This is a genomic window from Leisingera sp. ANG1 (assembly GCF_000203975.2).
Lineage (GTDB): Bacteria > Pseudomonadota > Alphaproteobacteria > Rhodobacterales > Rhodobacteraceae > Leisingera.
The window spans coordinates 1-57,671 of the sequence record NZ_AFCF02000012.1; the positions used below are offsets into that span (position 1 = coordinate 1).

48 protein-coding genes, 1 pseudogene and 1 riboswitch (1 of these 50 running past the window's edge) are annotated in these 57,671 nt (G+C 61.7%); of the genes and pseudogenes, 20 read left to right on the plus strand and 29 right to left on the minus strand.

Annotated elements, in window-relative coordinates:
- Positions 1-989, minus strand: a pseudogene (locus tag GC1_RS19205) (peptidoglycan-binding protein); the annotation flags it as partial.
- Positions 990-1,174: 185 nt separating this feature from the next.
- On the minus strand, positions 1,175-2,599 hold the full coding sequence (locus tag GC1_RS19210) for an aminotransferase class V-fold PLP-dependent enzyme (RefSeq protein WP_019297860.1): 1,425 nt from the start codon (positions 2,597-2,599) through the stop codon (positions 1,175-1,177).
- 104 nt (positions 2,600-2,703) lie between these two features.
- On the opposite strand from GC1_RS19210, the gene GC1_RS19215 reads away from it, so the two are divergent.
- Complete coding sequence (locus GC1_RS19215) at positions 2,704-3,165, plus strand: Lrp/AsnC family transcriptional regulator (protein WP_019297861.1); 462 nt, start codon at positions 2,704-2,706, stop codon at positions 3,163-3,165.
- Positions 3,166-3,210: 45 nt separating this feature from the next.
- Here the strand turns inward: GC1_RS19215 and GC1_RS19220 are convergent, their stop codons facing one another.
- The 4 genes from GC1_RS19220 to GC1_RS19235 all read right to left on the minus strand — a co-directional run bounded on the left by GC1_RS19220 (position 3,211) and on the right by GC1_RS19235 (position 6,961).
- Positions 3,211-3,783: a PA14 domain-containing protein gene (locus GC1_RS19220; protein WP_019297862.1), complete on the minus strand. Its 573-nt coding sequence runs from the start codon at positions 3,781-3,783 to the stop codon at positions 3,211-3,213.
- 164 nt (positions 3,784-3,947) lie between these two features.
- A complete protein-coding gene (gene rpsD / locus GC1_RS19225) occupies positions 3,948-4,568 on the minus strand; it encodes a 30S ribosomal protein S4 (RefSeq protein ID WP_019297863.1) in 621 nt (206 codons plus the stop codon).
- Positions 4,569-4,780: 212 nt separating this feature from the next.
- Positions 4,781-5,842, minus strand: coding sequence for a Hint domain-containing protein (locus GC1_RS19230; RefSeq protein ID WP_019297864.1), 1,062 nt, complete (start codon positions 5,840-5,842; stop codon positions 4,781-4,783).
- Positions 5,843-6,043: 201 nt separating this feature from the next.
- Entirely contained in the window at positions 6,044-6,961 is a 918-nt protein-coding gene (locus tag GC1_RS19235; protein ID WP_019297865.1) for a LysR substrate-binding domain-containing protein, read from the minus strand.
- Positions 6,962-7,169: 208 nt separating this feature from the next.
- Here GC1_RS19235 and katG point away from each other — a divergent pair, with 208 nt between their 5' ends.
- Positions 7,170-9,371, plus strand: a complete 2,202-nt coding sequence (katG, locus tag GC1_RS19240; RefSeq protein WP_029204985.1) for a catalase/peroxidase HPI — start codon at positions 7,170-7,172, stop codon at positions 9,369-9,371.
- A gap of 190 nt (positions 9,372-9,561) precedes the next feature.
- Here the strand turns inward: katG and GC1_RS19245 are convergent, their stop codons facing one another.
- The 6 genes from GC1_RS19245 to GC1_RS19270 form a co-directional block, all read right to left on the minus strand.
- Positions 9,562-11,385, minus strand: coding sequence for a BCCT family transporter (locus GC1_RS19245; protein WP_019297867.1), 1,824 nt, complete (start codon positions 11,383-11,385; stop codon positions 9,562-9,564).
- A 77-nt stretch (positions 11,386-11,462) separates the two neighbouring features.
- Positions 11,463-12,473, minus strand: a complete 1,011-nt coding sequence (locus tag GC1_RS19250; protein ID WP_019297868.1) for an Ldh family oxidoreductase — start codon at positions 12,471-12,473, stop codon at positions 11,463-11,465.
- A gap of 12 nt (positions 12,474-12,485) precedes the next feature.
- The gene (locus GC1_RS19255) at positions 12,486-13,115 is read right to left on the minus strand and encodes a DUF3726 domain-containing protein (protein WP_019297869.1); all 630 of its coding nucleotides are present in this window, start codon (positions 13,113-13,115) and stop codon (positions 12,486-12,488) included.
- Entirely contained in the window at positions 13,112-14,800 is a 1,689-nt protein-coding gene (locus GC1_RS19260) for a hypothetical protein (protein WP_019297870.1), read from the minus strand. The genes GC1_RS19255 and GC1_RS19260 overlap by 4 nt, the downstream gene beginning before the upstream one ends.
- A gap of 3 nt (positions 14,801-14,803) precedes the next feature.
- Positions 14,804-15,787, minus strand: coding sequence for a membrane dipeptidase (locus GC1_RS19265; RefSeq protein ID WP_019297871.1), 984 nt, complete (start codon positions 15,785-15,787; stop codon positions 14,804-14,806).
- A gap of 136 nt (positions 15,788-15,923) precedes the next feature.
- Entirely contained in the window at positions 15,924-17,369 is a 1,446-nt protein-coding gene (locus GC1_RS19270; protein ID WP_029204986.1) for an aldehyde dehydrogenase family protein, read from the minus strand.
- 104 nt (positions 17,370-17,473) lie between these two features.
- Between GC1_RS19270 and GC1_RS19275 the strand changes: the two genes are divergently transcribed.
- Positions 17,474-18,358: a LysR family transcriptional regulator gene (locus GC1_RS19275; protein ID WP_019297873.1), complete on the plus strand. Its 885-nt coding sequence runs from the start codon at positions 17,474-17,476 to the stop codon at positions 18,356-18,358.
- A gap of 38 nt (positions 18,359-18,396) precedes the next feature.
- On the opposite strand, the gene GC1_RS19280 is transcribed toward GC1_RS19275, so the two are convergent.
- From GC1_RS19280 to GC1_RS19330, 11 genes are all read right to left on the minus strand, one after another.
- A complete protein-coding gene (locus GC1_RS19280) occupies positions 18,397-19,158 on the minus strand; it encodes an ABC transporter ATP-binding protein (RefSeq protein WP_019297874.1) in 762 nt (253 codons plus the stop codon).
- Positions 19,155-20,204: a FecCD family ABC transporter permease gene (locus tag GC1_RS19285; protein WP_019297875.1), complete on the minus strand. Its 1,050-nt coding sequence runs from the start codon at positions 20,202-20,204 to the stop codon at positions 19,155-19,157. The genes GC1_RS19280 and GC1_RS19285 overlap by 4 nt, the downstream gene beginning before the upstream one ends.
- Positions 20,201-21,211, minus strand: coding sequence for an ABC transporter substrate-binding protein (locus GC1_RS19290; RefSeq protein ID WP_019297876.1), 1,011 nt, complete (start codon positions 21,209-21,211; stop codon positions 20,201-20,203). Before GC1_RS19290 ends, GC1_RS19285 begins: the two co-directional genes overlap by 4 nt.
- Before the next feature lie 139 nt (positions 21,212-21,350).
- Positions 21,351-21,543: riboswitch (cobalamin riboswitch) on the minus strand.
- 138 nt (positions 21,544-21,681) lie between these two features.
- The gene (locus GC1_RS19295) at positions 21,682-23,295 is read right to left on the minus strand and encodes a chemotaxis protein CheW (protein WP_019297877.1); all 1,614 of its coding nucleotides are present in this window, start codon (positions 23,293-23,295) and stop codon (positions 21,682-21,684) included.
- Positions 23,292-23,783, minus strand: a complete 492-nt coding sequence (locus GC1_RS19300) for a chemotaxis protein CheD (RefSeq protein ID WP_019297878.1) — start codon at positions 23,781-23,783, stop codon at positions 23,292-23,294. Before GC1_RS19300 ends, GC1_RS19295 begins: the two co-directional genes overlap by 4 nt.
- Entirely contained in the window at positions 23,774-24,628 is an 855-nt protein-coding gene (locus GC1_RS19305; RefSeq protein WP_019297879.1) for a CheR family methyltransferase, read from the minus strand. The genes GC1_RS19300 and GC1_RS19305 overlap by 10 nt, the downstream gene beginning before the upstream one ends.
- Before the next feature lie 27 nt (positions 24,629-24,655).
- Positions 24,656-26,554: a methyl-accepting chemotaxis protein gene (locus GC1_RS19310; protein WP_019297880.1), complete on the minus strand. Its 1,899-nt coding sequence runs from the start codon at positions 26,552-26,554 to the stop codon at positions 24,656-24,658.
- Between the two features lie 195 nt (positions 26,555-26,749).
- A complete protein-coding gene (locus GC1_RS19315; protein ID WP_019297881.1) occupies positions 26,750-28,765 on the minus strand; it encodes a putative 2-aminoethylphosphonate ABC transporter permease subunit in 2,016 nt (671 codons plus the stop codon).
- Between the two features lie 4 nt (positions 28,766-28,769).
- Positions 28,770-29,876 (minus strand): putative 2-aminoethylphosphonate ABC transporter ATP-binding protein, encoded by a 1,107-nt coding sequence (locus GC1_RS19320; protein WP_019297882.1) that lies wholly within the window; start codon positions 29,874-29,876, stop codon positions 28,770-28,772.
- A gap of 137 nt (positions 29,877-30,013) precedes the next feature.
- Positions 30,014-31,033: a putative 2-aminoethylphosphonate ABC transporter substrate-binding protein gene (locus tag GC1_RS19325; RefSeq protein ID WP_019297883.1), complete on the minus strand. Its 1,020-nt coding sequence runs from the start codon at positions 31,031-31,033 to the stop codon at positions 30,014-30,016.
- Between the two features lie 744 nt (positions 31,034-31,777).
- Positions 31,778-33,352, minus strand: a complete 1,575-nt coding sequence (locus GC1_RS19330; protein WP_237754641.1) for an SGNH/GDSL hydrolase family protein — start codon at positions 33,350-33,352, stop codon at positions 31,778-31,780.
- A 323-nt stretch (positions 33,353-33,675) separates the two neighbouring features.
- Here GC1_RS19330 and GC1_RS19335 point away from each other — a divergent pair, with 323 nt between their 5' ends.
- The 3 genes from GC1_RS19335 to GC1_RS19345 are packed head-to-tail and all read left to right on the plus strand — an operon-like array spanning position 33,676 to position 37,017.
- Positions 33,676-35,007, plus strand: a complete 1,332-nt coding sequence (locus GC1_RS19335; RefSeq protein WP_019297885.1) for an efflux RND transporter periplasmic adaptor subunit — start codon at positions 33,676-33,678, stop codon at positions 35,005-35,007.
- Positions 35,008-35,011: 4 nt separating this feature from the next.
- Entirely contained in the window at positions 35,012-35,785 is a 774-nt protein-coding gene (locus tag GC1_RS19340; RefSeq protein WP_237754642.1) for an ABC transporter ATP-binding protein, read from the plus strand.
- The gene (locus tag GC1_RS19345) at positions 35,782-37,017 is read left to right on the plus strand and encodes an ABC transporter permease (protein ID WP_019297887.1); all 1,236 of its coding nucleotides are present in this window, start codon (positions 35,782-35,784) and stop codon (positions 37,015-37,017) included. The genes GC1_RS19340 and GC1_RS19345 overlap by 4 nt, the downstream gene beginning before the upstream one ends.
- 76 nt (positions 37,018-37,093) lie before the next feature.
- Here GC1_RS19345 and GC1_RS19350 read toward each other — a convergent pair whose 3' ends face one another.
- From GC1_RS19350 to GC1_RS19365, 5 genes are all read right to left on the minus strand, one after another.
- Positions 37,094-37,345: a hypothetical protein gene (locus GC1_RS19350; RefSeq protein WP_019297888.1), complete on the minus strand. Its 252-nt coding sequence runs from the start codon at positions 37,343-37,345 to the stop codon at positions 37,094-37,096.
- 70 nt (positions 37,346-37,415) lie between these two features.
- Positions 37,416-37,670 carry a hypothetical protein gene (locus GC1_RS22540; RefSeq protein ID WP_152610569.1) on the minus strand — a complete coding sequence of 85 codons (255 nt, stop codon included), beginning with the start codon at positions 37,668-37,670 and terminating at the stop codon, positions 37,416-37,418.
- Positions 37,671-37,957: 287 nt separating this feature from the next.
- Positions 37,958-38,536, minus strand: a complete 579-nt coding sequence (locus GC1_RS19355) for a helix-turn-helix transcriptional regulator (protein WP_019297889.1) — start codon at positions 38,534-38,536, stop codon at positions 37,958-37,960.
- Positions 38,537-39,013: 477 nt separating this feature from the next.
- A complete protein-coding gene (locus GC1_RS19360; RefSeq protein ID WP_019297890.1) occupies positions 39,014-39,580 on the minus strand; it encodes a UbiX family flavin prenyltransferase in 567 nt (188 codons plus the stop codon).
- On the minus strand, positions 39,577-41,085 hold the full coding sequence (locus GC1_RS19365; RefSeq protein WP_029204988.1) for a UbiD family decarboxylase: 1,509 nt from the start codon (positions 41,083-41,085) through the stop codon (positions 39,577-39,579). The genes GC1_RS19360 and GC1_RS19365 overlap by 4 nt, the downstream gene beginning before the upstream one ends.
- 189 nt (positions 41,086-41,274) lie before the next feature.
- Here GC1_RS19365 and ubiT point away from each other — a divergent pair, with 189 nt between their 5' ends.
- From ubiT to GC1_RS19385, 4 genes are read left to right on the plus strand one after another with little or no spacing between them, the layout of a single operon-like run.
- Positions 41,275-41,763, plus strand: coding sequence for a ubiquinone anaerobic biosynthesis accessory factor UbiT (gene ubiT, locus GC1_RS19370; protein ID WP_443136567.1), 489 nt, complete (start codon positions 41,275-41,277; stop codon positions 41,761-41,763).
- Complete coding sequence (gene ubiU / locus GC1_RS19375) at positions 41,763-42,740, plus strand: ubiquinone anaerobic biosynthesis protein UbiU (protein WP_029204990.1); 978 nt, start codon at positions 41,763-41,765, stop codon at positions 42,738-42,740. Before ubiT ends, ubiU begins: the two co-directional genes overlap by 1 nt.
- Positions 42,741-42,744: 4 nt before the next feature.
- Entirely contained in the window at positions 42,745-43,650 is a 906-nt protein-coding gene (gene ubiV, locus GC1_RS19380; RefSeq protein ID WP_019297894.1) for a ubiquinone anaerobic biosynthesis protein UbiV, read from the plus strand.
- The gene (locus tag GC1_RS19385) at positions 43,647-44,882 is read left to right on the plus strand and encodes an NnrS family protein (protein WP_019297895.1); all 1,236 of its coding nucleotides are present in this window, start codon (positions 43,647-43,649) and stop codon (positions 44,880-44,882) included. The genes ubiV and GC1_RS19385 overlap by 4 nt, the downstream gene beginning before the upstream one ends.
- Before the next feature lie 592 nt (positions 44,883-45,474).
- Here the strand turns inward: GC1_RS19385 and qhpR are convergent.
- Positions 45,475-46,491, minus strand: coding sequence for an AraC-like transcriptional regulator QhpR (qhpR, locus tag GC1_RS19390; RefSeq protein ID WP_237754643.1), 1,017 nt, complete (start codon positions 46,489-46,491; stop codon positions 45,475-45,477).
- Between the two features lie 199 nt (positions 46,492-46,690).
- Here qhpR and qhpG point away from each other — a divergent pair, with 199 nt between their 5' ends.
- The 10 genes from qhpG to GC1_RS19440 all read left to right on the plus strand — a co-directional run.
- A complete protein-coding gene (gene qhpG, locus GC1_RS19395; RefSeq protein WP_019297897.1) occupies positions 46,691-48,049 on the plus strand; it encodes a flavin-dependent monooxygenase QhpG in 1,359 nt (452 codons plus the stop codon).
- A complete protein-coding gene (gene peaA / locus GC1_RS19400; protein ID WP_019297898.1) occupies positions 48,025-49,548 on the plus strand; it encodes a quinohemoprotein amine dehydrogenase subunit alpha in 1,524 nt (507 codons plus the stop codon). Before qhpG ends, peaA begins: the two co-directional genes overlap by 25 nt.
- Positions 49,549-49,565: 17 nt before the next feature.
- On the plus strand, positions 49,566-50,990 hold the full coding sequence (gene peaB / locus GC1_RS19405) for a quinohemoprotein amine dehydrogenase maturation protein (protein WP_019297899.1): 1,425 nt from the start codon (positions 49,566-49,568) through the stop codon (positions 50,988-50,990).
- On the plus strand, positions 50,987-51,310 hold the full coding sequence (gene qhpC / locus GC1_RS19410; protein WP_019297900.1) for a quinohemoprotein amine dehydrogenase subunit gamma: 324 nt from the start codon (positions 50,987-50,989) through the stop codon (positions 51,308-51,310). Before peaB ends, qhpC begins: the two co-directional genes overlap by 4 nt.
- Positions 51,311-51,323: 13 nt before the next feature.
- The gene (peaD, locus tag GC1_RS19415; protein ID WP_019297901.1) at positions 51,324-52,403 is read left to right on the plus strand and encodes a quinohemoprotein amine dehydrogenase subunit beta; all 1,080 of its coding nucleotides are present in this window, start codon (positions 51,324-51,326) and stop codon (positions 52,401-52,403) included.
- A complete protein-coding gene (locus tag GC1_RS19420) occupies positions 52,400-54,136 on the plus strand; it encodes an ABC transporter ATP-binding protein (protein WP_019297902.1) in 1,737 nt (578 codons plus the stop codon). Before peaD ends, GC1_RS19420 begins: the two co-directional genes overlap by 4 nt.
- Positions 54,133-54,789 carry a hypothetical protein gene (locus GC1_RS19425; RefSeq protein WP_019297903.1) on the plus strand — a complete coding sequence of 219 codons (657 nt, stop codon included), beginning with the start codon at positions 54,133-54,135 and terminating at the stop codon, positions 54,787-54,789. The genes GC1_RS19420 and GC1_RS19425 overlap by 4 nt, the downstream gene beginning before the upstream one ends.
- Positions 54,786-55,778, plus strand: a complete 993-nt coding sequence (locus GC1_RS19430; RefSeq protein ID WP_019297904.1) for a helix-turn-helix domain-containing protein — start codon at positions 54,786-54,788, stop codon at positions 55,776-55,778. The genes GC1_RS19425 and GC1_RS19430 overlap by 4 nt, the downstream gene beginning before the upstream one ends.
- A 15-nt stretch (positions 55,779-55,793) precedes the next feature.
- Complete coding sequence (locus GC1_RS19435) at positions 55,794-57,197, plus strand: aldehyde dehydrogenase family protein (RefSeq protein ID WP_019297905.1); 1,404 nt, start codon at positions 55,794-55,796, stop codon at positions 57,195-57,197.
- Positions 57,198-57,265: 68 nt separating this feature from the next.
- Positions 57,266-57,671 carry the start of an AMP-binding protein gene (locus GC1_RS19440; protein WP_019297906.1) on the plus strand. The gene runs 1,289 nt beyond the window's last position, so only the first 406 of its 1,695 coding nucleotides appear in the window; it begins with the start codon at positions 57,266-57,268; its stop codon lies off the right edge, out of view.

Sequence of the window (57,671 nt, forward strand, 5' to 3'; positions counted from 1 at the left end):
CCTGCCGCCCCTGCCAGGCCTGCGATGAAACTGTCGATAAAGACTTTCTTGGCGGCACCGTCCCAGGTCACGTTGTTGCCCGCCAGATGCTCGCCTAGCTGGCCCGCGCTGGATTTCAGCGCCTCGGTGCTGGCAGCGGCAATGGCGTGGGCCTTGGCGGGCGACATGCCCTTGGTCGCCACCAGCCGTGCGGTCATGTAGGTTTCGACCACGGCAAAGGAGACCTCACGCACCACTTCCAGCTTCCAGATGATGGCGCCAGCGGTGCTAATGCGTTCGTCGATGAATTTCTTGAAGGCCTTGCCGCCCTTGTTATAGGCCTTGGTCGCCTTGACGTCCTGTTTGTAGACCTTTTTCCAGTCCGGTTTCTTCTTGCTGGTCAGGGTCTTCATCAAGCTCGCTTCCGAGCGCGCGTTCAGGATCGCGGTCCAGGGCGGGTCGGTCTTGTCGTTGACCATGCTGACGGCAAACTCGGTCAGCGCGTTCAGGAAGGTCTCGTTGCCCTGGCGGGTCTTTTCCACGTCATTGCAGAAATCGACCCAGGATTCGGCCTGGCCGTACATCATTTCGGCTTTGGCCAGCAGCTGGCGGCGCAATTTCTCCTGCCCGGCCTCGAACTCAGCCACGGTAATCAGCTTGGTCTTGCCATTCTCAACAACCTCGACCCGTTCGATCTTGGCATCAGCGGACACCTGGGCGGCCAGTTTGGGCAGGCCTGCGTTCCAGGTCCGCATGCCGGGATCGACAATGCCGTCGGGCTTCCTGAACCCCAGCTTCTTTTTCTGGAAATCGCGGATGGTGCTGATCAGCCCGGCATCGCATTTGGTGCTGATGTCGACGGGGTAGCCGTTTGCCTTGAGCATCAGGCGCACAAGTTCGACATCTGCCGGGGCATTCTTGACCGGTTTGAATTTGCTTTCGCCGGTTTTCGGGTCCGGCTTGGTAATCCGTTTTTTGTCGCCAACAGGGGCGGAAAGCTTGAGAGCCATGAGTTTGCTCCAACCAATTAACTACTGGTTCAAGCCTGCCACGGCACCGGCCGTGCGTCGCGGGGGATTTGGAATAGACATTCCCCCTTTAAATCGGGGGCGCCGGTACCCACATATCACGTGTATGTGAGGTGCTTCCCTGACGCAGGAAAGCACCCGTTTCGATTGGTTCAGGGCGATTGGTATCAGGCTGCCTGAGACTTGAACCGTGCGGTTGCCGGGTCAGCATTATACCGGGCCGCAATCTCCCCCGCCTTCATTGTCAGGTCATTGACGCAATCGATGATGTACTGCGCCTTCTCCTCCTCCATCAGGTAGGAGAAGTTGAGCCGCACCCAGCCGGGTTTCTTCATCTCTTCGCCTGCCTGCAGGTCGGCAAAGAGGGTTTCCGATTCCGGCTGGCTGATGCCCAGCAGGCGGTGCGCGTAAGGACCCGCACAGGCACAGCCGCCGCGGGCCTGGATGCCATAGACATCGCTGAGCATACGGGTGAACAACTGCTGATGCACCGGGTTGCCGGCCGCATCCCTGACCAGAAAGGAGAAGATCGGCAGCCGGTGCGCGTTGCGGTGGCCGAGGATGCGCAAACGCGGATTGGCGGACCAGCCGTCCCAGGCCATCTGCGCGAACCTGGCTTCGCGGGCTTCGATCTGCTCTTGACCCACGGCTTCCTTGACCAGGAACGCCAGGGCTGCGCGGATGTCGCCGATCACGTTGGGGGTGCCGGCCTCCTCTCGGGCGGCCAGATCCTGGCTGTATTCATGCCGCCAGGGAGAAACAAAGCTGACGGTGCCGCCACCGGGCCAGGACGGGCAACGGCGGCGCACCACGGACTGGTTGACGACCAGCACGCCAGAGGCGCCGGGGCCGCCCGGAAATTTATGCGGCGAGACAACGACGGCATCTTTGCGGGCTGCCCCGTTGCCGCCCATGTCGACCGGCAGGTAGGGACCGCCGCCGGCGTAATCCCAGACCGACAGCGCGCCGTGTTCGCGCAGCAGGCGGCTGATGGGATCGGGGTCAGTCACAATGCCTGTGACGTTGGAAGCGGCAGAGAAGCTGCCGATTTTCAGATCGCTGTCCGCGTGCTGTTTCAGCGCCAATTCCAGCACCGCCAGATCCGGGCCGCCTTCTGCAGCCTCCGGGATTTCCACCACCTCGGCCTTGCTTTCGCGCCAGGGCAGGATGTTCGAGTGGTGCTCATACGGGCCGATGAAGACAACCGGGCGGGCGGCCTCGTTCACACCGAACAGGCTGACCAGGCGGTTGAGGCCCGCAGTGGCGCCGGAGCCGGTAAAGATCACTGCATCCTCTGCGGTGGCGCCTGTGATGCGGGCAATCTCAGCGCGCGCCTCACGGCGCAGGCGGGTCATCTGGGTGCCGCAGTAAGAGGCTTCGGTATGGGAGTTGGCGTAGAAGGGCAGCACCTGTCCGGCCACGAAATCCTCCACCTGGCGCAGGGCGCGGCCAGAGGCGACATAGTCAGCATAGACCAGCGGCACCTCGCCATCGAGGCCAGGGATCATCACCCCGTCGCCAATCACACTGCGGCCAAGGGTGCCGTCCTGTGCGGCTTGCTGGATTGTCTGTTTGAATGCTGCCAGGGTCATGTCGCGCCTCCGAATTCTGTTGAGGCATCATGAACGGAAATTGGCGCGTAAACTTTATCAATTAATGAGTGGATAGCGTAACTTTTGTGTCATATGATCGCACTATGAGCAAGAATGCAGATAAGATTGACCGCGCCATTTTGCGTGCCCTGCAACAGGATGCCAGCTTGTCCCAGCGGGAGCTGGCCGATCAGGTGGGGCTGTCGCAGAATGCCTGCTGGCGGCGGCTGAAGGCGCTGAACGAAAGCGGGCTGTTGAAGGGCTCCACCGCGCGGCTGGACCGCAAGCAGCTGGGGCTGGATCTGGTGGTGTTTGTGCTCTTGCGCACCCGGCATCATTCAGCGGACTGGCTGCAGAAATTCCGCCGCCACGTGCTGACCATCCCGGAAGTGGTGGATTTCCACCGCATCGGCGGCGACTACGACTACCAGCTGAAAGTGGTGACCGAGGACATGGCCAGCTATGACAAGGTCTACCAGCGGCTGATCGCAGGCGTGGAGCTGGACAGCGTTACATCCTACTTTGCGATGGAAGCCATCGCTGAGGGGCGCCCGCTGCCCTTGTGAGGATGCTGGCAGGGGATGCGCGCCCCTGCCCCGCAGTCTTGACTGTCAGTGCCCGAAGGCGCTGTCTTTCATCCATTTCGGCCGCTTGCCGTCGGGGCCCATCCGCATGTGCAGGCAGGCGGTGCCCAAACGCTGGAAATAGAGGATGTCAACCGGGTACCAGCCGGCCGAGGGCACCTCGACCTGGGTCACGATTGTGCTGTCGCAGGACTGGCGGCCGTCAAACTCGCCCACCACCTGGCCGCCGATTTTCGCCAGAATGCCATCGTTGGTCAGGAAGTCGATGTTGTGCACGCCCGGCGTGTCCAGTTTCACGTAGCCGGTGATCCGCGCCGCCACATGCATCGGCCGCTTGGCTGTCAGCGTGTTCTGCCCTTCTTCGGTATCGCGGTTGTCCAGCCCGGCAATCGGGCGGCCCGGTTCGCTGCTGATTTTCAAGGCAGATGAGGCTTCGGCCAGGGATTTTACGTCTTGCGGGTAGGCATAGACCACCGCAAGGCCTGGCTTAACGCCGGAAGGCTGCGGGTTTGCAGGTGTGAGTTTCAGAGGTGCGGCGCCAACTGCCGCTGCCGCCATGGTAAGCGCTGCAATGGCAGCTGCTTTCATCAAGATCTTCATTGGTCACTCCCTGTTGTTTTTGGAACAGGATAGACCCAATGGCCTTACCGAGCCACAGCTTTTGGATGCCACCGCCCGCGAAATCCGGCTCCGAGGGAGTTCGAATGAAAAAGGGCTGCCCAAGAGGACAGCCCTTCCGCCAGATGCCCCAGTGGGCAGCGGGCTTAGTTCTTGGCGTAGAATTCGACGACCAGGTTCGGTTCCATCACAACCGGGTACGGCACGTCGCCCAGGCCGGGGGTGCGCACGAATGTTGCGGTCATCTTGGAGTGGTCGGCTTCGATGTAATCCGGCACGTCGCGCTCAGCCAGCTGGGTGGCTTCCAGAAGCGCAACCATCTGCTTGGACTTGTCGCGGACCTCGATCACGTCGCCCTCTTTCACACGGTAGGAGGGAATGTTCACGCGCTTGCCGTTCACGGTCACGTGGCCGTGGTTCACAAACTGGCGGGCAGCAAAGACGGTTGCCACGAACTTGGCGCGGTAGACGACGGCGTCCAGGCGGCGCTCGAGCAGGCCGATCAGGTTTTCACCGGTGTCGCCGGTCACACGCACGGCTTCGCCGTAGATGCGGCGGAACTGCTTTTCGGTCAGGTCGCCGTAGTAGCCCTTGAGCTTCTGCTTGGCGCGCAGCTGGATGCCGAAGTCGGACAGCTTGCCCTTGCGGCGCTGGCCGTGCTGGCCCGGGCCGTAGTCGCGGCGGTTGACCGGGGACTTCGGACGGCCCCAGATGTTTTCGCCCATGCGGCGGTCGATTTTGTACTTGGCAGACGTGCGTTTGGTCACGGCTGATCTCCTTCTTGTGTTTCGAAGGGCGTTGTCCTCTTGCCTTACGGCATGACAGGGATCCCCTTGCGGGGGCCACCAACACCAATGAAGCCGCGCTTATATAGGGGGATGGGGCAGAGTCAACACGGTGAAAGCGCGTTCTGCAGGAAATCTGCATCGAACCCCGGCCTTGGCCGAAAATAACATCCGGACCTTGCCAGATAAGGGACTCAGGCAGCTTCGTGGCCCAGAATCGCGGCCTCGGACGCGCTTAGATTGCGGCGGGCGTGGGCGCCGTATGACAGCGGATTGCGCTCCAGCCCGGGCTGCAGGCGGAACAGGCGCGCCCGGTCGGTTTCGCTGAGAGCAGTCAGCGATGCATTGGAAGGGTGGAAACTCTCGGTCTCGACGCCATTGGCCCAGAGAACCTGGTGATCAGCCAGCATCAGGTGGATATAGGTGATTTCGCGCACAGATGTATCTGGCTGGATGGTGGTGCCGTTGACCAGATCGCTGGCCGCAACCAGTACCTCAGGAGTGTTGAACAGGGCCTGCACACGGGCCCCGCGCAGCAGCATCCGGTGATCGGGGGAGACCAGCAATTCCTGCTCTGGCCGGTCGATGCCCAAGGCACCGGCATGGAGGCGGACCGGACGTAGCCGCGGCATCACGAACAGCCGAGCACCGCTGATCCGGCGCGAACCGATCCAGAGGATTTCCTGAGCGCCGTTGTCGCGGGTCTGGACCTTTTCACCTTCGCGCAGCTGCTCCACCCGTTTCGGGCCGCCTGGGGTTGCGATCAAGGTTCCCGGTGTAAAGCAGATCACGCCGCTTTCGCCCTGAGGCCGGTCTGTGCAAATAGTGCCCAGCGAATGATGCACCACCCACAGGTCAGTGCCGCGCGGCGGCAATTCATCCACGAACATCAGCAGCGGGCGCTGGCCCGGACCGACCTCGATAAGGGTGACGGTGTAGCTTTGCACGCCGTTGGTCACGACAAAGCTGCTGTCCATCAGCGGCTCGTCGACCTCAATGGCGTCCACATCGGTGCGATTCTGCACTGCGGCCCCCACCAGCCGGCGCACCGACCGGGCTGCCCGGCGGCGCAATTCTGCCTCGCCGTTTGCCATATCCAGCCGCAACACATCCACCGGGCCGTCCACCCGCACAGCATCGCCGTGCCAGGACCAGGCCGCTCCCACATCCAGAGCGTCCACCGGAGCGGCCGGAAGGCCGTCGATTTCTGTTTGCGACCAGGAAACAACAAACGTGCCACGAAAGCCCGTTTTCATCTGCCTGTATGCCTGCTTCAATTCTTTATTATTAACGAAACGTTAACAAAGACCTTTGTCTCCGGAAACAGTGAAGCGTGTAAAATGCTTGTGAGCGTGCCCTTTACGCACCATTCTTCATCCGGTTGCAGTTGCCCTTAGGGCATACAATTTTTAGGGAACAAGGCGATGCCAGGCGCCCCGGCACCGGAAACAGGCGCTTCAGCACGCCGGGCCATAGCTGGTGCGCAAGGATTCCGCCGCCTGCCGGACCACCTCGGCCACCTGCATCAGCTGCCGCGCCAGCGGATTGCTGCGGCGCCAGATCATGCCGATGGTGCGCGAGGGCTGCGGGTCGCGGAAACGGGAAACCGTCACCACTGCAGACCGGGTTTCCACCGGCACTGCCATCTCGGGGATCAGCGTTACTCCGATCCCGGCGCTGACCATCTGCACCAGCGTCGACAGGGAGCTGCCATCCAGCAGTTCCCGCGGGGCAGCGGATTGCATGTTGCAGAAAGACAGCGCCTGGTCGCGGAAGCAATGCCCCTCCTCCAGCAGCAGAAGGCGCATCTCACGCAGGCCGTCCGGGCCAGGAACCGGGGTGCCGGCATCTTCGCCGGGACGCACCAGGACAAAGTCCTCCGAAAACAGCGGCACTTCCTCATAGGAGGGCTCGGACACCGGCAGCGCCACGATAGCGGTGTCCAAGCGCCCCTCCCCCAGTTCCTCCAGCAACTTGGGCGTCACAGTTTCACGAACACGGATGTCGGCCTCGGGGTATTGGCGGGTGAGCGTGCCCACGATGGAGGGCAGCAGATAGGGCGCGATGGTGGGAATCACCCCGATGCGCAGCCGCCCTGCCAGCCCGTCGCGCGAGGCCCGTGCCAGCTCGCCCAGTTCATCCACCGAGCGCAGGATGCCGCGCACCCGGGCGGCCAGATCCTCGCCGAGGCTGGTGAGCCGCACCTGCCGCGCACCGCGCTCCACCAGCTGCACCCCCAGCGCCTCCTCCAACTCCTTGATCTGAACAGACAAAGCCGGCTGCGACACGGCGCATGCGTCTGCTGCGCGGCCGAAATGGCGGTGCTGGGCCAGCGCCTCGAAATAGCGCATCTGGCGGAGGGTTACGTTTATCATAGGAATTTATTATCAGAGCGATGAATAAATGCAACTTATCCCAATGATATTTCCCTGCTAGCCTCATCTTCAGAAAGACAGGGAGACCCGGCAATGGCTGCCCGCACCCCGCCTGCATTTCCAGGCGGCGCACATGCTGGCAGTTTGGTTACGGAACGCTTCCGCCTCATCGCAGTTGACCTATTTGAAGCCACGATCGGAGATGGAAATGGACGGAAATACCCCCGCAGGAAAATGCCCGGTGATGCACGGCGCAGCGCTGAATACCGACGCCGGCGGCACCTCGAACCAGGATTGGTGGCCGAACCAGCTGAACCTGAAGATCCTTCACCAGCATTCCCCCAAGTCGAACCCGATGGGAGCGGATTTCAACTATGCCGAAGAGTTCAAGACGCTTGACCTGGAGGCGGTGAAGAAAGACCTGTTTGCGCTGATGACCGACAGCCAGGAATGGTGGCCGGCCGACTATGGCCATTACGGCGGCCTGTTCATCCGTATGGCCTGGCATAGTGCCGGCACCTACCGCACCGCCGACGGGCGCGGCGGCGGCGGGACTGGCAACCAGCGGTTTGCGCCTGTGAACTCCTGGCCGGACAACGGCAACCTGGACAAGGCGCGCCGCCTGCTGTGGCCGGTCAAGCAGAAGTACGGCAACAAGATCTCCTGGGCGGATCTGATGATCCTGGCAGGCAACTGCGCCATTGAATCGATGGGCGGGCCGGTGTTCGGCTTTGGCGGCGGCCGCGAGGATATCTGGGCGCCGGAGGAAGACATCTACTGGGGCACCGAAACTGAATGGCTGGGCGACCAGCGCTACTCTGGCGACCGTGATCTGGAGAACCCGCTGGCCGCGGTGCAGATGGGCCTGATATATGTGAACCCGGAAGGGCCGAACGGCAACCCGGACCCGGTGGCGTCAGGCTTTGACGTCCGCGACACCTTTGCGCGGATGGGCATGAACGACGAGGAAACCGTGGCGCTGGTGGCGGGCGGCCACACCTTCGGCAAGGCGCATGGCGCGGGCGACCCGGATCTGGTGGGTGCCGAGCCGGAGGGCGGCGCAATGGAGCAAATGGGCTTTGGCTGGGCCAATACGCATGGCACCGGCAAGGGCGGCGACGCGACCACCTCGGGCATCGAAGGGGCCTGGAAGCCGAACCCGACCACCTGGGACATGGGTTATTTCGACGTGCTGTTCGGCTATGAGTGGAAGCTGGTCAAAAGCCCAGCGGGAGCCCAACAGTGGCAGGCGCAGGACGTGAAGCCCGAACACATGGTGGTGGATGCCCATGACCCCAGCAAAAAACATGCGCCGATGATGACCACCGCCGACATGTCGCTGCGGATGGACCCGGAATACGAGAAGATCTCGCGCGATTTCCACGCCAACCCGGAAAAATTCGCCGATGCTTTTGCCCGCGCCTGGTTTAAGCTGTGCCACCGCGACATGGGGCCGAAGTCGCGCTATCTGGGGGCGGATGTGCCTGCGGAAGACTTGATCTGGCAGGATCCGGTGCCAGCGGTTGATCACGCCTTGGTGGATGCGCAGGATGTCTCGCAACTGAAGGCAGCAATCCTTGATACCGGGCTTTCGGTTCCGGAACTGGTTTCAACGGCCTGGGCCTCGGCCTCGACCTTCCGCGGCTCCGACATGCGCGGCGGGGCCAATGGCGGCCGCATCCGGATGGCGCCGCAGAAGGACTGGGAGGTCAACGAGCCTGCCAAGCTGGCAAAGGTGCTGAAGGCGCTGGAGCAAGTGCAGAGCGAGTTCAACGCCAGCGCTTCGGGCGGCAAGAAGGTGTCCATGGCCGATCTGATCGTGCTGGCGGGCAGCGCTGCTGTCGAGGAGGCTGCCAAGGCGGCAGGCCACCCTGTCGATGTGCCCTTCACACCGGGCCGCACCGATGCCGCCCAGGAGCAGACCGACGTCGAGGGTTTCGCGGTGCTGGAGCCGGAGGCCGATGGCTTCCGCAACTACCAGAAGGCGGAGTACAGCGTCCCGGCCGAGAAGATGCTGGTGGACCGGGCGCAGCTCTTGACCCTGGGTGCGCCGGAAATGACCGCGCTGGTTGGCGGGCTGCGGGTGCTGGGCGCCAATCACGGCGGTTCCAAGCATGGCGTTTTCACCGACCGTGCCGGCGTGCTGAGCACCGATTTTTTCACCGGCGTCACCGATATGGGGGTGGAATGGAAACCGGCTGGCGACGGCACCTATGAGGGCCGCGACCGGGCCAGCGGTGCGGTCAAATGGACCGGCACCCGTGCGGACCTGGTGTTCGGCTCCAACTCGCAGCTGCGGGCACTGGCAGAGGTCTATGCTCAGGATGACGGCGCCGCGGCCTTTGTCCGCGACTTTGTTGCGGCCTGGGTCAAGGTGATGAACGCCGACCGGTTCGACCTGGCGGGCTAAGCGTCCCCTCGGCAAGAGACAGAGACGCCCCGGATTTCCGGGGCGTTTTTTTTTGTGCACGGTTTTTTCCCGCCCGCTGCTGCACGGGCAGAAAAAAAGCCGGAGGATTTCTCCCCCGGCTTCCCTGCCCCATCCGGAGCTTTTCGGTGACGGCCGGGCAAACGCGGCAGCGCTGCCCGGTGTCTGTTTCTTACTCGGCCGGAGCCGCAGCTTTTTCACGCTGGCCGTCGCGGAACAGCGCCTTGGCCAGAGAAATGCACATCAGGCCCATTACCATGGTGAAGGGCAACGCGCCGATGATCATCGCGCTTTTCAGCGCCTCCATCGGATCTGCGCCGCCGTTCTGCTTTCCTGCGAACAGTAGGGTGCCAATCACTGCGGTCAGGATCAGGCCCCAAACGATCTTGTGCTTGTTGCCGATGTTCTGGTCGCCGCCGGACATGATGGTGTTCATCACCAGGATGCCGGAGTCTGCCGAGGTGACCAGGAAGGTCATGATCAGCACTACGCACATGATGGTGATGCCGGACAGCAGGCCGCCGTCGATCATGCTTTGCAGGGTCACGAACAGCTTGGCAGTATTGGAGGCACCGATGATGGCGCCATCGGCCGCGCCGTTCAATTCCAGGTCAATGGCGGTGCCGCCCAGGATGGTCATCCAGGCAAAGCAGACCAGTGCCGGTGCGATCACACAGCCGAGGATGAACTCACGCACCGAACGGCCGCGGGAAATCCGTGCCAGGAACAGGCCCACGAAAGGCGAGAACGCGATCCACCAGGCCCAGTAGAAGGTGGTCCAGCCAGCCTGCCAGCCAAACTGGCGCTGTGCTTCACCGGCTGCATAGGTTGCGGCCAGAACGTCGTCGGACAGAGCTGCCGCTTCACCTTCCAGACCGGATTTGAAGCCATCGAAGGAGCCCCAGGCATTGGTTGCACCGCCGCGCAGCGCGTCGGCGTAAGGTGCAGCCTCTGCCGGCAGGGCTGCTGCGAAGTCAGCCGGCGACTGCGGGCCGTAGGCGCCGAAGCTCAGCGAGGTGAAGTGCAGGATGTAGTCCACGAAGGCCGACGCATAGGTGGTCATGGCGAACATGAAGGAGCCGAAGACCACGAAGGTCAGCAGCAGGATGATCGACAGAACCAGGTTCAGGTTCGACAGATACTTCACGCCGCGGCCCACGCCGGAGACAGCCGAGATGATCGACAGGCCCATGATGGCGAACAGGCCGGCCAGCAGGCCAACGGTGCCCGGAGCAGGCGCGTCGCCGCTCATGTCCATCATCCATTCCATGCCGGTGATCGCATAGACGCCGTCCACGAACTGGGAAACGCCGAAGCCGATAGTCACGGACACACCCAGGATGGTAGCAACAACACCCAGCACGTCAACGACGTGGCCAGCGAAGCCGTTCATCAGCTTGCCAAACAGCGGCGTCAGCGCGGTGCGGATGGTCAGCGGCATGTCGCGGGTATAGGCGTAGTAGGCCAGCGACAGGCCGGTCACCACATAGATCGCCCAGGCGTGGAAGCCGTAGTGCAGGAACGTGTAGCGGAAGCCGGACTGGATGGCTTCTTCGGTGTTGCCGGTCACTTCCTGAGCCAGGACCACCGGGTTGGAACCCCAGAGGCCCAGCGGTTCAGCGGTTGCGAAGACCATCAGGCCCACGCCCAGACCGGCACCGAACATCATCGAGAACCAGGAGAAATCCGAGAACTCCTTGCCCTGGCCCGGTCCCCCCATGATCCGTTTACCGGTTTGCGGCAATGCGGCGACCACAAACAGGAAAAAGGCGAAGAAACCGACGATGACGATGTAGAAGGCGTTGAAATCCTCAAGGATCCGCCAGTTGAGGCTGCCCAGAACGCCCGTGGCGTTTGCCGGCCAGACCAGTGCCCAGAGAACCAGGGCGACCATGATCCCCTTGCTGAGCAAGGCGATCTCGACGCTGTGCCCCTTATAGAAGCCATCGTCGGAGGTCTTGATCTCCAGATCCGTAAAAGGTTGCTTTATTGACATGCGTTTCCTCCCGTTTCGCACGTGCCGCACCGGGGTGCGGATTGTCCGGCGGTTCGCGCAACCGCCGGTATCTGGCGTCAGCCCAGCAGGGCTTCGATCCTTGCCAGCGTTGCAACGCTGACAGCGACGCCGTCCTGACGGGCTTGCAAGCGTTTTGCCCGCCGCCCGTCTCCGGGCAGATGTGCGCCGTCTTGGCTGCGCACCGCTTCCACGATCCCGGCCATTCCAGCACCAAAAGCGTCATTTGCTGTCGCACCCGGGTCGATTGCGATGAACATCTGGCCGGTTTTCGGCGGCCCGCCTGCGGTGCCGGAAAACGGCGATGCGTTGATGCCGAGGGTGGCACCGGTCAGCGCGGCGGCCATGATTTCGGTGAGCAGTGCCACGCCCACGCCCTTGTAGCCGCCCGAAGGCGCCATCGAGCCCTTGAGGCCCGCATCCGGATCGGTGGTCGGATTGCCGTCAGCGTCCAGCGCCCAGCCCAGCGGAATCTCCCTGCCCTCGCGGGCGTGTTTCATCACTTCGCTTTTGGCGATGGTGCTGGCGCTCTGGTCGATCAGCAGCTCCGGCTCGCCATCCGCACCCGGCACAGCAACCGAGAATGGATTGGTGCCAACCACCGGTTTCTTGCCGCCCGAGGGCGCAATCGACGCCGGCGCGTTGGTAAAGCCCAGCCCCACCAGCCCGGCGCGGGCCAGACGGGCGGTGTGGTAGCCCAGAACCCCGCAGTTGTAGCTGTTGCGGATGGCCAGAACCGCAACGCCCTGTTCCTTGGCCGCGGGGATCAGCGCCTCAAAACCCTGATCAATGGCGGAATGGGCAAAGCCGGTGGCGGCATCCACCGCCACGACGCCAGGACGCGGGCGGGACAGCACCGGAGCCGCCTGCCCGTCCACCTTGCCGCATTGCACATGCTCTGCGTAGATCGGGATATAGGCCAGGCCGTGGCTGGCCACGCCATCGGCCTCGGTCGCGGCAGTGGCAACCGCCAGCGGACGGGCGTTTGCCTCGGACGTGCCTGCGGCCACCAGGGCACGGAAAGCGATATCCTCGATCTCGGCAAGGGTCAGGGTTTTGGTTTCGGTCATATCGGTGCCTCTTCAGTCGTTGTCCGACAGCCCGGCGCCGGCGCCAAGACGGCGCGACTCCTCGGTGGCCGGAGCGTAGGTTTTATGGGCAAAGCGGTTCAGGACGGCCCAGGCCGCCTCCTCCGGTTCGGCCCGGGTGCAGGTCGGGTATGGGTTTGACAGGCTGCCTGCCGCGCGGATGGTCAGCCGGGCCGCCTCGTTCGGCAGTGTGCCTTCGCATTGCAGCCCGGTTCCGTCGGTGACGGCCTGAAAGCCTTCGCCTTCTACCGTGACACAGACAGCAAGCCGGCGTGCGGCCATCGCAGCAAAGGGCAGGATCATTGCGGGCTGAGAAACCGGCCCGATGGCAAGCGGTGCAGCTTGCAGCCTGGCGGCGCAATCTGAGAGCGCCGCGCCGGTGACCAGCGGGCAGAGCGGTGCTGCCGCCTGCCACTCGGCTTGCAGGCCCTGCGGCACATGGGCGGACAAGTCCACGGCGTATCCCGCCTCCAGCAGACCGGCCAGCACATCGGAGCCGTCCAGCCCTTGCGCACAGAGCCAGCGGGTGGCCTTGGCGGCTTCCTCTGCCAGGCCCCAGTCATATCCAGCACCGCGGGCGGCGCGTTTGGCGGTGGCTTCGACTTCGTTCAGCGCATAGCTCATTGCTCTGCCTCCGGATAAACCCACAGGTCAGCGTTGGCGGCGGTCAGGTCCTCCGGGTACGGCGCGCCTGCATACATGCAGATCCGCACCCAACGGTCGGAACGCGGGTCGAAATGGGTCGCCCCGAAGAACGAAAGTTTCGCCCGCAGCATGTCGATCGGCAGCACCCGGTCGCTGATGGTATTGCTGCGGATTTCGCCATAAGGCGCAACCAGGCTCATCTGCGCGCGGCGCACAGTGTGGCGGTGTTCCGGATGGCGCAGCAGGAAGGCTGCGATGGGTTCATCGGCATTCCAACCTGCCAGCGCTGCATGGGCCGCGGCGGCGTCGCGTGCCGGGGCCAGCGGCTGCTCGTATTCGGCAATCGGTTCGTCGAAGCGTTCGCCCATGCGCGGCTCCAGTTTCTCCTCCGAGACATACCAGGCGCGGGCGCAGTTTTCGCGCGCAGACCAGTCCAGATCCAGCGCCCAGCCAAAGCTGTCCTTCAGCAGCTCCCGCACCTGCGCAACCGGCATGGCGCCATCGATGATGAAAGCATCCTTGTTGGCGTCGGCCATGCAGTCGGACAGCCCGTCCACCAGCTCGGCATAGGGTTCCAGGATCAGCGAAGCCGCCAATTCCTGCCCTTCAAGGCTCAGCTCCGTCTCGCTCCAGCGGATCAAACGGTCCCAGGGTTTATCGTTGAGCAGATCATCTGAGGCGACCCATGCGGCCAAGGCCTCAAGGTCCCTATGCAGGCATGCCAGCTTCTCGATCTGCACGGGATGTTCGGAGTGCCAGCGTGTCGCCGACAGCTCACTCCGCCGCAGCATGCGGCGGAAAGAGGCGGCTTCCTCAGCGGTGGCGGTCTCGACCGAGCGCACCCGGGCAATCGCCTCCTCCCGCGCCATGATCCAATTGTTGAACAGCACCGGGTGGTTGACGATGTAGGGCGCCATGCCCAGGCCGGTGGAATTGCCGATACCCAGCCGTCGCGCGGTTTCGGGTGCCAGCCGTACCGCGTTTTCGCCACCCTTGGCTCGCGCCATATGCTCCACCAAATCGCGCACAAAGACGCGGGTCAGATAGACCGACAGCATCTCCGCCTGGAACGGCGCGTTAAGCTCAGAGCGATCCGCGATGGCCTCGCGGTCGGCGGCGCCCAGCTTACCGGAGCCGTAGACGGCGGTGGTGCGCATCAGGTAGCCGACCGCGTCCACCTGCGCGGGGTCCGGCTGGCGGCCCTGCGACAGCGCATCAACGAAATGCGCCCAGAGGCGCACCGAGCGGTTCGCGCGGGAGACCGACAGGGACTTCTCGTTAACCCGGCCGGCCTCCTGATACGGGACGTTTTTGGACAGGCGTTCAATATCCGCTTCCGTGGGCACCCCATCGAACAGGGTGAAGGTTGCATCCCATGCGGTGGCGATCACCCGGTCCGAACGCATCTCCGGCGGCAGGTCATGGGCAAAGGCAATCAGGGAATAGGTCCGCGCAGGGCCGGTAGCGGTATAAACCGCCACGCCGACCCCCTTGGCATCGATATCGAACTTGGGGCGCGCAAAGCTCCAGTTTTCCCGGGCCATGCGGCGTGTCAGCACCCGCATGAAGCTGAGGCGGCACTGGTGCAATGAGCCAAGCCGGCTGAGGCGCATGACCTGCGCCGGGTCCCGTCGTGATATCGTTGTCTGCGCGGTTGTTTCCATGACCTATCCCTTTGGGCCAAAGTTTTCGGCAAAGAACCGGTACCAGTTCCCGCCCATGATGCCGCTGACCTCGTCATCGTTCATGCCCGTCGCGCGAAGGCCTTCTTCGATGTTTCCAAAGTCGCGGTTGTCCTTGAACCAGCTTGGCATTTCCGGGAAGCCCGGCGCGGCGGCTGATCCTTCGCCGTAGTCGATCTCTTTCGTCCAGCGGCCGACCCGCATCCATTCAACGATGCTGTCGGGCTGGTCCTGGCAAAGATCGGTGCCGATCCCGAGATGCTCCACCCCGTATTTCTCGGCGGTGCGTGCGATCATCTCGCAGAAGCTTTGCAAGGTGCAGTTAGATTTATCTTTCAGATGGTGCGGATAGACCGAGAAGCCCAGCATGCCGCCGTGGCCGGTCACCGCGCGGATCACGTCGTCCTTCTTGTTGCGCAGCGCGGGCGACCACTCATGCGGATTGGCATGGGTGATGGCAATTGGACGGGTGGAAATCTCGGCAGCCTCAATGGTGGAGCGGTCGGCGGAGTGGCTCATGTCCACCACCAGGCCAACCCGGTTCATCTCCTTGATGACCTGCTTGCCCATGCGGGTGATCCCCATGTCCTCAGCCTCGTAACAGCCGGTCGCCAGCAGCGACTGGTTATTGTAGGTGAGCTGCATGAAGCGGGCTCCGAGCGTGTGCAGGATCTCGACCAAGCCGATGTCATCCTCCATCGGCGAGGGGTTCTGGAAGCCGAAGAACACCGCGGTGCGGCCGGTTTCGCGGGCCTTGTCAATGTCAGAGGCCCACTGCCCCTTCATGATCAGATCCGGGTACTGCTCGAACCAGCGGTTCCATTTCTCGAAGTTCAGGACCGTCTCGCGGAAGGTCTCGTGATAGGCAATGGTAACATGGATCGCGTCCACGCCGCCCTCGCGCAGCTGGCGGAAGATTTTCCCGGACCAGTTGGCATATTGCAGGCAGTCGATACGGTATCCGGTCATTCAAGCACCTCGGTTATCAAAGTCGCGCACCCGGCCCTAGGCGGCGGGCAGGATGCGCCCGCCACAGGGGAAACAAGGAGGGCGGGCGCTTCCGCAAACTGGCAGGCCGGTCTTCGGCGCGGCCAGGATTTCAGTCTCAGACCGGCTTGCCGGCGCTGATGTAGGCGGTCTTAACGGTGGTGTAGAATTCCGCCGCCGCCTTGCCCTGCTCGCGCGGGCCATAAGAGCTGTCGCCACGGCCGCCGAACGGGACGTGGTAGTCGGTGCCTGCGGTCGGAAGGTTGACGGTCACCACACCGGTGCGCGCGTTGCGGCGGAAATGGGTGGCGCGGGCCAGCGACTGGGTGACGATGCCGGAGGTCAGGCCGAAATTGGTGTCGTTCACCACCGACAGCGCCTCGTCATAACTGCCGACCTTGATAACGCTGGTCAGCGGCGCGAACATTTCCTCGCGGTTGATGCGCATGTCGTTGGTGGTGTTCAGGAACACGCCCGGCGACATGTAGAAACCCTCGTGCGGCATCTCCAGGCGCTGGCCGCCGCATGCCAGCTCCGCACCTTCGGATTTGCCAAGGTCGGCATAGGCCAGGTTCTCGTTCAGCTGCTGCTCGCTGACCACCGGGCCCATCTGCACGCCCGCTTCCAGCGCGTGGCCCACTTTCATCGCCTGCGCACCCGCCACCAGTTTTTCAACAAAGGCGTCGTGCACGGCTGCGTGGACCACGAGCCGGGAGGAAGCGGTGCATTTCTGGCCGGTGCCACCAAAGGCGCCGCCCAGCGCCAGGGTGACGGCCAGGTCCAGGTCGGCGTCGTCCATCACGGCCAGCGCGTTTTTGGAGCCCATCTCCATCTGCACCTTGGTCAGGTTCTGGATCGCGGCAGCAGCGATGCCCTTGCCCACCGGCACCGAGCCGGTGAAGGAAATGGCGTTCACCTTGGGGCTTTCGACCAGACGCTGGCCGATCGAACGGCCGGAGCCCATCACCAGCGAGAACAGGCCCTTGGGGATGTCCTGACGCTCGATGATCTCGGTCAGGGCCACGGCGGACGCCGGGGTGATGTTCGCGGGTTTCCACACCACTGCGTTGCCGTAGCAGAGCGCCGGCGCGATTTTCCAAGACGCGGTTGCGGTCGGGAAGTTCCAGGGGGAGATGATTGCCACCACGCCCACGGCCTCGCGGCGCACGTCCACTTCGATGTCGGGGCGAACTGAGTCGGCGTTTTCACCGATCTGGCGCAGGCATTCGGCGGCGTAATAGGTGAAGAACTGGCCGGCGCGGTAAACCTCGCCCTTGCCCTCGGCCAGCGGCTTGCCTTCTTCGCGGCTCAGCAGCGTGCCCAGTTCCTCGGCGCGGGCCATCAGCTCATTGCCGATGTTCATCAGCACCGCCTGCTTGCGCTCCAGGCCGTAGGCGGCCCATTCGGCTTGGGCGATCTGCGCCTGATCCAGGGTCGCTTCCAGCTGATCGGAGCTGGCCTGGGCAAACATGCCGACCAGATCGCTCAGATCCGAAGGGTTGCGGTTTTCGATTTCGCTTTCGCCCGCCAGCCATTCGCCGGCAATCAGGTTCAGTTTGGTCACGGAGAAGCCCCAGATGCTGAATTTCAGGTTTGCAGCAGGATGGACTCCACCAACAGCATCAGTCAAACTCAATAAACTGTAAAGAACTTCAGGATTTTTGAAGCATGGCATTGAAAATCGAAATGCTGCGCGCCTTCTGCACTGTGGCCCAGACCGGCAACTTGTCCGAGGCCGCCAACCGGCTGGGCCGGACCCAATCCGCCGTTTCAATGACGCTGAAGCAGATGGAGGAGCATCTGGGCAAACGGCTGTTCGAGGGCGAGCGCAAAAACCAGCTATCGCCTTTGGGCGCGCAGGTTTTTGAACTGGCCCAGCAGCAGGTCCGGCGTTTCGACCAAACCGTGCAAAGCATCGAATTGGCGGCAGAAGCAGCCCACGGCCTGTTGCAGATCGTGTCGGTTCCATCGGTTGCGGCACTGGTTTTCCCGGCAGTGCTGGAGCACATGACGGCACGGCATCCGGGCCTCAAGGTGGAACTGCGCGACACCGACACCCAGGAGGTGCTGGATGCACTGGCGGAGGGAAAGGCCGATATCGGCATCGCCTCCGGCTATCATCCGCTGAATGGCGTCAGGGCCGTGCCTCTGTTCGAGGACCGCTTTGGCTTGGTCTGTTCCACCGATCATCCGCTGTACCAGCAGGAGGCTGCCCCTACCATTGCTGATGTGATCGGTGCATCCTTTGTCCGCAACGCCCTATGCAGCCTGATCCGTAACGAGCGCTTCGTGGAGGCCAGCAGTAATGCCGACGTGACGATCCACAACACCCATTCGCTCATCACCATGGTCCGGACCGGAAAATGGGTCACGGTTCTGCCACAGACAGTTGCCCGGTTCATGCCGGAGGCCACTGCCTTCCGCCCGATTGCCGATCTTCCCGACAAGCGGGAGGTTTACTTGTACCAGCGCGAACGGTCCCGCTTTTCCGCATTGACAGAGGAGTGCTGCGCCTTCATTCAGTCCTGCGACCTTTCCGGCGAGCTAAGCTGAAAAATCCGGCATGGCTGGGCGCCAGTCCCCCTGATGTCTCAGGCCAATTGGAAGGACAGAAAGGGACCCGCGCCCTCGGCATCCTGGACCCAGCGTGCTTGGATGCCGAAAATCTCAGATACGGTTTCCGGAGCCAATGCCTGGCTGGGTGCGCCGCAGGCCACCAGGCGCCCGTGTGACAGCACCGCCACACGGTCGCAAGTCAGGGCCTGGTTCAGGTCATGCAGGGCCACCACGGTTGTCACCTGCAGGTTCCGGATGCAGTTCAGGATGGACAGCTGGTGGTGGATGTCCAGATGGTTTGTCGGCTCATCCAGCAGCAGAAGCCCCGGCCGTTGCGCAAGGGCGCGGGCAATGTGCAGCCGTTGCCGTTCGCCGCCGGACAAAGTGGCCCATTCGCGGCGCGCGAAGCCCTCCATTTCCACCGTATGCAGCGCCTTGTCCACCAGCTGGGTGTCTTCGCTGCTCCAGGGTTTCAGCGCCGACAGCCAGGGGGTGCGGCCCAGCTCGACGACGGACTGTGCGGTGATGCGCTCAGCCGTGTCGGCCTGCTGTTCGACAATGGCGATCCGCTGGGCGATCTCCCGGCGGGTCAGCCGGGCCAGCGGTTGGTCCTCCAGCAGCACTTCGCCATGCGAGGGTTTGGCCAGGCCCGACAGCAGCCGCATCAGGGTTGATTTGCCGGAGCCGTTCGGGCCCACCAGCGCCAGCGTCTCACCCGGCTGCACCGCCAGCGAGACGTCCTGCAGCAGAGTTTTGCCGCGCACTGAGAAAGACAGGTTGCGGGCTTCGATCCTCATCTCGCAGTCCTTTGCCCGCGCACCAGGATCACCGCAAAGGACGGCGCCCCGATCAGGGCGGTGACCACCCCGATGGGAAGCACCTGGCCGGGGATGATGATGCGGGATACGATATCGGCGGCGATCAGGAACACGGCGCCAGTCAGCGCCGCTGCTGGCATCAGCCTGCGGTGGCCGGGGCCTACCAGGAACCGTGCCGCATGCGGGATCACCAGGCCGACAAAGCCGATGGAGCCGACGATCGACACCATCACCGCGGTCATCAGCGCGGTGGCAAAAATCAGAACCACCTGCACCCGCCGGACCGGGATGCCAAGCGAAGCGGCGGAATCGCTGCCAAAGGTGAAGGCGTCCAGAGCACGGGCATGAAAGCGGCAGATCATCCAGCCCGCCAGCGCCAGCGGCACCGCCAGCCACACATCCGGCCAGCGCACGCCGCTGAGGTTGCCCATCAGCCAGAACATGATGCCGCGGGCCTGATCCGCATTGGCGGATTTGGCGATAATGAAAGCGGTCAGCGCATTGAATAGCTGCGAGCCGGCAATGCCCGCTAACACGATCTGCGCCGCTGCGGCGCGGTTGCCCCCTGCCCCGGCGGCCCGCGCCAGAATGGCGACAAAGCCAAACGCCAGCAGCGCGCCGTTAAAGGCACCAAAGGACAGTGACAGGGCACCGCCGCCAAGACCTGCAATGGTGACCGCCACCGCCCCGGTCGAGGCACCGGCCGATATGCCCAGAATGTAAGGGTCCGCCAGCGCGTTGCGCAGCAAGGCCTGCAGCACTACACCCGCAACCGCAAGCGCCGCCCCGCAGGCTGCAGCCACCAGCGCCCGCGGCAGCCGGTAGCTCCAGATGATGCCCTGATCCACCGGGTCCACCGGCAGGCCCGCCCCGGCCAGCTTGTTGGCCAAAACGGACAAGACAAGGTCAGGCGCAAGCGAGGTTTCCCCGATCATTGCGCCTGCCAGAACCGCCGCGGCCAGCACCGGCAGGGCAAGGCAAGCGCCCCGGATGCCCTGCCAGGCCAGTACGGCGGCTGCACTCATGCGCCGTTGCCGATCGCGCTGAGTTCTTCCGCCAGGTCTTCCAGCGCCGGGATGGCGCGGATGGTGGCGTCCATCGCCTGGGCGTCCATCACCACGATGCGGTTGTTTTTAACCGCATCCATCTGGCTGGCGACCGGGTCATTGCGCAGGAACTCCAGCTTCTTCTCGTAGTCATCAGCGGCAAAGCGGCGGCGGTCCATACGGGCAATCACGATCACCGTCGGGTTGGCTTTCGCGATGGTCTCCCAGCCGACGGTCGGCCATTCCTCGTCGGTCTCAATGACATTTTTCAGGCCCAGCTGCTGCATCATGTAGCCCGGTGCGCCCTTCTGGCCGGCCACGAACGGGTCGCTTTCCATCTCGGGCGAGGAGAACCAGAACACAGCTGAGGCGTCGTCCAGCGCAACCTCTTGCGCCTTGGCCACAGCCGCGGCCTCACGAGCCTTGTAGTCGGCGACCAGCTCAGCGCCTTTTTCTGCCTCGCCGAAGATCGCCGCCAATTCCTCAATGCCCTGATAGAGGCTGTCGGTGGTGAACATCTCGGTCCGGGTGCCGTCGCCGCCGGTGGTGTTGTCCTTGCCGACGCAGTCCGCGGGCATCACATAGGTCGGGATACCAAGATCATGAAACTGCTCGCGCTTGGCGACGATGCCTTCGGGGCCGATATGCCACTCATACTGGGCAGCCACCAGGCCCGGGCGCTTGGCCACAACGCTTTCAAAGCTTGGGTCATTGTCGGCCAGGCGCTCAACCTTGTCGTTCAGTGCGGCGTACTCGGGCAGAACATCGTTGAACCAGACCGAGGTGCCCAGCACCTTGCCACCCAGACCCAGCGCATAAAGTACCTCTGTTGCGGCTTGGCCAACGGTCACGGAGGACGCAACCGGTGCCTCGAAAGTGACGGTTTCACCGCAGTTTTGAATAGTCAGCGGAAAGTTTTCGCTGGCTGCTGCGGCCTGAGCTGCCGCAACGAATGAAAGGCCCATGAGGCCGGAACGCAGAAACATGATCTTCGATCTCCATGTGTCAATGACCGGAGAACGGGTGAAGGGCATTGACCAGCAAGGCGGAGGGTTTCCCCTTCTTGCGGCGCCAGGAACGGGCGACGCATCTAGCCGGCAACCTCCCCGGACAACCCCGTCCGGTGTGTTTCGGTTTTCACCGGCAGGTCTCCTGACTGGCGGGTCACTGTCTGTCCCGTCTTCCCGGACCCTTCAGGCCCAGTGACACGATGGGACAGCACTCGCCGCCTACAGTTGCGGGGGCAGTTCCGTTTGGCGCCAGGCGGCACCGCGGATTCCCTCTTAGCCCTTACGGGACCGGTAAAGCGCGGGTAGCGCATCACTTCTCTTGCGGCAAGAAAAACTTCGTCGGTCAGCAGAATTCTTCGGGTCTAGTCATGCAACTCCACGCTCCGTGCAGGCATCGACCCAGGACCCGCGGCAGTTAATTGCAGAATCCGAAGGCGCAGAGCGCTCTAGGCCGCCTTGAAGCACCGGTCCACCAATGCGTTCGTATCCAGGATCAAAATCGACTCGAACCTGCCGTCTGGCGTTTTGTGCTGCAGGCACCCGGATACATCCTCAGCAATGCTCTTGGAGGTATTCTGCTGGTCCAAGGGCTTCAGTTCAGCCACGCGGTTCTCCGTCGTGATGATTATTTCATCGACAGTGTCCACGAGGATTCCAAACTTTTGCGCGTCATGCTTGAAAATCAGCACTTTCTGATCGCGGCCGGACCCGGGCGGCAGCCCATACAGCACCCGTGGATTGAAAAGGGTGATAAGCTCTCCCCGCAAATTCAGGATGCCTTCGACGAAGCTCAGTGAAAACGGCGGTTCGAGCAGGTCCAAAGGACGGTTGATCACTTCGCTGACTTCAGAAGTGTCGAGGGCGAACCGTTTCTCGAAAGTGAACTTGATAAATGTGCGCCTTGCCGCGCGGGCTTCCAGTTCAGCGGCCTCTTCTTCCGATTTCTCGGGTGGAAAAATCTCCTGGCAGGCTTTGGCCGCAGCCACAAAACTTGGCTCCTGCAAGAGCTTTGCCGGATCAAGCATCATGACAATTTGGTTGTTCTTATCCAGCAGACACCCGTTCACAAGATCACCGCGCGGCAGGGCCAGTTTGGCAAAGGGCAAAACTTCATCCTCGAAATAGGGCAGGATGCTGTCGATGGAAAAGACCATGAGCCCGACCGGCCCTTCTGCGGTGTCGATGATCAGCATTCTGCGCTCCTTGGGGATCGTGGCCCCAAGCACAAATTTTGCACTATCTCCCATGAAGCCGCGGAAATCTATGACGGGCAGAATAACGCCGCGCAGATTTGCAGTGCCGATCACATTGCCACCCGCCAGCAGCGACTGTTCCAGCTTGGGAACGGTTCTGACCTCCTTTACAAACCTCAGGTCAATGGCGCAGGTCGTGTGGCCGGTTTGAAACGAAACGCAGGCGAGCTTTTTGCCTCTGCTGAGTTTGACCGTTTCCTGTCCGGGGCCGTTGTCAGCCCGCGGCAGTTTTTCCAGGTTCAGCAGTTCGTGCGGGTCTAGGACCTGAACCAGCCTTTCGCCGTCATTGAATTTCAAAACCCCGTCGATAACAACATCCTTGATGCCGTCGCCATTAGGGCGGAAATCGACCCGCGCCACGCCTTTTCCGTTCAAGACTTCACCCGTTCTGTCGAAAAGAAGGCCAATGCAGTGTTCGCCATGTTCGACAATTGCAACCTTGCGCGATAGCGCGCGCTCAATAGCCGGAAACTCAAGCAGGCTGCGCAAATCGATCACCGGAACAATCATGCCCCTTAGGTTGAAAAGCCCCAGCATGTAGGACGGCGCAAGCGGCACAGGTGAAATCTCATCCGGTTCATTCACGATCTCCTGGAGCGCCGAGACGGAGATTGCAAACTCGCTGTCGTCGATCAGGAATGAACCGTATTTGTCCGGCTTCCCCCGCTTTGCCCGCACATTGTGCGGCTGGGTCGGTTCTTTCTGAGGAACACTGCTGTCCCCAACTCCAACCGCTGGGCAGCCTGCCAGATCGCTAGCCGAAGATTGCGCGCCAAGGATCAGCGGGTTTGAAGTCTCCGGTTTCATGATTGTCCCCCCAGGCGCGGAATCGCTTTGACTGTGAATTCGCCGCTGCTGCAATCGATGGTCACCTGCCGCCCCTGCATGCCGCCGACATCCTCGTGGATGTTGCGGACGCCGGCGTCCCGCAGCGACCGGTAGGCAGAGCGGGCGTTGATGCTGCCGACAAGACGCGCAGGATCCGTATCTGCCGGCATCGTCATGTTGGCACCGCCAACGACAATCGCCTGGAGTTTGCGCAGCTCCTTGCCCGACACCTCCATCAGGGACTGCAGCGATCTAACAGCCTGGTCCACATGCCTGCCGCATATTGCATCAGAGCTGTCCGGGGACTTGGCAAGCAGGCAATGTGCCAGCCCATAAATCCCCTTGGCCGGGTACAGCAGCCCCAAGCCGATGCAGGAGCCGAGGATCGCATTCAGCGACTGCCCGGCCCGGCCGGTTTTCACCTGGCCGATCTGCACGTGGATTTTCTGGATGTCATTTACGCACATGGGCTGCCTACCCTGGCAGAGGGCCGGTAGATGATCGGCGCCACTTGTTCAAAGCCGGTACGGAGATTGTTCAGCGTCTCGCTTTCTCCAATGAACAGGACGCCATCCGGCTTGATCAAGTCCCGCACATTCTGAAGGATCTTCTCCTGGTCTTCGCCAGTGAAATAGATCAGCACGTTGCGCAGGAACACCACGTCAAACGGACTGGTGCTGCCAAGCCTTTCCAGCAGGTTATGCAGCTTGAACTTCAGGCGGGCCCGGATCTGCGGCACAGCCTTGTAGCCTTCTGCATCGCTGCCCTTCATGTGGCTGGCAAACAGTGCAGGCTGGTCGCGGCGGAAGCGGGCGATCGCGCGGCCATTGTAAACGCCGGTTTGCGCCACTTCCAAGACCCGGGAGGACACATCGGTGCCCAGCACGGAATAGTCGAAGCCCGGTTTCTGCAGCCGCTGCTGCTCCAGAATTGTGCCGATGGTATGAGCCTCCTCCCCCGTCGATGCCGCAGCCGACCAGGCCCGCATCCTGAGGTTCTCCCCCCGTGCCTGAAACTCCGGCAGGAAGACGTCCTGGAAATAATCCCAGACCCGCGGCGTGCGGTAAAAGTAAGTCTCGTTGGTGGTCACCCGGTTTGTCAGTTCCTGCATCTCCGCAGGGTCGGCGGCGAGCCGGGAGATATAAGATGCGAAGCTCGGTTCTTCGACTTCGCGCAGCCGCCGCCGCAGGCGGCTGACCAGCATTGTCTTGCGGGTCTCGCCGATGGTTATTCCGGTACTCCTGTGAACGATGGTGCGGAGTTTTGCAAAGTCTCCATCGCTCATGGTGATGTCGGTGTCAGGTTTTCTCATGCCCTGTCCTTTCGCCGGTGCACTCAATCAGCAGCCGAGCCGGCCGACTTCTGTTTTCAGCTCCTGTGCTCCGGCGTTCAGCTCCTCTGTTGCAGCTGCGATGGAATCCGAGGCGATGACGGCCTCTTCGGACGCGTCCACAATGCTTTGGATAGCTTCGGAGACGTCCCGCGCTGCAGTCTGCTGCTCATTGGCGGCCACGGATATCTGGGCGATGGAATCGGTGGTGTCAGAGATTCCGGTAAGGATCTTGGTGAAGGCGGCACCGGCCTCCCGAGAGACCTCGCTGCCCTGGGTCACCCGTTTCACCGTTTCATTGATCAGCTTGCTGATTTCCTTGGCAGATTGCGACGACCGCTCTGCCAGCTTGCGCACCTCGTCAGCTACCACCGAGAACCCCAGGCCGTGTTCGCCCGCCCGCGCGGCCTCGATTGCGGCATTGAAGGCCAGCAGGTTGGTCTGCCCGGCAATTTCGCTGATCGTCTTGACGATCTCGCTGATTTCCTCGGAGGACGCGTTGATCAGATCCATGGCTTCGATCGACCGTTCAATCGCCTTTGCCCCCAGATCGGCTTCTTCCTTGGTTTTCTGGGCGATCTCGTCGGAGTGACTGCTGTTCTGCGCAATCGAGTCGATCGAGGCACTCAACTCCTCCACAGAGGCGCTGATTTCCTCTGTGGTGCAGCCCAGTGTCTGGGCGCCGCCGGCGACCGTGTGGGCCTGATCAGAAATTTCCTTGGACTGTTCGGCAAACCGGGTCGCTATCCGGGTCACCTCCTGCGCGACCTGTTTTTCGGCTGTGATGTTGGTGGCAAATTTCACCACCTTGAAAGGCTTGCCATCGGCATTGAACACCGGGTTGTAGGAGGCGTTGATCCAAACCTCCTTGCCGCCCTTGCCAAAGCGTTTGTATTCGCCTGCGGAAAACTCGCCGGAGGCCAGATCCGCCCAGAACTTCTGGTATTCAGGGGAGCTTGTGTACTCCGGATCGCAGAACATCCGGTGGTGCTGGCCGCGGATTTCGTCGAGCGAATAGCCCACGGTTGCCAGGAAATTCTGGTTGGCGGTCAGGATCGTGCCGTCCAGTTCAAACTCGATCATGGCCTGCGCCCGGCTGATGGCATCCATCTTACCGTCCTGCTCTGCGGTGCGAAGCTTTTCTTCGGTGACATTGGTGGCAAATTTCACCACTTTGACCGGCTTGCCTTCGGCGTTGAAGATCGGATTGTAGGAAGCATTGATCCAGATTTCTTTGCCGCCTTTGCCAAAGCGCTTGTATTCTCCAGCCGAAAACTCGCCGGACGCGAGATCTGACCAGAATGTCTGGTACTCTGCCGAACTGACGTAGGCGGGATCACAGAACATCCGGTGATGCTGACCGCGGATTTCATCGAGCGAGTAGCCCACGGTTGCCAGGAAATTCTCGTTGGCGGTCAGGATCGTGCCATCCAGCTTGAATTCGATAACCGCCTGAGCCCGGCTGATGGCAGCGATCTTGCCGTCCTGCTCAGCCGTGCGAAGCTTCTCGTCGGTGACATTGGTGGCAAACTTGACCACTTTGCTAGGCTTGCCAGCGGCATCGAAGACCGGGTTGTATGAGGCATTGATCCATACCTCGGCACCGTTCTTGCCAAAGCGCTTGTACTCACCGGACGAAAATTCGCCCATCGCAAGCTGCAGCCAGAAATCCCGGTATTCATCGGATGCCGCATAGGCGGGGTCGCAGAACATGCGATGGTGCTTGCCCTGAATCTCCTCCAGCGTGTAACCAACCGCTGCCAAGAAATTTTCGTTCGCCGTTAGGATCGTGCCATCCAACTCAAATTCGATAACGGCCTGGACACGGTTGATGGCGTCCACAACGCCCTGAAGGTCCTCTCTGGCCTGATCAACCTCTGAAGCTGCTGCCGTTTCGTTCGCACCCATAGTTTCGCCTCACTCATAAAAACGTTTCCAGGCCAAATTGGGGAACAGCTATTAACAACACGATACCAATGCACCTTAGGGCTGCATTTAACTCCCGCTTTATCTCTAAAATACAACTCATGGAATTAACCGAAGGTCGGCGCAGCGCCTTCTGGCTGCACCGGCCCCCATTGGGCTTCCTGGCGAAAACAGCGGTCAGCGGCTGCGCCAGGCCTGGGTCTTTCTCAGGATTCCCCGTGATGCCAGCAGGTGGATGATCCGCGCCAGCGCGTTGGTGTAGAAGATCATCATCCCCATGGCCGCTGCCGGGGCGATGTCGCCTGCGTCATCCATGTTCAGCACCGCAATCGAGGCCAGCGTGGTCTTGGGTGAGTAGAGAAACACCACCGCCGACACCGTCGTCATCGCGTTGACAAACAGGTAGATCGAGATGTCCAGCACCGCAGGCAGGCAGACCGGCACCGTGACGCGGGCAAACAGCTTCATCGTGGGCTGCTTGAGCGAGGCGGCAACGGATTCAAACTCCCGGTCCATCTGCTTGAGAGCGGTAACCGCCGTCAGATGCGACACCGTATAGAAGTGGGTGACGGTGCAGACGACCAGGATCGCCATAGTGCCGTAGATCGCATTGAGCGGATTGGACGGGTTGTTGAAAAAGAAGATGTAGGCCAGCCCCAGAACCATCCCTGGAATGGCCATCGGCAGCATCGCAAACATCTGGAAGATGGCGCGCCCGGTGCGGAAGCCCTTGGATTTTTCCACCAGATAGGCACCAAAGAACACCACCGCGGTACCGGCCACAGCTGTCATCAGCGCCAGCTTGATGGAGTTCACATAAGAGCCCCAGCCGCCGCCGTCCATCTTATCGAACTGGTAGTTGTTCAGGCTGAAGCTGAGATCGTAGGGCCAGAACTTGATCAGCGCGGCAAACTGGCAGACCGCCAGCAGGCCGGCGATGAACAGGCCGATGAGCGAGCAATAGGCAAAGAAGATCCGGTCCATCTTCTTGTTCGGCTGCGGCTCATACGGGACCGAGCGCGCCGACAGCAGCGCCACCTGCTTGGACTGCACCATGCGGTCGATGGCAAAGGCAAGGATTGCCGGGATCACCAGCACCACGGAGACCACCGCGCCCATTTCAAAGTTCTGCTGGCCGATCACCTGCTTATAAATGTCCACCGCCAGCACGTTGAACTGGCCGCCGATCACCTTGGGCAGGCCAAAGTCGGTGATCACCAGATTGAAGACCACAAAGGCTGCCGAAATCAGGCCATAGCGCGCGCCGGGCACAGTGACCGTCCAGAAGGTGCGCCAAGGGGTGGAGCGGAGGCTGGCGGCGGCCTCGTAAAGGCGGGCGTCCGAAATGGCCAGCGCAGTCGAGATGATGATGAAGGCATGCGGGAAGGTGAAGAAAACCGAGCCGATCACAATGCCTATGGGGCCGTAAATACTGGCGCCGAATAAGAGTTCCTTGATCATGCCCTGATTGCCGAAAAGGTAGACCAGCGCGATACCCGGAAGCAGCGACGGTACCAGGATCGGCGCCATGGCAATGAGGCGGAACAAACCCTTGTACTTCATGCAGCTGCGGTTCAGCGCGTAGGCGAACCAGAAGGCAAGCGAAACGGTGACAACCGTGCTGAGCACCGCAATCCACAGAGAATTCTTGATCGAGTTGAACAGCGCAGGCGTCGAGAAGTAGGAGACGAAGTTGTCTATGCCTTGTGCCTTCACCGGCCGCAGCTGCACCCGGCGGAAGGTGTTGGAGTCGAGCGTGACCCACTCAGTGCCGGTTTGCAGGTTGGAACCGATCAGGAAACGGCCGGTATCAGAGGTATTGCGGATCTGGTACATCACCGGGCTGCGGAAGCTGAAGTCCGGGAAGAAACCGGTGACCGGCAGCCGCCCGTCGGCGCCCGTGGAAAGATCTTCATCGGCAAAGGTGGCAGTGCGGGCGTTCAGGTCTGCACCGGTCAGGACGCTGCCATCGAACTGGCCCGCCTCATCGCTGATCTGGAATTCATATTGCGACAGCTCTACCCGGTACGTGGAAAAGGATTTCGACAGCATTGCATAGAGCGGAAAGACCAGCGACACGACCAGGTAAAGCGCGATGATGATCATGCTGCCACGCATGATGATATCGTCGCGGCTGAGCTTGCCCTTGATCACCGGGCCTGCCGGCATGACGGATTGCGTGGTATCAGTCATCTGCTCACGCCCCCTGCCCGTCTTGCGCAAATGCCATCAGGCGGTTGTCGGGCAGTTCGATTTCCATCTGGCAGCCGGCCTCCAGATCCAGACGCCGCACGGCATTGATGGAGAAATCGGCAATCAGTTCCTTGCCGCCGAAGCGTTCATTGGTCAGGCGGCAGCGCCAAAAGGAGCCGAGGAATTCCATTTCCGCCAGTTGAACGTCGATACAGTTTCGGTTGCCGCTGCTTTCCAGATACCCGGCCTCATGTGGAATAACATCCTCGGGCCGGATGGCGGCAATGACCGGGGTGCCGTCGGCAAATTCATGCGGCAGGCAGGCAAAAGTCTTTTCCCCCACCGCCAGACGCCCCCCTTTGGCAACCGAGGAACTGATCTGGTTCATCTCGCCGATAAAGTCGGCAACGAACAGATTGGCCGGCTCTCGGTAGATTTCAGTGGGAGAGCCGACCTGCTCGATCACCCCGTGGTTCATCACCACGATGCGGTCGGCCATCGCCAGCGCCTCTTCCTGGTCATGGGTCACCATGATGGTGGTCACACCCAGCTTGCGCTGCAGTTCCTTGATCTCGTGGCGCAGGTGGACGCGCACTTTGGCATCCAGCGCCGACAGCGGTTCATCCAGCAGCAGCAGGCCTGGATTAGTTGCGATGGCGCGTGCCAAGGCGATCCTCTGCTGCTGGCCGCCGGACAGCTGGGCCGGGTACTTGCGGCCCTGGTCCGGTAGGCCGACCAGTTCCAGCAGTTCAGCGACGCGCGCATTGACTTCCTGGTTGCTGCGGCCTGCGTTTTCCAAGCCGAAGGCAATGTTCTTCTCAATGGTGAGGTTCGGAAACAGCGCATAGGACTGGAACACGATACCGAAATCCCGCTCAGACGGCGGCAGGTTGGACACGTCCTGATTGCCCTGGGTCACGGTGCCCTTAGATTGCAGATCCAGACCCGCAATTGCGCGCAGCAGGGTGGTCTTGCCGCAGCCGGAGGGACCGAGGAAGCAGATGAATTCACCCTCCGTCACGTCCAGGGAGATGTCTTTCAGCGCGATGAAGCTGCCGAAGGCTTTCCAGAGGTCGCGGATGCTCAGGTAGGTTTCTTTTGGCGGGGTCATTTGAAGCACATCGTTGGTCCTTGCATATGCCAACGCGGCACCCTGTCTGTTGTCAACGGGCGGCATGGCTCAGGGCATGAGGCAGTGAAGTTCAGGAAGGCAGAGGGGCGGAAGGCCAACCCTCCGCCCCTGCAGGCTTATTTCGCTTCCGACTTGCCGTCGTAGCGGGCCTGCCATTCCTTGAGGATCGCAGCGCGGTTGTTGGCCGCGAACTCGAAATCATTGTCGATCATCGCGTCCAGCAGCCCTTCCGGGAAATGCTCAACCGGCTTGGCGACGCCCGGGTAAGCGACAACCGCATAGCCGGTGTTGTACATTTCGTTGGCTTCCTTGGTGACCGTGAAATCGACCAGTGTCTGCGCCGCTTCCAGATTTGCGGTGCCTGCCACAATCGCAGTTGCCTCCATGTCCCAGCCGACGCCCTCGGAGGGAACAATGATCTCCAGCGGTGCGCCTGCGGCCTTGGACTTGGCACCACGGAAGGCGAAGGAAATGCCGATCGGGATCTCGCCAGCCGCCGCCAGCTTGCAGGGTTTGGAACCGGAATGGGTATAGCGCGCAATGTTTTCATGCAGCGCATCCATGAACTTCCAGCCCTCTTCCTCACCGAACATCTGCAGCCAGCTGGACACATCCAGGAAGCCGGTGCCGGAGGAATTGGGGTTCGGCATGATAACATGGCCGGCATACTGCGGATCGGTCAGATCCTTCCAGGACGACGGCGGCGTCAGGCCAAGTTTCTCAGCCTCAACCGTGTTGTAGCAGACAGACGCCACCCAGGCGTCCATGCCGACCCAGCTGGGCGGGTTGTCGCCATCAACGAACTTCGAATCCAGCTGATCGACTCCGGTAGGCGCATAGGCTTCCAGCATCCCTTCCGACTTCAGAAGCAGCAGAGAAGTTGCGGCCAGCCCCCAGACCACATCCGCCTGGGGATTGTCGCGCTCGGCCAGCAGCTTGGCCGTGATGATCCCGGTGGAGTCCCGCACCCAGTTGATCTTGATGTCCGGATGGCTCTGGTTGAAGGTTTCTGCGTACCGCGCGAGATCTTCTGCCTCGACTGCGGTGTAGACGGTCAGCTCCGTTTCGGCAATTGACGCGCTCGCTGCCGCTATGGTGAAGGCAAATGCGGTAATAAATGACGCTTTCTGTTTCATGGACTTCCTCTGTTGGCTTGTTCTTGTTCGTTATCGCCCTCTAACGGGGCTGTTGGTCTTACCTTTTCCTGTGACTGGCAGTTTGACAGGTTTTACCATCAATAAAAATTGGTAATACCCATCACATCATAACCAGAACCTATATACCTAACTGTTGCTTCCAACCTCATCAGGCTCAGTCAAGAGTCCGGATGTCATAACTGGTACCGATCATCGCCAGCCAGTTTCCAAGCCCTTTTGACCTTCAGCCTGAATCATTGAACAACAGTCCAATTTGTGGGGTTTTGTGTGTTTCAGGATCCCCAAGAGGAAAACTGTTGCATAACTTCAATTGTGTCAACAGAATCCAACACGGCACTGCAGGACCCTGAATGGCTCAACGCTTTCGCCGGGACTGGCTAGGGAGTTCCAAGAGTCCAACAACAGCCCCGCGCAGAACTGCCAGAGGCTACAAAGAGACTCACAGTTCGATTGCGAACACTGAGTCCACGTTGGTTCGGGAACATGTTTAACCGCCCTCGAAGACACCTGGCGGCAACATTCTGGCTTCAGTTGCCAATGAGATGCGCCCCCGGATGCAAACGGCATCTAAAACGGGCGGCCGAGCCAGCACTAACGGCTTGGAAGTGCTGATGATTGAGTAGTACTGGATCAGCCTTTGGCCCGTATTGGCGTGCACAAGATACGAGTTGGATCTTGGATCACAGGTTTTTGTTTGCACAGCGGGCCGAGCCTGCCCCGCACTCAGACAAGCAATTCCTCCCCGGCGGACGGTGCGGATACAGCCCCCCAGTAATCGGCCGGACGGAACCAGTCGAAGCTGTCAAATGCCGTTGAAATGCTGCCGCGGCCGGCAATGGCGTGAATGAACTCGACCCCGAACACGGCAACTCCGAGTTCGCTCAGCACATCATCCACGTTGCCAGCTTCAAAGCTGGTGTAGCTGGTTTCATCCAGAACAAGATACAACGTGTCGGTTCCCGTCCCGCCCCGGAAGACGTCGCTTGACGGCCCGCCGCCGCCGATGAGCGCGTCTTCTGTGAAGACAAATGTGTCGTCGCCAGACCCGCCGAATACCAAGTCATTGCCGCGCCCGTCTACAATCACATCCCGCCCAGCTGCGCCGCGGAGAACATCCGAGCCGTCTCCACCGTTGATGATATCGTTCTGGCTGCCACCATTCACAGTATCGTTGCCGCTGCCGCCAAGAAGAATATCCTTGCCCTTTGCGCCATAAATCCTGTCATTGCCGCTGCCACCGATCACAACGTCGGCGCCGCCGCCGCCATTGATGGTGTCATCTCCGCCCAGCGCAAAAATGGCGTTTGCCGCCCCCCCCTTGCGCAAGACTGTGCTGCCATCATCCAAGAGGGTTGTCTTGCCGCCCCCCATGACAAATTCGGCGTAGGCGCCCCAGATCTGATGCGAAGTCTCTGCCGGGTGAATGGAGTCCCACGCAAGCACTTGGTCACTGCCGAACGTGCTCCCGTCGATCAAATAGTCGGTCCGTTCTGCGAGAATGCCAACCCCGGATGGATCCTCCTCAATTGCCTTTGAAACCGCAAACAGGTCAACGGCCCTGGCGTCGATTCCTTCGGTGCCAAGACCCGCAATGCTCTCCGTAATTCTGCTATTGAAAATATCAATCAGGAGGTCAGCGAAACTTGCATGAACCGGCGAGAGCGTATCGAACTCCGGATAGAACCCGTCCGCAGGCTGGGTGGCGAGAAACACCGTTCCGACCCCGGCTCCGCTGGCGGTGCGGGCGGCTGAGACGATCTGCGCAATCAGCCCTTCAATGACCGGCGTTGCGAGAGCAAGGAAGTCTGCTTGGGTCGCTATCTGCTGTTCCCGCACGGTTCCTAGAAGGCCGATGAAGTCATTCCCTCCAATCAGAAAGAAAGCTGCCGACTCCACCGGTACACCTGCTGAGGCGTCCTCAGTAAAATCTGCGACTTGGGCATCGAGATCTATCAAGCCTTCGAGTAGACCGTCACCGAGTGCGGTTGCCGTCGCTACAGCATAGTTCCTAACCTCAAACCCGCCGAGGGCGGCGGCGTAACTGGCATGGGTCAGCGCGTTGGTGACGGCTCCCTCAGGGCCAACTTCGGAAAAACTGTCTATGATGGTCTGCCGGGCGGCGGCTTTGGCCTCGGCTCGCAAACGCTCCAGGTCGCTTGACGAGGGGAAACCCCCAAAGCTGGCAATCAAGTCCAGCAGGATGAACGGTTCTATGACCGACGCAAGAAGGTCCACAGCATTGCCTTCGTCAGACAGGCTGTCGCCAAAGTAATACACGCGTGAGAACGGTGTCATCATTGCCCCCTTCGGGCACCATCAGTGCAGCACCCGAGCCGCTGGATCGAAAGAAGACGCGGCGCGGCACATTCAACCCAGTGCCCTGCAGCATGTAAGCGTGCGCGCCATTGCTGAATATGGAGCCGCCCGGCGCCATGGCAAGGATTCCCGGCGTGCTGCAACCGCCCATCACACAGCAGCAGAAGAGGTTTGCAAGACCGTTTGCCGGTAACTTTGCGCCAGCGAGCAGGCGGATGGCCCTTCAGTCAGCACCCTAAACAAGCGGTATTCAGGACAAAACAGGATTACATTGAAAATTCAGCTGCAACAGGGCATGGTTAACTATGATGCTGAAGTTGTTCACAATAACTTTGGCCTTGCTGGCCGTGACTGCCTTCTTTTCGCTGCAGCCGGAGGCGCGCACGGAAATCCGCTATCAGACACATCCCGTGGAATTCGGCCCTCTGACTGAAATTGTGACAGCGACCGGAACGCTGGATGCGTTGGTTAAGGTTGATATCAGTTCGCAGGTTTCAGGCCGGATTGCCGAAGTCAGAGCCGGGTTCAACAGCCGTGTCGCCAAAGGGGATCCGCTGGCGATTATCGATCGCGAAGGGTTTCAGGCGCGTGTGGAAGAAGCCAGAGCCGCCGTTGAAATTGCACTGGCAGCTGTAGATGTGCAACGTGCAACTTCGGAACGAGCGGCAGTGGAAATCGAAGCCGCCAAGCTGGAGCAGGAGGTTTTCCGGGCCCGGATCGACCAGGCTTCTGCCGATCTGTCTGTTGCGCGCTCTCGTCTGACCCGTAAGGAGTCCTTGCGTGCAAACGGCACTGTTTCTGCCGCTGACGTAGAGGACGAGCAGGGCGCTGTCTTGCGCGCGGAAGCACTGCTTCGCGAAGCGGAGGCGCAGCTAGCGGCTGGCGGCCAGCGAGTGGAGGCCGCCAGGGCAGAACATGCCAGAGCCAAGGCTGAGCTTGCCGGCGCAAGGGCCAACGTGCCGCAGCGCCGGGCTGCCCTGCAGCTGGCACTTGTGGAATTGGAGCGCACGGCCATCCGGTCACCGATTGACGGCGTGGTCATCGACCGCAGCATTGATGAAGGGCAGACGGTTGCTGCGGCACTTGAAGCACCAAAGCTGTTCACGATTGCCGAAGAGCTGAGCCGGATGGTGGTACACGTCAGTGTGGACGAAACCGACATCGGGCGCATCCGCACCGGCCAATCTGCGGAGTTTTCGGTTGATGCCTATCCCGCCAAGCGGTTTTCGGGAACCGTGAGCGAAATCCGGAAATCAGCAAAAGTATTTCAAAACATCGTCACCTACACGGTCGTGCTGAACACCGAAAACAAAGACGAACTGCTGTTTCCGGGAATGACCGCTCTGGTCGACATTGCCATTCGCGAAACCGCGCCGGTGCTGAAGGTGCCAACCAGTGTCCTGTCATACCACCCGTCGCAAGAGGGGTTGGCGGACAGCGCTGCCGGGCGGCAGGTTCTTTGGCGCTTGAGCCCTTCCGGTGAGCCCGAGGCTGTTGAGGCCGGAACAGGAGATCAGGATGCCAGCCATACCGCTGTGGTTTCCAGTCACCTGAACGAAGGCGATCTGGTCATAAGCAGTGAAATCAGTACCGCGTCCGGAAACCGGTTTGCGCAGTTTCTCCGTAACTGGCGCTGACACCATGCTGATAGAGGCTGAGAATATCTGCAGAAGCTACCAGAACGGAGACACCCGGATAGAAGCTGTCAAAAACTGCTCCTTCACCATCCGTGAAGGGGAGTTTTTGGCGATAACCGGTCCCAGCGGCTCTGGCAAATCGACGCTGATGTCCATTCTCGGCCTTTTGGAAAGACCCACCAGCGGGGCCTTTCGGGTGTCCGGGCAGAACACGGAAGGCATGGCTGCCGATACCAGGGCCGGGCTCCGGAATCGAACCTTCGGTTTTGTCTTCCAGTCCTACAATCTTTTGCCCCGGCTGACTGCGCAGGAGAACGTCGAACTGCCGATGACCTATGCCGGTGTACGGGCTGCCAAACGCCGGGAACGGGCGCGTGACTTGCTTCAGAAAGTCGGACTGGAGGACAGGCGGGCGCATTTTCCCAATCAATTATCAGGCGGTGAACAGCAGAGAATTGCCATTGCCCGGGCATTGGCAAACAGCCCGCGGCTCATTCTTGCGGATGAACCGACCGGGGCGCTGGACAGTGAAAAGGGCTTGCAGATCCTTGGCCTGTTTCATGAATTAAACCAGGCAGGCAGCACCATTGCAGTGATCACGCATGATGAGGATGTCGCCTGCCACACAAGCCGAATTCTGCGGATGAAGGATGGGCGGATCAAATCGGACGAGCTGGTGCTCTCACCGCAATCCAGGGCTGACGCGCAAAAGGTGGCCCGTTTTGTTCGCCATCCTGGGCATGGCAGCGCAGATCTTCCGCCAAGGCGGCCGCAATGACGCTGCTGGAAAGCCTCCGGATTGCGCTGCGGGCGCTGCGGGCAAACCTGATGCGCAGTTTCCTGACCATGCTGGGGATCATCGTGGGGGTTACTTCAGTTGTGGCCATGGTCGCGTTCGCGGAAGGCGCCCAGCGCGAGATCGGCCGCCAGATCAAGACACTTGGTGCAAACGTCTTAATGATTGTTCCGGAACTGAACCGAGGCGGCGATGACAATGCGGACCTGTACCAGGCGGCAATCCTGCGGGAGTCCGATGCCGCTGCCATCGGCACGCATATCGGCCAAGTGGTAACAGCCGCACCATCCGTGCGGGCAGACCTGCAGGTGATCAACAGGGACAAGAACACCTGGGTCACAGTCAACGGCACCACCGCAGGTTACTTCACCATCCGCGAATGGCCGCTGCGCCTGGGCAGGATGTTTTCCGGACAGGAGCAACTCAACAGCGGCAAGGTTGCCCTGCTCGGTCAGGCAACCGCGGACAAACTGTTCGGAGACAGCGACCCGGTCGGGCAGACCATCCGCATCCTGTCGGTGCCGTTCGAGGTGATCGGCATCCTTGCGGAAAAGGGCACCTCCGGCAGCGGACGCGAGCAGGATGACATCGTCTTCATCCCGATTTCCACCGCGCAGAAACGGCTGTTTGGAAGCGCCAATCAGGTTCACCGGGGGTCGGTTGACTATATTCTGGCCAAGGCTGCGTCGACACAGGCAGTTGCAGGGGCAGAACAAGAGATCACCCGGCTGCTGCGGCAGCGGCACCGGATCCGTGACGGCCGGGACAGCGACTTCCGGGTTGTAGACCCGGCTGCGCTGATGGCGGCTCAGCACGCGGCCTCGCGCACAATCCGCTGGCTGCTGGCCGGGATCGCAGGTGTGTCGCTGGTGGTGGGCGGGATCAGCATTATGAACATCATGCTGGTCTCAGTGACCGAGCGCACTCGCGAGATCGGCCTGCGGGTGGCAGTCGGCGCCCGCGCCAGGGACGTCCAGTTTCAGTTCCTGATGGAGGCGGTGCTGCTGTGTTTACTGGGCGGCCTTATCGGGCTGTCAGCCGGTGCCGGACTGGCCTATGCCGCCAGCAGCATTGCCGGCTGGCCAGTGTACCTTAGCCCGCTGTCGCTGATCGGAGCGGTGGGCCTGGCGTCTGTTGTGGGGGTCATCTTCGGCTTCTTCCCGGCCCGGCGCGCCTCGCGTCTGGATCCGGTGACGGCTTTGCGAATGGAGTGAACAAATATGGCGCCCCAACGAGGAGGGGCGCCACGCTTTGCAACTCTATCTGGCCCACTAGCCGGAAGGAGTTGAGTCAGTTGGGATCAACATCCCTTGGATGATCTTCGTCCGGCTCAAAGTATGGCCCGGCAATGTCCACATTTTTGATGCAAACCCAAGTTCTCTTTTTGTAACTGTATTTCAGGATTTCAGCATCGTTGCCTTCGCCATTGTTGCCGCAGCGGCGCTCAGCCAGTTCACGATCACTTGGCTTGCCTCCGCCAGCCAAAACTGCAGGTGCGCTGAAGCTGATTGCAAGCGCGGTAACAACAAGAAATTTCATCATAACAGCCTCCACTAGTTAACTAAAAATTCGGCAGCCTCACGCTCCATTGGAATGCGCAGGCCTTCAGACATCAATCCGGCACGTTGCCAGAGTTACCCGGATCCTGATCGCGCGGATGATCTTCAGAAGCATTGGGGCCTTTGAGGCACCTGAAGCCATCACGGGTCCGTCTAACGGCCTCGGCTCCGTTCCCGTCACCGCTGTTAGTGCATTTTGCAATTGCCAGCAGATATGGATTCTGCCCAACCTTCAAACCATTGTCGGCAATTGCTGCGGGAGCGCTAAACCCGAACACAAGCGCCGCAGCAATGAGAAGTTTCTTCATAACAGCCTCCACAAGTTAACGAACTCTTCCACTCAACCAAAATGGCGGCCGTGCCGCATCGCTCACTTGCAGGACAAAAATTCCGCGCGGTCTCCCTCGATTGAGCGATGAATTCCCGCCAGCCGGGAATGGCGGGGTTTCACCACCCGGAGCGGCGTAGCCGGACCCCAAATCACAGGAATCAGTCAGCAAATCTGACGGGGATGCTGCATTGCAATTGGCGCACGCTCCGGCGCCTCTGCTGTGGCCGCAATTGCAACAGAAAACACAACCAATATCCGGGGAACCTAATGCTCAATATGTGCAAGAAGCGATACCAGCTCCCCTTGCCGGTGGGTGTTGGTTTTCTGGAAGATCGACCGCAAATGGCTGCGGGCGGTCCAGATCGAGACCCCCAGCGCCTTGGCTGCCTGCTTAAGGCTAAGCCCCCTCGACAGCTGGAGGGCAACCGCGGATTCGGCCGGTGTCAGGTGGAACTCCTGCTGCAAAATATCTGCATTGGCATCATCCAGGTCTTCAACCTGCCGGATACTTAACAACGACTGTGCGCCGTCCAGTTTTTCACGGAACGCCGCAGGCAAGGGAATAACATCAATATAGACGGTTTTATCCTGTGAAACCTTCACCTTGACCGGCGGCGGCAACGGCTGTTCCGAGTTCTCATCATAGTCAATTCCAGCCCGGATCAGGCGGGACAACTTGGCATTCTGCAGCGGGTCTCTGATCCGGATGCTTTGCCAGTGCACAACCAGCTGGCATGCCGAACTGCCGTTCAGGACCAGGTCGACAAAAGCCAAGTTTCCCATCCTGTCCAAGGCCATTAGCCCATGGCACTTGCCACCGAGCAGGTCGGTCCATTGTTCCATCCATACAGAAGCCAACGTGCTGCACCCCTCATCACGTTTCCAGTCGTCGCGACTGGCCCGAATTGGCCTCGTGGGTGAAGTGCTATAGGGTCCCGCTGCGGCTGAAAACTCTCTGCAATGAGATGTGATATCTTTGCCCCTAAGCGCAATCAGCGGGCAGGTTTTCGCGCTGGCAGCAGCGTCCTGCAATCCATATGCACTTCTTACACATTCAATACTTCAAATGCACCGAAAAGTAAATCAGGCGTACTGCCTGCTGGCAGCATTTTCGGCGGAATTCATCTCACTCTCTGCCGGTATCAAGGACCTAAGCAGTCCCCAGTTATTTGATGACGAATGGAAGGTCTCCTTCCACCGCACAGGAGGATAATAGAGCACGGCTGCGTCTGAACGCTGCCTCCAGACAGGGGGGCAAACATAGGCCTATCCTGTGCATGATTGCCCAAATGGTAAGAACAGCGTGCTAAGTGGTTTTTGCTACGGCGACCAGGCTTGAGCACATGCTGCGGATAAATTCATCATGTCGACAGCCCGGGCAGCGACTTGACTGGCGGCTTCCTCCAAGGTTCCATGCCCCAAGTAAAATGCCGGAACCGGCGGCATCACGACAGCACCCATTTCAGTCACTGCCGTCATGTTCCGCAGATGCGCCAAAGTCAGCGGCGCTTCACGAGCCAAAAGGATCAGCCGCCTGCGCTCCTTCAGCTGCACACTGGCAGCGCGCGTCAGCAGATTGTCATCGAAACCATGTGCGATGGCGGCCAGTGAGCGCATAGAGCACGGCGCAACAATCATTCCCGATACTGGAACCGAGCCTGAAGCAATGGCAGCACCGATGTCATGCACGGGGTGGCAGCGCGCAGCCATCGCTCTCAACTCCTCAGAAGCTCCAGCCCCGCATTCCTGAGCCAGGGTCCGCTCAGCGGCCGCGCTGGCGACCAGATCAATTTCCGCTCCCAAATTCAGAAGATGCCGCGCAACCGCCAGGCTGAGAACAGCACCGGAGGCACCCGAAACGCCCAGCACGACCCTATGCGCACTCATGACATCAGTTCCGGCATCAGCCGGGACACAAGTTCCGCGGCAAAAGCCTGATCCTCGGCATCTGCTCGCATGACCCCGCCCCATTCACGCACCGTCTCGCTGCCGGTTTTCGTTGTGGCATCAATGCCGATCTTTCCGGCCAACCCGGGCTGCGGCGACGCAAAGTCGAGATAGTCCATCGGTGTGTTCTCCAGCACCATGACATCGCGGGACGGGTCCATTCGGGTAGCCAGAACCCAGGCGATGTCATCCCAGTTCCTCGGATCGATCTCCGCATCCACAGCGATCATCATCTTGGTGTAATTGAACTGCGGCAGCATCCCCCACAGCGCCATCATCACCCGGCGCGCCTGCCCAGGGTAGCGTTTGTCGATGCTGACAATGGCAATCCTGTAAGAACAAGCAGCCGGCGGCAGCCAAAGATCGCGAATCTCCGGGATCTGCGCCCGAACCGTTGGCAGGGCCAGCCGGTTAAACACCTCGCCGATGACCGCAGGCTCATCCGGCGGCCTGCCGGTATAGGTGGAGAGATACAGAGGATTTTCGCGATGCGTCACTGCACTCACCTGCATGACGGGAAAAGGTTCCGCCGGATTGTAATAGCCCGTGTGGTCACCAAAGGGGCCTTCGGGGGCAGTTTCCGAAGCAGACACCCAGCCCTCCAGCACAATCTCAGCATCGGCGGGCACCAACAGCGGGATAGTCTTGCAAGGCACCAGGCGAGGACGGGCTCCGCTGAGCGCGCCAGCAAAAGTCAGCTCCGACACGGTTTCCGGCAAGGGCAACGCCGCGGACAGCAGCGTGGCAGGGTCTGCCCCCAGAACCACAGCGGCGGGCATAGGCTCGCCCCGCCCTGCCCAGCCGCGGTGGTGCGCCGCCCCGCCCCGATGAGGCAGCCAGCGCATGATCAGCCTCGACCGGTCCAGAACTTGGGTCCGATAAACACCAGCATTGTAGCTGTTGATGTTTTCAGGGACGCTGCCGTGCGGCCGGGTGATCACAACAGGCCAGGTGATCAGCGGCCCGGCGTCCCCAGGCCAGTGGGTTTGTACTGGAAGGATATCCAGATTTGCATCCGCCCCCTCGCAGGCGATGGCCTGAACCGGGGCGGTTTTCACCATCTTCGGGCGGGTGGCCAGAGCCGCCATGAGCATCGGCCAGCGGGACAGAGCATCGCGCAGCCCGTCCGGCGGCGGCGGCGACCGGAGAGCCGCCAGAAAGCTTCCCAGATTATCCAATCCGTCCTGCGGCACCCCAAGCCCGGCGGCCACGCGCTCCGATGTCCCGAAAAGGTTCAAAACAACCGGGATATCCGAAACCTGGCCGCCCGCCAGCACCGGGTGATCGAATTGAAGCACCGGACCACCGGCCTCCAGCACCGTGCGGTGCACCGCTGTCATTTGGTGGCGCACGGAGACCGGGTCGGACACCCTCTGAAACTGCCCTGTGGAGAGGCACCAATTCAAAAACTGGCGGAGGCTGGGGAATGGCGGATGAGTACGAATGTGACCGCTCCAATTCTGATTTCCGCCGATCCCTAGCAAAGTTTCCCGCTGCGAATTTGTCCGCCGACAAACTCTGGCCGCGCGTGAGGCCATAGACCCGCTGCAATTGAAGCTACCGGCGGGAAAGGACTTCTTTTGCCACACACCCAGCCACAAATCCCAATTTGCCCGGCGGCCCTGGCGAAGCTGCTGCGCCTAACGCCCCTTGTTCCGGTATCACTATCGCTCACGGCCTGCTCAAGGCGTATTGCCAATCGCCACCCCGGCCTGTTCCGCCGCTTGGGTGAGCACAGCCGCAAGCGGTTCATCCTGGATCCCGCGGATTTACCCGTTGTTCTTTGTCTTGAACCCAATGGTGGCCAACCTAAGGTCCGCGCCCTGCGCGGCAGAAGTGAAGGTGACGCCCGGATTTCCGGCCCGCTGGCCGCGCTTCTGGGGCTGGTGCACGGGACCTATGACGGGGACGCGCTATTCTTTGCGCGGGATCTGGTGATTGAAGGCGACACTGCGGCGGCACTGGCGCTGCGCAACGCAGTGGATGACGCCGAACTTGACCTGTCGCAGGAGATCGCCGCAATGTCCGCGCCATTTTCCCGGTTCCTGTTGCGGGCCGTTGCCTATGCTCAGCGGCGCACAGGTGTCTCGCTGGCCCGGCCGGAGGAGGAAGCAGCATGGTGATGGAAATCGTCTGCCCGGCAGGCACGCCCGCGGCCCTGCGCGCTGCCGTCAAGGCTGGGGCGCATACAGTCTATTGCGGCTTTAACGACGAGACCAACGCCCGTAACTTCCCTGGCCTCAATTTCGATCGTGCAGAAATGCGCGAAGGCGTGGGTTTTGCCCACGATCACGGCTCCAAGGCGCTGGTTGCAATCAACACATTCCCCCGCGCAGGCGATCAGGTCTTATGGCACCACGCCATTGACGACGCAGCGCAATCCGGCGCGGATGCGGTTATTCTGGCGGACCCTGGCTTGCTGAAGTATGCCGCGCGCAACCACCCTGGCCTGCGGCTGCATCTGTCTGTTCAGGCAGCGGCCGCCAATGCCGACATCATCAACTTCTACGCCTGCACCTTCGGCGTGAAACGGGTGGTGCTGCCGCGAGTTTTGTCGGTGCCGGAAATCGCCGCCATCAACGCAGAAGCGGAAGTGGAAACCGAGGTCTTTGTTTTTGGCGGGCTGTGCGTGATGGCCGAGGGACGCTGTTCGCTCTCCTCTTACGCAACCGGACTGTCGCCCAATATGAACGGGGTCTGCTCCCCCGCTAGCCATGTGGAGTACCGCGACGAAAACGGTGCGCTGGATGCCAAGCTGGGCGGGTTTACCATCCACCGCGCAGCCAAGAACGAACCCGCGCCCTACCCGACCCTATGCAAAGGCTGTTTCTCTGCTGGCAGCCAAACCGGGCACCTGTTCGAAGACCCGGTTAGCCTCAATGCAGAGCAGCTGATCCCGCAGCTGAAAGAAGCTGGGGTTACCGCGCTGAAGATCGAAGGGCGTCAGCGCTCGAAATCCTATGTGGCGCAGGTCGTGCGCAACTTCCGCGCCGCCGTTGACGCGCTGGAGGCTGGCCAGCCGCTGCCGCAGGGCATGCTGGCGCGGCTGTCAGAAGGCCAGGCCGTGACCACCGGCGCCTACAAGAAAACCTGGAGATAGCCGCATGGAACTGACTGTTGGGCCGAACCAATTCTTCTGGCCGGCCGAAGACTGGAGCGCGTTTTACGGCTCCTTGGCCGAAGCCCCTGTTGACCGCGTTGTTATGGGCGAGTTGGTCTGCTCCAAGCGCCTGCCTTTCTACCAGGAGCGCATCCCCGAAGCGCTGGCCCTTCTAACCGAGGCGGGCAAGGAGGCTGTACTGACAAGCCTGTCCCTTGTAACACTAAAGCGCGAGCGAAAGCATACTGCGGATCTGGCCGCGATGGGGGTAACGGTTGAGGTCAACGACCTGACAACACTGGCGTACCTGCCCAAGGGAATGGGTTTTCACGTCGGCCCGCTGGTCAATGTCTACAACGAGGGCACATTGGCTTGGCTGGCCTCGCTGGGAGCCACGCGTATCTGCCTTCCGCCAGAGCTGCCGCTGTCGTCGGTTAGAACGCTTGCTCGTGCAGGCAGAGAGCTGGGCATCGCCATTGAAGTTTGGGGCCACGGTCGGCTGCCGCTGGCGATTTCAGGGCGCTGCTACCACGCGCGGCTGCACAAGAGGACCAAGGACAATTGCCAGTTTGCCTGCGAAAATGACCTGGACGGGCTGGATGTGAAGACGCTGGAAGGTCAGCCCTTTATGGCGATGAATGGAGTGCAGACTTTGTCGCACAGTTACGCCTGCACCGACTATCAGATCGAGGCACTCGCAGACGCCGGAGTTTCCGCCTTGCGCCTGTCACCTCAATCTCAGGGATTTACCCGTATTTGTCAGAATTATCGCGGCCGTGTGACTGGTGTTCTAGCGCCAGGTGCCATTGCCGCGGATGTGCAGAAGGCTTCCCCGCAGACCCGTCTCAGCGACGGCTTCCTGACAGGCCCAAGCGGTGTGGCCTGGTCCGCGGGTCCAATACCGTCGTGATCAAGCGCAAAGCCTTGAACGCTTTCTGGGATGCCCCGTACCGGCCGTTGTTCCTTTCAGCATTTCTGTACGCGCTTCTTTCTGTCGCCTGGTGGCCGCTGGGCGTTCAGTTAGGTCTCCCTGAACCGGGGCTGAAGCCAGCGGTTTTATGGCATGTCCACGAGCTGCTTTTCGGCTTTGCGGCCGCTGCCATTGCAGGCTACCTTCTGACAGCGCTGCCAGGCTGGACAGGACGGCAGCCATTGCGCGGCCCGGCACTAAAAGCTCTGGTTTCTGTCTGGCTGCTGGCTCGTACTGCTTCCGCCATGGATCTGCCGCTGGCCGCCGCCCTGTTCCTGAACAGCGCATTTTTCCTTGCCCTTTGCGGATACATCTTTAGCGAACTGGCTGCTGCACGGATTTATTGCAAGCTGGGCTACGCTGGAGCTGTGCTTGCCTTGGGACTGGGGGAAGCATTTTTTCTGGTTAACGCCAAAGCTGGAAATGTCTGGACTTGCCTAAACCTTGCGCAATCCGTTCTGATCGGGTTCCTGGTGCTGATGTTTTCCATCGGTGCACGGGCAATCCCAGCCTTCACCCGGAATTGGCTGGCGCTGTCCAGCCGTTCAAGTCTTCAAGTACAGGAATACCCCAAAACACGGGCTGTTTCACAGGTTCTGCTCATACTGGCCCTGGCCTTAAAACTTGCCGGAGCTGCGAATGCCGCAAATGTTCTTCTAGTTGCCGCGGCAATGGCAATGTTCTGCTCCATACCAGGCTGGAGAACTCTGGCTGTTCTTTCCAACCCACTTCTTGCCGCGTTGCACGTTGCCTTTCTGTGGCTGCCTGCTGGCGCATTGCTGGTTGGCGTCACCGGCCTGGATCTGGCGGGTTACCCGGTTTCCACGGCTATTCATGCCATTACCATTGGTGGAATGTCCGGCCTGGTTATGGCCATCGCCGGGCGGGCCGGGGCCCATTCCAGCGGCGGGACGATGCGCGCCAGCAAGAGCTATTCAATCGGGGTGTTACTAAACGGAGCCGCGGCTTGGATTCGCCTCTCAGTTCCGCTCTTTCCAGCTCTTACAGACAAATTGACCGTTGGCGCAGCCCTGTTGTGGTGCACTGGCTGGCTTGTCTTCATTGCAGGCTTCCTGCCCGCCCTATCCGGCCCGCCCCGCCGGCCCGTCCTGAGCGGACGGCGCCTCATAGCACAGGACCCGACGGAACCGTCAGCCCAGGCACCTGAGTGAACAGATTGCCTCATTTCCTAGATGGAAAAACACTGGAGGCACCAGTTGCAGAGTCGCTCCAGCACCAATCACTTGTGGTTTCTTGCCTCAAGATATCACCGGAATTCGGCTCGCTACTTGCCGCCGTTTCGCGGGGGCCTTTACCGTTGATGTGTTCAAGCTGCGCCAGCCGGCGCAGGAGGCAATTGCAAGGGGCTGGAATGCTGTCGGCGAACAGCTTTTGTCAGCCGCGTGCGCGGCAAGAAACCTGACAACACTCCCCGCCAATTCGGTACCTTGCACCCGAAGCAAGTTCACAACAGACCGCCGCGCTGGCACAGGCCAGAGGTAGGACCACCGCAAATCATCTGTGTTTGGAAATGAAAATCTAAGGTTAGGGGCACTCGGCCCCACGATGTATAGGACGAGGCAGGAACCATCCGCAGAAAGGAACGAAAGGTCTATTAAGGGACATCAAGCAATTCGGATGAGCAGCCCAAAAATGTACCAGGTGCATACGACTGTCCATGCAGATAGACACCTTCACTGAAGTCTGAAGGGTGCCAACCGCCGCATGTAAGGCGTGTCACGAATTACGAATTGATTTCCTGTTTCAATTTGATGCCAATGCGACCTCACCTGCATTGTCCCCAAGACCGCAGTCCGAGACCTGCCTCCGGAAACGGCTGGGAGTTACCCCCTCCTGCTGCCGGAATGCGCGTTCAAAGGCGGAGACTTCAGAATATCCAAGCCATGCAGAGACGTCTTGGAGGTGCGCACCAGGGATCAGCAGCATGCGCTTGGCAATTTCCATCCGGCATCCCGCTAGGAGGTGCGAATATTTTTGCCCCTCATCTTCCAGCCGGCGCCGCAAGGTGCGCCGGGACATGCCCAACGCGGCGGCGACGGCAGTTTGCTCAAAACTTTCTCGGCCGATCCGCATCATCAACTCGCGGCGCACCCGCACGGTAACTGGCGCGGCGCGTTCGCTCTGCCTGGCATTTTGAACAATCGACTGAGCTGCTTCCTTGAACGCAGGGTTGGCACCGCCAGGCAGCGGCAGATCCAGCAGTCCTGCAGAAAACACCAGCCGGTTCGCGGGGGATGCAAATTGCACCGGACAGCGGGGACCAGCCTTGCTGCCGCTTTGCAGAGCGCTTGATTCGTGCTCCAGCGACAGCAGCTCTGGCCGCCAATCCGGTCCGGCAGCAGACCGTATCAGGTTGTGGAAAACCGCCAGCGTCAGCTCCGCGTCCTGCCGCCGCGGCCAGATTCGGTTGTCCAAAATTCTATAGGTCAAAACGGCCTGACCGGCGTCCACTGCCAGCCGCAATTCAGAGTCGCTTTGCACAATAGGGAAAGCATTTCGAAACAGCGACAGTGCTGCACCAAGCGTTGGCGCCTGGTTTATGAATTCTCCAACCTCGCCAAGGTTTTGCAGGTTGAAAACAGAACCGACACGCCAGCCGAAATCGGGCAGTTTCAAAATGCTCGACGCGTGCTCGCAGAAATCCACAAACTGCTTCAGGCCGATCTCCCCCGCCAGGTCCGTGGGACCAATTCCAGCGCTGCGGAAAACCGGGGCAGCATCTCCGTTCAGAAACTCAACGGCCCGCAGCGGGTCGTTCAAAGTGGAGGCGGAAATCCGGGGCTGGTAGGTGTGTGGCATCGGGCAGTTCCTCAGGATTGCGCCAGAATACCGCAAAAATCCGCTGTTCCAGAAATTTTGCCGAAACCGGGGCCGCAGCGGCCGAATCTGTCCGGAAATGTCGGGTAGTTGTCCGGAAGTGTCCGCCACAAGGAACGGCCCGCTGGGGCACCTTGATTAAATGGCACCTCAAATTGGCACCTTTGATATCGCAATTGCAGGCGGCGGCCCGGCCGGATCGGTGGCAGCGGTTCTGCTGACGCGTGCCGGGTTCCGCGTGGCGTTGGCCACCCTTCCACCGCGCGGGCCGCGGTACGAGGGCATGTCCAGCCGCGTCGCTGCGATCCTGGCGCGGCACGGTTTGCCGCTGGAAGGAATTGGCCCGGCAGCCCAACGCCATGTCAGCTGGGGCGCTTTCCAGGGCGGGCAGAACAGCGAGCACCTGGCCGACCGCAGCGCGTTTGATGCCGGGCTGCTGGGGGCTGCGCAGGATGCGGGCGTCAGCGTTACCTATGCGGCGGTGTCCAGTGTTCGGCCGAATGCCGGTGAAATCCGCCTGGCCGATGGCCAACGCCTGTCTGCCCGGTTGCTGCTTGAGGCCCGCGGCCGCCGCGCGCCGCGCAAGAGCTCGGATAGGGACCGTGCTGATCTAGTGGGGCCAGATACAATCTCAGTTGCCGGATTTGCACCGCCGCAGGCTGGAGGCATAGAGACACCCCGGATCGAAGCGCGGCCTGATGGCTGGGTCTGGTCGGTTCCAGTGAAACGGGACTGCCTATGGCTGCAAGCCGTGGGCAGCGCGGCTACGCTCGGCCGTAAAGGCGGCAAGGCTGCCTTGGCTGCTTTGTGGGGGACCGTACTTTCAGACATCCCCTTGCCTGCCCGTCCGTCCGTTCATGCAATTGCGCCGCGGCTGGCGGCACCGGATTTGGACCCGCTCTGCCCGCGGCTGGGCGATGCGGCGGTAGCGTTGGACCCTTTGTCGGGACACGGGATGTTCTGGGCGGTGTCCTCGGCGCTGATGGCGGTGCCCATTGCGCGGGCGCTGCTGGCTGGGGAGGCAGAACTGGCCCGCGACTTCTACCGCAATCGGGTAGCGGAGACCTTCTGGCGGCAGGCCCGGGTGGGCCGGGACTTTTACCGCGAGGCGGGATTCAGCACCTCATTCTGGCAGCAGCGCGCGGCCTGGCCGGATGACACCCCTGCCCATGACACGGACATCCACCCGCATGTGAGCAAGCGCGTGGTGGTGCAAGACGGTTTTCTAGCGCGGCGGGAGGTACTGATCACCCGGGACGCCCCCGGTGGTGCGGCCTTTACCGCCGGACAGGAGATCGTCCCTCTGCTGCGCCGCCTGACCGGCCAGCCGCTGCCGGATGCCGCCCGCTTTCACAGCACGGTTCTGCCCGAGGCGCCGCCCCAGGCGGCGCGGGCGATCCATCAATGGCTTTTATCGCAAGGCTTCACCGAGGGGGCGCAGATCCCCTGGGACACCACAAACAGGGAGACTGATTCATGCAACTACAATCCCGCGGCCTGACAGCTGCACTTCTGATGTCAGTGGCGGGCGCCATGCCTGCGCTAGCCAGTGAGGAGCTGCTGCAGAATATCTGCTCCAGCTGCCACACGACGGAGGAAAACGGGCTGAGCCGGATCAGCGGTCAGCGCAAGACGCCCGAAGGCTGGATGATGACCATCGTCCGGATGCAGCAATCGCATGGGCTGGACATCAGCGCAGAGGACCGCCGCGCCATCGTGCAGCATCTGGCGGACACCCAGGGCCTGGCCCCCTCCGAAGCAGCGCCGTTCCGCTATGCTCTGGAGAAGGATCCAAACGCGCAGGAGAGCTTCGACGAGCCCTTCGCCTCAATGTGCTCCCGTTGCCATACCGGCGCGAGGGGGCTGCTGCAGAACCGCACCGCGGAGGAGTGGGAGCTGCATATGGATTTCCATGTCGGCCATTTCCCAACCATCGAATACCAGGCGCTTGGCCGCGACCGGGAGTGGTACAAGATCGCCCGGACCGAGATCGCGGGCTTCCTGGCGGAGCAGAATCCGCTGGAGACTGCTGCCTGGACAGATTGGCAGGCTGCGGAGAAGCAGCCGGTGGCGGGCGATTGGGTGGTGATGACCGATCTGCCCGGCATCGGTGAGGCCTATGGGAAGCTGTCGGTCACGGGCGATGCCTCGCCCTATCAGGTCAGCGGCGAGTTCGTGACGGCGGACGGCACCGTGCATCCCGCGTCCGGCCAGATGAACCTCTACACCGGCTATGAATGGCGTGCAAATCTGGACATTGGCGGCACCCCCTACCGCCAGGTGCTGGCGCTGTCGGAGGATGGAAACAGCCTGCAGGGCCGCCAGTTCGACCGCGGCAACGATGCCCTGGGCGCGCCGCTGAGCGGTGTCCGGGAGGGGGCCGGCAGCGTCATCCTGGGCACAGTTCCTTCTGCCGTTCCGGCAGGGGAAGTGCAGGTACAGGTGGTGGGCACCGGACTGGAAGGTCTGGACGCCTCTGCTGGTGAGGCCACTGCGAACACCTTTGGCGCCGCGCTTTCGCTGGCAGCGGAGGGCAACGGCGTTGTCACCTTCAGCGCGGGCGGGGCTGAGGGGCAGATCGCCCATTACACCTCCGTCGACAGCCTTCGGGTGGAGCCTGAGTTTACCATCGCCCGCGTGGGTGGCGGCAGCGAGGAAGGCCCGGCGGCGGTGCCTGCCTATTTCAACGCGGTTGGCATGTGGAACGGCCCCGACGGCGAGGCCGGAACCGAGGATGACGTGCGCATTGGCCGGGTCGAGGCGCAATGGAACGTGGCCAACGCGCATGAACATGCGGCGCACATGAAGGACACTGAATTTGCAGGCGAAATGCAGTCAAACGGTATCTTCCTGCCCGCAGTTGCCGGCCCCAATTCCGACCGTCCCTTCAGCGCCAACAATGCGGGTGAGCTGAAAGTCCAGGCCGAGGCGATGGGCCAGCAGGCAGAGGCAATGCTGATCGTCACCGTGCAGCGCTTCATCGACCCGCCAATCCGCTGAGACCTGGGAGAGAGACCATGAAAGACTTTCACTATCAGCCGGCCAATGCGCACCGGGTTGAGGTCGAGGGACGCGAGGTTCTGTTCCACGTCCCCACCACCTCGATCTTCGAGATGGACGGGGTGGACCGGGATATCCTCGACTATGTGGCGCAGGAGCAGGCGTTCTCGATGAACGAGTTCGAGGCACGGTTCGCGGCATCGGATGCGGCGGCGCGGCTCGACGGGCTGGTGCGGCTGGATATCGTCAACGACGGCCGACCGCTGCAGCCGGAGCGCCTGCCAATCGAGATCGAGACCTTCCCGCTTACGACCATCGTTCTGAACGTCAACACCGGCTGTAACCTGGCGTGCTCCTACTGCTACAAGGAGGATCTGGCGGTGCCGTCGAAGGGCCAGAAGATGGCCTTTGACACTGCACGGAAGTCAGCGGAGATGCTGCTGGCCGAGAACCCGGACCGGGACAGCTACAACATCGTGTTCTTCGGCGGCGAGCCCCTGTCGAACCTGCCGTTGATCCGGAAGGTGGTGGACTGGGCTGAGCCGCATTTTGCGGCGCTTGGCAAGGAGGTGAACTTCAGCCTCACCACCAATGCGACGCTGCTGACCGAACCGCTGATCGACTGGCTGGACGAACACCGCTTTGGCCTGACGGTTTCCATCGACGGGCCCAAGGCGCAGCATGACCTGAACCGCAAGACGGTGGGCGGCAAGGGCACCTATGACACGGTGGCTGCCAAGGCGCGGCTGCTGCTGTCGCGGTACAAATCCAAGCCGGTGGGTGCCCGTGTCACCCTGACCGCAGGGATCACCAACATCGTGGAAATCTGGGATCATCTGAAGAACGACATCGGTTTCGCCGAGGTAGGCTTCTCGCCGGTCACCTCGGGCGAGATGGATGCCTTCAACCTCAACGGCGCCGAGCTGCTGGAGGTGTTCGAGGGGATGAAATCCTTGGGCCGCCTGTATGTCGAGGCGGCGCTGCAGGGCCGCAACATCGGCTTTTCCAACATGCATCAGATGATGAACGACCTCTATGAGGGGCGCTCCAAGGCGCTGCCCTGCGGGGCCGGGGTTGGGATGCTGGCAGTGAACCACGATGGCGCGCTGAACCTTTGCCACCGGTTCACCGGCTCGGAAATGGGCCAGTTCGGCACCGTCGACGAGGGCATCAAGCGCAAAGAACTGTCGGGCTTCATCAAGGCGCGGTCTGACCGCACTGAGAAGGGCTGCGCCACCTGCCGGATCCGCAACCTGTGCGCGGGCGGCTGCTACCACGAGAGCTATGCCCATTTCAGCGACCCGATGATGCCCACCTATCACTACTGCGACCTGATGCGCGACTGGATCGACTTTGGCGTCGCCGCCTATGCCCGGCTGATCGCCCAGGCGCCGCAGTATTTTCACCAACATGTTGCGCCGAGGAGGGCGTTTGGAAAATGAAACCGCTCAATCAGAAAGCCGAACGCGTGCAGCAGGCCGCGGCCGAAGGCCAGATGGACGAGGTCCGCGCGATGCAGACCGTGACTGCCGGATGCGCCACAACATTCGATCCGGGCTGGGAGGTTGATCCCTTTGGCGGGCTGGCCGCGCTGTGCCAGCCGATGGAGGCGGACCTTTACGGCTGCTCCGACCCCTGCTGGTGGCCTGCGCAGGTGCCCGACATCATGGTCAACCACCCGAACTGGGACGAGGGCGCGCCCAATGCCGCCAAGGACTGGCGCGCGCTTGGCGCCACTTATCCCACCGATGCCGAAACCTGAGGAGACCCGCATCATGAAATCCGCGCTTTTTGCTGCTGCCGCGTTTTGCGCGTCAGCCCTGCCGCTGGCCGCTGGCGACCTTCTGGTGACGGTGGCCCGGCCCTCCAACCTCTATGTCTTTGACGCCGAAGACCGCTCGGTCAAGGCCGACTGCGACCTGGGGGCGAATGTGACGCCCGGTGTGATTGCCATGTCGCCGGACAACCGCATCGCCTATGTGCTGCTGAACCATTGGCAGGATGTGGTCGGGGTGGATATCGAGACCTGCGAAAAGGTCTTTCACGCCGCCCAGTCGGAGGGCGATGTGACCCGCCGCTCCTTGGCGTCGCTGGCGGTCTCCAAGGACGGCAGCCAGATCTACACGGTGCGCAATCCGGTGCGCAAGAAAACCGACCGCTACGAGGTGATGCAGCCGGAGTTTGCCGTCTATGACGCGGGCGCCGGGCTGGAGGCCACGCCGTCCGCCACCTATGAGGCGCCGCGGCGGTCCACCCTGATGGCGAGCGACCGCAACGGCCAGGTCTATGTCGCAGGGCATGAGATCTACCGGGTCGATCCCGGCACTGGCGAGACCGAGGTGGCGATTGCCAATGCCAGCTGGGACCGCCCCACATACAGCCCGCCCGATGTGCTGGCCTTCTGGCCGACCGGCAGCCAGAACGACGAGATGCTGCTGATGTATACGGCGGCGGTCTTTACAGACGAAACTCAGCAGGAAATGGCGGATTTCGTCTGGGGCTACCAGTCAGTTGATCTGAACAGCGGAGAGACCGAGATCGCCGATTTTGCCTCTTTCGAGGTGCTGATGTTCTCGGCTGTGCGCAGCGCGGTGGATCCCAAACACCTCTATGGCGTCTATACCCAGCTGTCCAAGCACAACCTGGAAACCCAGGAGCTGGTCAAGCGGGTGGACCTGCCGCACACCTATTACGTCATCAATGTCTCCAGCGACGGGAAGGAAATCTATGTCGCGGGCACCAATGACGACATTGGCATCTACGACAGCGAGACACTGGACCGCGTGGGCGAGATCCGGATCCCGTCGGGCGGGGATATGTCCGTCTCCACCCTGCATGTCGTGCCGCAGGGATGAACAGGCCTGCTGCCAAACTCTCCCCCCAGCCGGGCGGTGCTGCTGCCCGGGACTGGCCGCGCCTGCCTTCACGCGTTGGCGCCGCACTTTTCACGCCCGCAACTGCGAGGTGGCTGCTGCCGCTGTTGCGCCCGCACCGGCGGCGGCTGGCGGTTCTCCTGCTGATCAGCTTTGCCGCTGCCGCGCTTGGCCTGCTGCCGCCCTATATTAGCAAGCTGGTCATTGACAGCGGGCTAATGGCGGGAGATGCCACGCAGCTGGTGATTTGGTCGCTGGCTTTGTTCGGGATCGGCCTGCTGGCCACCGGCACCGGCGCGCTGAGCAATATACTGCACATGCGAGCCTCGGTCCGAATGCTGGCGCGGATGCGGCAGCGACTGCTGTCGCGGCTGTCCGCCAAGCCGGTCGGCTGGTTTGCTGGCCAGCGCGCGGGTGAGCTACTGGCGCGGATTGATGGCGACGCGGCGGAAGTACAGAAATTTGCGTTCAACGCGGTGCTGAGCGGCTCCTCGGCACTGATCCGGCTGATTGGCGGCTCCATGATGCTGATGGTGCTGGACTGGCGGCTGGGGCTACTCACGGCGCTTCTGGCACCTGCGGAGCTGGCCTTTCTGATCTGGGCGCGGCCCCGAACCGAGCGCCACGCGGCAGCGGTGCGCGAGATGCAGGGGCAGTATGCGGCGGGGCTGTCCGAGACGCTGTTCGGCCTGCCCGCGCTGCAGGCCGCGCGTGGTGCAGAATGGGCGCAGCGGCGCAGCCTGCGGGATCATGCCGGACTGAGCCAGAAGCTGATTTCACAAAACCTTTGGAGCGAGTTCACCCGCGCAGTACCAGTGCTGTTGTCGGCGCTGACACGCTCCGCGATTTTTCTGGCGGGCGGCCTGATGGTGATCCGCGGCCAGTGGCCATTGGGCTCGCTGATGGCCTTTATCGCCTATATGGGATTTATGACCGGGCCGATGCAGTCTCTGCTGGGACTGTGGCACGCACAGGCGCGGGTCAAGGTGGCCGCGGCACGGCTGGATGCGGTGATGCAATCACCCTCTGCCCCTTCTAACCGTTTCTCTCCTTCCGGCTATGGTCTGCAATTAGACAATGTAACCATTTCTCGCGGAAACACCCCTCCTCTGGGTCCGCTCACCCTGAGCATTCCCGAGGGTGCCAGAGTGGCCCTGAAGGGGGCCAGTGGCACGGGCAAGACGTCGCTCCTGGCTGTACTATGCGGGCGGGCACAGCCCTTGGCCGGACATGTCGCTCTGGGCGGCGCGGACTTGCGCCTGCTTGGCGGGGACAGCCTGCCTGACCGTGTAGCCCATGCCGGGCAGCGGCCCTTCACTGTGCGGGCCAGTCTGCGCGGCAACCTGTTCCAAAGCCGCGCCTTCTGGGTGAAGCCTGAGAATGAAGCGCGGGTGTGGGAGCTGCTGGAGCTGTTCGGCCTGGCGGACAGGTTCCGCGGTCCTGAAGGCCTTGACACGATGCTGGGCGAAGGCGGGCTGACACTGTCAGGCGGTGAACGCCAGCGGTTGTGTTTACTGCGGGCGCTGCTGACGCCGTTTGATATCCTGATCCTGGATGAGGCACTGTCGGAGGTGGATCCTGCCACTGCGACTCGGATCCTGGCCTATATCGATGAGGCCTTTACCTGCACCACCCGCATCCTGACCGCCCACGGCGGTGCGGCGGCGAGCGGGAAATTCGACTTGGTGATCGAATTGGCAGAGGTGAAGTCATGACACGCGCACCGTTGATAGCGCTGATTGACGGGCCGCTGGCTGCGGATGCTCCGGGCTTCGCAGGCCGAGCGGATATCTGCGCCATGCACCCGAGAGCGGCAGAAAGCCCGGCGGCACTGCATGCCAGCTGCATGGCCGCTGCCATCCACGCAAATGCAACAGGCGCGCGGATCCTTGGGCTCAGCATCTTTGCGGGCCGCTTGTCCACCTCTCTTGCCAACGTGGCGGAGGCGCTGCACCGGGCCGCGGTGTCGGAAGCGGAGATCGTTCACTGTTCCTTTGGTCATGGTAAGTCCAGTCCGCTGATGGATGAGGCGGTAGCTGCGGTTCTGGCAGCGGGAAAGCTGCTGGTCGCCTCTGCCCCGGCGCGTGGCACGCCGGTTTATCCGGCAGGGTGCGCGGGCGTGGTTTCAGTGCAAGGCGATGCCCGCTGCAACAGCAGCCAATGGTCGCTGTTGAACTTGCCGGGCGCACAATACGGCGCCTGCCCCGTCACCTCTGGCGTTCCGGTCCGGGGTGCCAGCCTGGCAGCGGCGCATTTCACCGGGCTGCTGGCCCGGGCCTGCATGAGCGGCGGCATTGAGAACATGCTGCAAAACCCGTCCTTCACCGGCCGGGAACGCATCGGGACAGGAGGCCCGCAGGCCGCATGATCTGCTTTGACAACTGGAACAGCACGCTGCGCGCCAATTGCGGCCACTATTATGCGACCCCGGATCGGGCCTCAGGAAATTGGGCGGGATCGTTTGACCTTCACCGGCGCAGCGGCATTGATGTGGCCGAAATCCGCTGCCTGCCGGCCCGGATTGAGCGCACCCGCAAGGGTATTCTGCGCGACGATCAGGAGCATTTCTTTTTGCTGCGCCAGCTGGAAGGGGAAACCGGCATCCTGCACGCGGGCCGCGAGACCCTACTGAGACCCGGGGATTTTCTGCTGCTCGACTCCACCCGCGCGGCGGAGCTGAGCATCAGTGGCGGGCCTGCCGCCTTTCTGTCGGCGCATCTGCCGCGGGCGCTGGTGCTGGAGAGACGCAGGGATATACCCGCAGCAGGCTGCAAGATCACCCCGGCGCATCCGCTGCACGCCAGTCTGTGCGGGCTGCTGGATACAAAGGGCGCAGTCGACAACGCAGAATATATCTTTGATTTAGTGCTGCTGGCCTTTGCCGACGGCCCTCACTCGGGGGCGGGCAATTTGGGCAGCCGCAAGAACCGGTTTCGGCTGGTGCGCGAGACGCTGGAGCTGCTGAGCACCGACCCGGGGCTGACAGTGGACGCGCTGGCCGCTCGCACCGGGCTGTCGCGGCGACAGTTGCAACGCGAGTTTCAGGACAACGGCACCACTTTCACCGGCTGCCTGACCCGCGCAAGGCTTGCAGTGGTGGCGGCCAAGCTGCGCCACGCGGCGCGGCAGGGCGTCCGGGTGCCGATTGCCCAGATCGCCTATGGCGCTGGGTTCGGCGATATTTCCCATTTCAACCGCAGCTTCCGTCAACAGTTCGGCTGTTCGCCGCGCGGGTTCCTTGGCAGCTGCAATCGCTGCGGATTTTTGGCGCAGGACGCAAACTCTTTGGCACCTGCCACCAAGACCGCGCCGCCGGGCCGTGCTTGTCTTTTTCAATCAAACCCGGCTGACGGTTAAACAGGGAGAACGGCAATGGACTATGGCATGCTGGTCAACGGCGAACAGGTTTCGGCGGAGCGCATGATCGAGGTGATCAACCCGGCAACGGAGGAGGTGTTTGCCCGCGTGCCGCATGCCTCCGAGGCCCAGATGGAGCAGGCGGTGGCCGCCGCCAAGGCGGCCCAGAAGGCCTGGGCGGAAACTCCAATGGCCGAGCGGCGCGCCAAGGTCGAGGCGCTGGCTGCCGCCATAGGCGAGGAAACCGATGAGCTGGCACGGCTGATCACATTGGAGCAGGGCAAGCCGCTGCCTGAGGCGCAGGGCGAAGTCGCTTGGTCGCAAGGTTATCTGGCGCATACAGCCACGCTGGAGCTGCCGGACCGGGTCATTCAGGACGACGAGGAGTTCCGGATCGAGACCCGGCACAAGCCGCTGGGCGTGGTGGCGGGCATCATCGCCTGGAACTTCCCGCTGCTTCTATGCTGCTGGAAGATCGGGCCTGCGCTGATGGCGGGCAATGCCATTGTGCTGAAGCCCGCGCCGACCACCCCCGTCACGGCACTGAAGCTGGGCGAGATCTGCGCGCGGATCTTCCCGGCGGGGCTGGTGAACATCATCACCGATGCCAATGACCTTGGCCCCAAGCTGACGGCTCATCCGGATGTGGCCAAGATCGGCTTTACCGGCTCGTCCGAGACCGGCAAGCGGATCATGGCGAGTGCGGCGGACACCATGAAGCGGGTTACGCTGGAGATGGGTGGCAACGATCCGGCCATCGTGCTGCCGGATGTGGACGTGAAGGCGGCGGCCGAGAAGGTCTATGGCGGGGCGTTCCTGAATGCCGGGCAGGTCTGCCTGGCGGTGAAACGCGCCTATGTGCACAGCGAAATCTATGAGGAGTTCTGCGCCGAGCTGGCGGCGCTGGCCGAACAGGCAGTGGTCGATGACGGCATGAAGCAGGGGACGACCATTGGCCCGATCCAGAACAAAGCGCAGTTTGAGAAGATAAAGGGGTTCCTGGAGGACGCCCGCGCCTGCGGCCGGATTATTGCGGGCGGGGCGGCCAAGGACGGTCCGGGCTATTTCGTGCCCCCCACTATTGTGCGCGATGTGACCGACGGGCAGAAAATCGTCGATGAGGAGCAGTTCGGCCCGGTGCTGCCAGTGATCCGCTTTGACGACATTGGCGACGTGATCGCCCGCGCCAACGCGTCCGACTACGGGCTGGGCGGGTCGGTGCATTCCGCCGATACCACCAAGGCGACCGAGATTGCCGGGCGCATCGAATCCGGCACCATCTGGGTCAACCAGCAGCTGAACATCGGCCCGCATATCCCGATGGCGGGTTTCAAGGGCTCTGGCCTCGGCGTCGAACAATCGGTCGAGGGGCTGGCGGAATACACCCAGATGCAGGTGATCAACGTCGCCCGCGGCTGATCCCATTTTAACACCCGGCCGGGCTGCCGCCGCGGCGGCCCGGTCCGCTTCATCAGCAGAGACTGACCATGACTGACCCGCAAACCGATCCCACCGCCCCGATTGACGGCCTCTCGCATGTGCATGGGCCGGATGAGCCGCCGCTGCAGCATATCACCATCCCAGCGCTGCTGCGGCAGGCGGTGGAGCAGCACGGCAGCCGTGAGGCGCTGGTGTTCACGGATGCCGGCATCCGGATGACCTATGCGGAGCTGGCCCGGAAGGCGGATGAACTGGCCGCGGGCCTGCTGGAGCTCGGGGTTGCGAAGGGCGACCGGGTCGGCATCTGGTCCCCCAACCGCTGCGAATGGGTGCTGACCCAGTTCGCCACCGCCCGGATCGGCGCCATCCTTGTGACGATCAACCCCGCATACCGGCTGGCGGAACTGGAATACGCGCTCAACAAGACCGGTTGCAAAGTGCTGATCGCGGCGG

Coding starts and splice junctions, on each gene's coding strand:
- GC1_RS19315 (WP_019297881.1), bottom strand. CDS start 28,765: ATGACTGATACCACGCAATCCGTCATGCCGGCAGGCCCGGTGATCAAG.
- GC1_RS19220 (WP_019297862.1), bottom strand. CDS start 3,783: ATGAAGATCTTGATGAAAGCAGCTGCCATTGCAGCGCTTACCATGGCG.
- GC1_RS19350 (WP_019297888.1), bottom strand. CDS start 37,345: ATGATGAAATTTCTTGTTGTTACCGCGCTTGCAATCAGCTTCAGCGCA.
- qhpG (WP_019297897.1), top strand. CDS start 46,691: ATGGCACCTCAAATTGGCACCTTTGATATCGCAATTGCAGGCGGCGGC.
- GC1_RS19435 (WP_019297905.1), top strand. CDS start 55,794: ATGGACTATGGCATGCTGGTCAACGGCGAACAGGTTTCGGCGGAGCGC.
- GC1_RS19420 (WP_019297902.1), top strand. CDS start 52,400: ATGAACAGGCCTGCTGCCAAACTCTCCCCCCAGCCGGGCGGTGCTGCT.
- ubiV (WP_019297894.1), top strand. CDS start 42,745: ATGGAACTGACTGTTGGGCCGAACCAATTCTTCTGGCCGGCCGAAGAC.
- GC1_RS19275 (WP_019297873.1), top strand. CDS start 17,474: ATGGCATTGAAAATCGAAATGCTGCGCGCCTTCTGCACTGTGGCCCAG.
- GC1_RS22540 (WP_152610569.1), bottom strand. CDS start 37,670: ATGAAGAAACTTCTCATTGCTGCGGCGCTTGTGTTCGGGTTTAGCGCT.
- GC1_RS19280 (WP_019297874.1), bottom strand. CDS start 19,158: ATGAGGATCGAAGCCCGCAACCTGTCTTTCTCAGTGCGCGGCAAAACT.
- GC1_RS19330 (WP_237754641.1), bottom strand. CDS start 33,352: ATGATGACACCGTTCTCACGCGTGTATTACTTTGGCGACAGCCTGTCT.
- GC1_RS19360 (WP_019297890.1), bottom strand. CDS start 39,580: ATGAGTGCGCATAGGGTCGTGCTGGGCGTTTCGGGTGCCTCCGGTGCT.
- GC1_RS19245 (WP_019297867.1), bottom strand. CDS start 11,385: ATGTCAATAAAGCAACCTTTTACGGATCTGGAGATCAAGACCTCCGAC.
- GC1_RS19265 (WP_019297871.1), bottom strand. CDS start 15,787: ATGACCGGATACCGTATCGACTGCCTGCAATATGCCAACTGGTCCGGG.
- GC1_RS19320 (WP_019297882.1), bottom strand. CDS start 29,876: ATGACCCCGCCAAAAGAAACCTACCTGAGCATCCGCGACCTCTGGAAA.
- GC1_RS19300 (WP_019297878.1), bottom strand. CDS start 23,783: ATGTGCGTAAATGACATCCAGAAAATCCACGTGCAGATCGGCCAGGTG.
- GC1_RS19290 (WP_019297876.1), bottom strand. CDS start 21,211: ATGTTTCTGCGTTCCGGCCTCATGGGCCTTTCATTCGTTGCGGCAGCT.
- qhpC (WP_019297900.1), top strand. CDS start 50,987: ATGAAACCGCTCAATCAGAAAGCCGAACGCGTGCAGCAGGCCGCGGCC.
- katG (WP_029204985.1), top strand. CDS start 7,170: ATGGACGGAAATACCCCCGCAGGAAAATGCCCGGTGATGCACGGCGCA.
- GC1_RS19310 (WP_019297880.1), bottom strand. CDS start 26,554: ATGGGTGCGAACGAAACGGCAGCAGCTTCAGAGGTTGATCAGGCCAGA.
- peaD (WP_019297901.1), top strand. CDS start 51,324: ATGAAATCCGCGCTTTTTGCTGCTGCCGCGTTTTGCGCGTCAGCCCTG.
- GC1_RS19305 (WP_019297879.1), bottom strand. CDS start 24,628: ATGAGAAAACCTGACACCGACATCACCATGAGCGATGGAGACTTTGCA.
- GC1_RS19335 (WP_019297885.1), top strand. CDS start 33,676: ATGATGCTGAAGTTGTTCACAATAACTTTGGCCTTGCTGGCCGTGACT.
- GC1_RS19260 (WP_019297870.1), bottom strand. CDS start 14,800: ATGGAAACAACCGCGCAGACAACGATATCACGACGGGACCCGGCGCAG.
- GC1_RS19295 (WP_019297877.1), bottom strand. CDS start 23,295: ATGAAACCGGAGACTTCAAACCCGCTGATCCTTGGCGCGCAATCTTCG.
- GC1_RS19235 (WP_019297865.1), bottom strand. CDS start 6,961: ATGATAAACGTAACCCTCCGCCAGATGCGCTATTTCGAGGCGCTGGCC.
- GC1_RS19325 (WP_019297883.1), bottom strand. CDS start 31,033: ATGAAACAGAAAGCGTCATTTATTACCGCATTTGCCTTCACCATAGCG.
- peaA (WP_019297898.1), top strand. CDS start 48,025: ATGCAACTACAATCCCGCGGCCTGACAGCTGCACTTCTGATGTCAGTG.
- GC1_RS19425 (WP_019297903.1), top strand. CDS start 54,133: ATGACACGCGCACCGTTGATAGCGCTGATTGACGGGCCGCTGGCTGCG.
- peaB (WP_019297899.1), top strand. CDS start 49,566: ATGAAAGACTTTCACTATCAGCCGGCCAATGCGCACCGGGTTGAGGTC.
- GC1_RS19250 (WP_019297868.1), bottom strand. CDS start 12,473: ATGACCGAAACCAAAACCCTGACCCTTGCCGAGATCGAGGATATCGCT.
- GC1_RS19355 (WP_019297889.1), bottom strand. CDS start 38,536: ATGGAACAATGGACCGACCTGCTCGGTGGCAAGTGCCATGGGCTAATG.
- GC1_RS19215 (WP_019297861.1), top strand. CDS start 2,704: ATGAGCAAGAATGCAGATAAGATTGACCGCGCCATTTTGCGTGCCCTG.
- GC1_RS19285 (WP_019297875.1), bottom strand. CDS start 20,204: ATGAGTGCAGCCGCCGTACTGGCCTGGCAGGGCATCCGGGGCGCTTGC.
- GC1_RS19210 (WP_019297860.1), bottom strand. CDS start 2,599: ATGACCCTGGCAGCATTCAAACAGACAATCCAGCAAGCCGCACAGGAC.
- ubiU (WP_029204990.1), top strand. CDS start 41,763: ATGGAAATCGTCTGCCCGGCAGGCACGCCCGCGGCCCTGCGCGCTGCC.
- GC1_RS19340 (WP_237754642.1), top strand. CDS start 35,012: ATGCTGATAGAGGCTGAGAATATCTGCAGAAGCTACCAGAACGGAGAC.
- GC1_RS19230 (WP_019297864.1), bottom strand. CDS start 5,842: ATGAAAACGGGCTTTCGTGGCACGTTTGTTGTTTCCTGGTCGCAAACA.
- GC1_RS19430 (WP_019297904.1), top strand. CDS start 54,786: ATGATCTGCTTTGACAACTGGAACAGCACGCTGCGCGCCAATTGCGGC.
- GC1_RS19255 (WP_019297869.1), bottom strand. CDS start 13,115: ATGAGCTATGCGCTGAACGAAGTCGAAGCCACCGCCAAACGCGCCGCC.
- GC1_RS19345 (WP_019297887.1), top strand. CDS start 35,782: ATGACGCTGCTGGAAAGCCTCCGGATTGCGCTGCGGGCGCTGCGGGCA.